Origin of the sequence: Arthrobacter globiformis (assembly GCF_003261175.1) — a bacterium.
In the GTDB taxonomy this organism is placed as follows: domain Bacteria; phylum Actinomycetota; class Actinomycetes; order Actinomycetales; family Micrococcaceae; genus Arthrobacter; species Arthrobacter globiformis_A.
This window is the reverse complement of sequence record NZ_QLNP01000063.1, coordinates 169,357-216,702: the sequence shown is the minus strand read 5'-3', so window position 1 is coordinate 216,702 and position 47,346 is coordinate 169,357. Positions and strand designations below refer to the sequence as shown.

Sequence of the window (47,346 nt, the reverse complement as noted above, 5' to 3'; positions counted from 1 at the left end):
TGTTAGCGGCCATGAAAAACTGCCCGTAGGCGGCCACGGAAATGCCCACTGACGGCCAGTAGAACTGCCCGTTGGTGGCCATGAGATCTGCCCACTTCCTTACTGAACCTGCCGCGTCTTAAGCGGTGGGGGCCTCTCCCCGGGATTTGATGACGGTGTCTAGTCGCACCAAATGTCGTCCCAGGAAGAGGCCCTGTATGAAGCATGACGGAGAAATCATGGAAATTCTTGCTGCCTACGATCTGACCGGATCGTTGCGCGCCACGGCCGAGCTCACGGGCTGTTCGCACCACACTGTAGCCAGGCATGTAGCGGCACGGGACGCCGGCCGGCCGATCGCCGAACCCGCGCCCAGGCCCCGGGTCACGGACACTTACCTGCCCAAGATCGAGGAATGGGTCGAGGCGTCCAAAGGACGGATCCGTGCCGATAAAGCCCACGCGAAGCTCCTCGCCATGGGTTACGCGGGGTCCGAGCGATCCACCCGCCGGGCGATCGCGCAGGTCAAGGCCGCGTGGCGGCTGGGACACACCCGCGTTCACCGACCGTGGATCACCGAGCCCGGGATGTGGCTGCAGTACGACTTCGGCGACGGACCACGGATCGGCGGGGTGAAGACCATCCTGTTCGTGGCCTGGCTGGCGTTCTCGAGGTTCAGGATCGTGATCCCGTTGCGGGACCGGACCGCGCCGAGCGTGTTCGCCGCTCTGGACCGCTGCTTCCGGATCCTGGGCGGGGCACCGACCTATGTCCTCACGGACAACGAGAAAACTGTGACCACGGCCCACGTGGCCGGGGTGCCGGTGCGGAACCAGCAAACCCTGGACTTCGCCCGCCACTACGGGGTCACAGTGCTGACCTGCCAGCCGGCGGACCCCGCCACCAAGGGCGGGGTCGAAGCGTCCGTGAAGCTAGCCAAGGCCGATATCGTCCCAAAAGAGACCAACCTGCGGGCGGACTACGGTTCCTTCACCGCTCTCGAGGCGGCCTGCGAGGCATTCATGGACGAGGTGAACAACCGGGAGCACCGCACCATCCGGCGCAAACCGGCAGCGGTGCTGGCAGAGGAACAGCTCCGGCTGCACCGGATCCCGGAGACCGCGCACACGGTCGCGTTCGGAGTGGCCCGCACCGTCCCGGAGAACACCCCGATGGTCACCTTCGAGAACGCCCAGTACTCCGTGCCCGCGCATCTGCTCGGCGCGAGGGTGTTCGTCCGCTCCCACGGCACCGGGCCCGATGAACAGGTCATCATCGTCCACCACGGCTCCGCCGGTCCGGTCGAGGTCGCCCGTCATCACCGGGCCAGGCCCGGCAGCCCCGCGATCATCGAAGAGCACTTTCCCGGAACCAGGACCAGGATCCCGGGCGACTACGCAGTGAAGGCCCGCAACGCCGGTGAGGCCGAGTTCCTTGCCATCGGCGAGGGCGCGAGGACCTGGCTCGTGGAAGCCGCCGGGACCGGGACGGCCCGGATGAACGTGAAAATGGCTGAGGCCGTGACGCTGGCCAAAATCGCCGGCGCCGAGGCGGTGGACCGGGCCCTGGGTGACGCCGCGCTTCATGGCCGCTTCGCTCACGGCGATCTGGCCTCGATCCTGAACGCCAACATCCGACGCACCACTACCCACGCCGCGGACGAGACCCGGTCCCTGACCCAGGGCACCAGTGCATGGGCCGGCCTGGGCACTGAACCCGCCCCTGTGAAGGAGCAGAACCGATGAGCCCTGTCAGCACCACGAACACGACCGCCCCGCCCCTGCCGGCCGAACTCGAAGCACTGATGCGGCAGCTCAAAATGCCCCACGCCCGGGCTTTGGCCCCGGAGCTGATTGCGACCGCACGCGCCCAGCGCTGGGAACCGGCAGAGATCATCAAGGCACTGTTCACCGAGGAAACAGCCGGCCGGGCCCGGTCCATGCTCGCCACCCGGCGCAAGGCAGCAGGCTTCCCCACGGGGAAAACCTTCGACGCCTGGGACCCCGCCGTCTCCTCGATCCCCGCGCCGACCCAGCAGGCCCTGCGCACCCTGGAATGGATCGGCCGGCGGGAGAACCTGGTCGTCTGCGGACCGTCCGGCACGGGGAAAACATTCTTCCTCGAAGCCCTCGGCCAGCAAGCCGTCGAAGCCGGCATGCGCGTGGCCTGGTTCAGGCTCGAGGACCTCGGCGCCCTGATCCGGGCCCACCGCACCGACGACAGCGTCACCCGGGCCGTCGCCAGAATCCTACGCGCCGAACTCGTCGTGATCGATGACATCGGGCTCCTGCCGGTGGCCACCGACGCCGCCGAAGGCCTCTACCGGGTCGTGGACGCAGCCTACGAAAAGCGCTCCGTCGCGATCTCATCGAACCTTCACCCGGCAGGCTTTGACGAGCTCATGCCCAAAACCCTGGCCACCGCCACCGTGGACCGGCTGCTGCACCACGCCCATGTCTGCCAGACCAGCGGCGATTCCATCCGCCTCACCCAGGCCCTCGCGGGAAAAGGAGTCACCCAACTGAACTGACACGACCCCACGATGGCCAACCCCGCCGAAACCTTCAGTGGGCAGATCTGTTGGCCATCACCGGGCAGTTTTACTGGCCACCAGCGGGCACATTAACTGGCCGCCCGTGGGCACAAACTACTGGCCATTGACACACCCCAGTCCTAGCTGCCATTCCGCCGCTTGCTTGTGTGCCACGCAGCAGAGCGCTGGTTCAGGCCACTATTTTGTCTGCTTCCCCATGCCCCGCGACCCCAGCCGAGGCCTGCGGCGCCGATCCTCTCCGTAAGAAAAGGAACAACCGTGACTAGTCACACCACCCCCGCCGGTCACTCCCCCGTCACCACCCCCGCCGAAGGGCAAAGCATTCACCAGTTCGACCTCTCACCGGAAGGGCTCGCCGACACGCTGGCCCACCAAGAGGACCCGGACAGCCTCGTCTACCCCGGCAACAGCTGACGGCCCGAACCATCGAAGCGCGCCAGATCTGCCCGTTTTGTAGTTCCTCCCGCACCCGGCCCACCAGCGTTATCGGCGGAGGGCAAGGAAGGGCCTGTTCAAATAAGGCACACCCCACCCTGACGTCAGGCGCGTCTCCGAAAAGCGTCAGAATAGACTTCTTTTTCCTAATTGCTGACACACCCTCTCGAAGGTCTTAGGTGTAAACCTGACATACGTGGCTTAGGACGGTCCTCCACCGCGACATCCTGAAGATATCTCGCACCAGCCATAATTATGCTCAAACCCCGATCGCCCGGTTGGCACGACGCCGGAGGCCGGCTCGCGGTACCGTGAGCACTACACTGCCGAGCATGACCGGCTGGCTTGGGTGGATGCACCCGGTAACCATCCATCGGTGCAAGGAATTGTCAGTTCGAAGGGAAGGGACGTAAGCCCCTAGAGGGTACCGCTGTGCTACATGAAATCGTAAACAAGAGCCAATGGCTCTTGAGTCTCAAGTTCGTCGCCTACCCGCCCGTAATCGCGATGTGGCCTCGCTACTCCGTCCCGCGCTCTCAGCGTCGCCACTGGACTGCAGAAACGGCTGTCGTCGCGTACTTCATCCCACTGCCTGAGCCGTTGGACGTTCCCCACTTATACGAAGTACCGATAACTGAGGTACTCGACCCCAGAGACGAGTCACCTTCCGTCTTTTTGGAGAAACGCCAGGGTGTAGAGAGTGTGTTCCGGATGAAGGTGCGATTCCACCAATCCGAACACACGGTGTCTTCTCCCGCCGTCACGGCCGTAATGGACGCACTGGGCGGAAAAGACAACGTGAACGCACCGTTCTTAGACCGGCCTCGAAGCATCACGGTTGCCGAGGTATCAGGCCCCATGGCACTAGCGGACGAAGATGGGCTAACAATGGGATTCGATAGCGCACTTGAAGTCTTGCGCACCTTTCAGAGATCGCATCATATGGTCACCACGAGACCTTTGAGTCTCGTGGTCAGAAAGAGCCTTCCGCCAGTACTTCCGGTGATGATTTCCGGCGGTGAAATATTCGCAAAACCTGAGATGAGCCTATTCTTGGTGAACCAGGACGAGCAGCATGCGAGCCGCGTCCGCGGTCCCGAACTACCCTGGGAAAAGCTCCGAGGGTTGACGCTAGCTTTCAACGACTACTCCCCAAATCTGTTTAGCGCCTTCAGTGATATGCGACGAGAGGGGCGCCTCGCATATGCACGAGGCGAAAACTTGTCCGCCATCATTCTCGCTGGCGCCGCCGCCGAGGCACTGCTGGTGGAGATCATGCTCCTCATGATGTGGGAAGAAGATTTGGATTGCACATCAGTGGCGAAAATTTTGGATACCAAAGATACGGTCACGAAGAAGGTGACGTCGCAGTTTGCAGGCCGGCTGGGGGGCCAGTGGAACACCAGGCAGCCAGGGCCCATTCGTGACTGGCGGGTCAATCTAGCGGACTTGCGCAATAGCGCCGTACATGCGGGTCACTTTCCTGATGACCGGATGATACAAGGTGCTTTTGAAAGCCTCGAGGCGCTTGAGCGCTATATTGGTGACCGGCTGGTCGCTAATATGCGGAAGTATTCTGCAACCACGAAAATATTTCTGGGTGACGACGGCCTGGCCCGCCGAGGGCAGATACTCAAATTTCAAGAGATGGTTAGACAGGACAACTTGTATCCTCCCCCGGCGCCCGGCCAGTACTTTCGACGCTGGAAGCAAGAAGTAGCGCGCATTCGAGCGGGGCGTCATGTCGGTTGCGAGGAGAACTTAGAACTCATCCTGGTCAGTTACCCCAACGGACTTCATCGCTGGTTCGTGCAGGACTCTACGAATGGGCTTGCTGCCGAAGTACCGCCCCCCGTACTGAATGAAAATCTAGCCCTAACAGTTTCCAAGCTAATGTCTCAGGTGCCTTCCAAGCCAGTGTCTGCTCTTATACACGGCCACAGGGTCACCGCGGGAGCTGTCCTTCGGTGGCAGTGCATCGGTGAACTGAATCCAGCCCATCCCTATCGTCGTTGGGAGGTATGCCTGATCCCTCCCCCTGCACGTTCAGCGGAGAGTTCGGAGAGCTAGCCGAAGTCAACGTGTGCTGGCAGTCCGTCCCTAGCATCGCGATCGTTCAGGCGGGTCAGTTCACGCAGGCGACCGCCAACGGTCCTCCTAACGGGATGGCGCATCACTTCTCACCGGCCTGCAACTTCAAAAGAGCAAGACATTCGGCAGCGTGGAGGTGTCCGTGATCCGCCGCCTGAGCCAGACGCTTGAATGCCTTGACGAGATCACCCTGATCGGCGGCCCTTTTCCCCGACTCACAGAGAGCATCCAGATGCCCCAATACCGCTGCTTTCTCCAGGAGCACGGCCGCTTCGGCAGCGTCCCCTCTCTTTCCCTCCTCTAACAAAGACTGCGCCAACAAGTACATGCCGTCCGAAGATCCGCGATTGGCGGCCGCTCTGAATAGAGCTTGCCCATCTTGCAACTCGCCTTCCTCAATGAGGAGGAGGCCAAGATTGAGTCTGGCTTGGTCCTCACCTGCTGCAATCCCCAACGCGTATTGCGACTTAGCATCTTCTATTCGACCTTGGCGGACGTAAATGACGCCTAGATCAGTAATCGAGCCAGGAAGTTTCTGCTCGACCGCTCTCCTGAGTAGCCTTTCCGCCTCATCGTAGTTCCCTTCTTCAGCAAGCTTTCTTGCAACCATCGCAAGTCCGGCGGCTCCACCTCGTTTGGCGGCCCTCTCAAACAGACGCTCTGCTTCTAGCTGTTGCCCCTTGGCGGCCATTATGGAACCGAGCCAGCCCATGGCTGCGGGATTTCCCCGCTTCACAGCTTCGCGCAGGAGCGGCTCCACTTCATCGCTCTTGCCCTGCTTCTTGGACAACATGGCCAATTGAAAGAGGGCGGCTCCGTCCCCCTTGCTCTGTGCCTTACGATACCAAGCCTCAGCGGCTGTGACGTTGCCCTGCAGCTCCAGCTGCAGACCGTAATTGGTCATGCCTAGAGGACTTCCCGCCTCTGCAGCCCGTTTGTGCCATGCGATTCCCTCAGCCGTTTCACCGCGGCCAATGAGTATGTAGCCGAGGTTTGTCATAGCCGATCCCTCCCCGGCGCCGGCCGCCTGCTGGAGAAGTTTTTCGGCGTCCTCCGTTTTTCCTTCCCGTAGCAATTTGACCGCGAGTCCGGTCACTCCGCGCGGATTTCCGGCCTCCGCGGCCTTGGTGTCCCAGACTTTTGCTTCGCCAATCTGATCCTGTCGCTCAAGACTGATTGCATAGTTGACCATTGCGTTCGAGTCGCCCAATCGAGCTGCACGTTCGAAGAATGCCGCGGCGATGTCATCATGACCGGCGAATTGCGCATTGATGCCTGCGCTCGTCAGCTGCCCGGGAGGCACATCACTTTTCACGGCCGCCCGCCAGACCTGTGATGTAACCGGCACACCGGACGAGGCAACATGGTCCACCAGATAATCGAAGGGACGCAGGCTGCCGTCCTGGGTCAGTTCCAGCAGGCTGAAGAGGCCACCGCCGACAGTCTTTGCAGTGGACCATTTCAAGCCGGCGTCGAGCTCCTCAGCTGATGGCCGAGATTTGCTGCTAGCGGCGTATGTACTAACGAGGGCCCGGGCGACAGCCTCCGGGATTGCATCACCGATCCCAGACCGCTGCCAGTCAATGGCTGCCAATACGAAAGCTCTCCCGACAGGATTAGTGGAACGACCGGCATCTAACCGCTCTACGGCTAGGAATCCTCCACCGAGGTAAGTACCCAAACCGTAGTTCAAGATACCCCTGCGTAGTTCCGGGTTTCTGCTCAGGCTCGCCAGCCTCTGGCTTTCAACAGTTTCGTCGGTAAGGTGCACCCTTGTGAAGCATTGCAAGGTTTCCCACTGCGTTCTAGGTTGATCATTATTCGGCATGAACCCTTCGAATAGGCTAGACCGCATGGTCGCCACGACGATATTCCCGCTCTTCTGAAGGCCCTCAATCCACCTTGCCTTCGCGTTTTTTGAATCCTGAAGATACCTCTCGAGATCATCCAGCCACACCACGTGCTGCTCGGGCATATCGCCGGCGTTCATGACATTCGCTAAGCCGTCTGGGGGGTCCGGAATGAACACGCGCTTACCGGGAAAGAGCTCTTGCACAAGTTCCGCCGCCATCCGAGTCTTCCCTGCCATAGAGGAACCTAGGATTAGGACCGGCTCAAGCCGAGCGAGTGCCTTCTTTGTCTCCTCTTCGGCATCCCGATGTAAGTAGGGAGTTTCGATCCAAGACTGGTGGACGCCCCACATCCGGAGTGGAATGTCCTTGGCAAGCAGACCGGTCATCGATTCGGGTCCACTGGTCCGCATATTTTGCTGTCGAATTGCTACCGCAGCGTCCGTGGCTTTGTGCCTTTCCTTCACGAACGGTACAAGGACCGCCAAAACGGCGCAGGCAATCATGAGGGACCCTAAGATCCACGGGTCCCATCCGACGCGGGTGAGGAAGGTATTGGCGGCCGCGAGTATGACGATGCAAGCAAGCAACCCAAGGCTAGATTCGCGGCGCTTCCGTGAGCGCCAAGATGACGGCAAAGGTTCCCCCTGAAGATCTCTATTGGACAGCTCTGAGCAGCGTCCCTTTCGGAAAGTTTAGGCAAGAAGCTTCTGCATCCACGCCACCCGAAGGTGAAGGGAAAGTCGGGAATGGAATGGATGAGACTACGTTGGCTTTCTCATCTTTCTTGTTGGAAGTGAATCCTTCGCGGATTCGAATCGATCTGACTGGCCCCGTCGCGCGAACTTCACCACCCCGTATCAGGAGGTCCTCATGCCCAGGAAGGCCGACGAAGTCTTCCAGGGACCCCTCGATGCGCTCGTTTGTTGGCATTCCGAGGACACCCTGCAGGACCGGAGAGGGTTTATTTGCCACCGGGCATCAGTTTCGCTGCCCAGTCGACGGCCGTGTCCATCGCTGCAGCTGACGGCGTCGGCACGGGCTCGCCCTTCATTGCAGGATGCTCGCCGAAAACTCTTGCGGCGAATGATCTCCGTAGGTCGTCTTTCACTTCCGAGCTATCAACAGCGCGTAGGTACGCGTCAAATGTCATGAGTTGCACTGCAAGCGCGGAAGCCCAGTTGGCCATCGATCTATGTTGGTGCGCCTGCCTGGCAAAGTAACCGGCGAGGCCAAACACACCACCAACGAAGACGGCGCGCTGAATTAGGTGGACGTAGTCTCCTTGGGCAACGTCTAGCCACACCAATCCGAAGCTGTGGCCAGCTAAGAAAATCCCAGTCGCCCCGGCGCCAGCGAATGCCATAACGACCGTTAGCTTGCGGAAGGTGTTTGCTGCCTGCTTTTCTTCCGCCGCCAGCTCGCTGTAGTAAGACGACAGTGCGGCATCACCCGTTATTCCGGCAGCGTCCGAGGCAGCAGTCGCAGAGGCTTCGGCTTTCTTCTTCTGCTCCTGAATCTGTTCAACAACACCCTCAACATCTTCGAGGAGACGCGTTACTTCCCTCCGACGCAGATCGTTGAGGGCCGTTACTGCTAGCTGAACCGCCGCTCGTGTTGCCGCAGTCCCGCCAATCCGGTCCAGGAAGTCACCTACCTGGGCGGTGAGCAGTTCAACATTCTTTCTGAAATCCGAGGCGACCTGGGCGGGCGCTTTTACTTGTCGATAAGCGAGTCCAGTAATTCCCTCTAGGCTCTGCGCCGTGTAAAGAGCACCACTGCCCACGAACCACGCATACTCTCCGTCAATATGTGCACCGCCGTTCATCGCCAGATCAGCATCTACTTCCTGGATGGAGTGCTCGTTCAGAAAGGTATGTAGGACATAAAAAACTTCACGGACCATCTCGGCCACAACGGGAGAATCAAATCTCGTCGAGAAGGAATCGTGCTCAACTACCGGCTTAGCTTCCTCGACCTTCCCGTACAGCTCAAAGTAGGCCTCAGTTCCTGCCCTCGCCACTTGTCTCCTCCGCGTATTTGCACCCCCACGGGGTTGTTAGCGTTCTTCCCGCTGCGAGATTCTAGCGTAGCGGGCGAACAGAAGTGATGCCGGGACGATACGGTATCGCCTAACAGGGCTTCGGGCGTCCGGCCTCATTCTTGTGCAGTCGCGGCCGACGTTCGCAGAGAATCGCACTGCCTGAGGTCGGGATCCGCTGTGACAACCCGGCGGAGACATCCCGCCGACTCTCACGAACACTGATTGAAAGTCCGCGGTTCTTTGCAACGCCGATAACAGCGCATATGTAAGCCTGGGCGCGAGCTGTTCTCGACGGTTTAGGGCGATATCATCCGTGCGGGCGACTGGTCCTTTAGCCTAGGTTGCGATCCGGCCAGTCCACATAGAAGCCGTCGCCGTCGACATAGAAGATGCACTTGCCGTCCGACGAAGGCGCAACCGGGACTGAGCGCCAAGGGAGCGTTTCCTTGTCCTGTTGGTGAGGGCGTTGCGGAGGTCGCGTTGGGCGACCTCGCCGGAGAGACTGAGGAATTCGTAATTTCAGGAGTCCTTCACAATTTGCTGGTGCCAGTTCGAAATCTCGTCCAACAAGCCGTTGGACAAAGTCTGCGGGTGCTGCCCCTGACCCCCTTCAGGGTCTTTTTCATGGTCGTGTTCAGGGACCGTTCGTGCTCAGGCGCTGCTGCCGGGTACCAAGACAATTGCTCCTAGTCAGTAGTTCGTGCAGCAGCAGGCGTGACCACACGGCAATTGTGCAACAGGTTGTTGCGCAATTGGTTCAGGCCAGGTGGAGGTCTATGCCTGTAGAACAGGTTGCGCCGGCAACGTTCCTTCATTTCAGGGACTCGCCGCGCACTCATCACCTGGCTAAAACTCGGTCGCCGATTTTCGGCGCCCAACGGGCGATCGCTGAATCGCAGGTTGGCGACGCCGAGACCGCTCAGTGAGCCGACTCGATCAACTCCGACATCGCCAGTCCGACAGCCATCCTGTGCCCGGTTGCTGGCACTAAGCCGACCCGGAAGCGCTTGTACTACAAGTACCACGCTTGTATCCTAGGTCTACGGGCGATGTCGCCCCTACTTTCCCAAGGAGAATCCATGAGCACCGTCGACCTCATCCGGCACGTCAAACTTTCCACCGCCCGCCTTCCGCTGGCCGTCCCGATCAGCGACGCGAAGGTGTTCACCGGCCGCCAGAAGCCCATGACCGAAGTCGTCTTCCTCTTCGCCGAGATCACCACCGAACAGGGCCACACCGGCCTCGGCTTCAGCTACTCCAAGCGCGCCGGCGGCCCCGCCCAGTACGCCCATGCCAAGGAAGTCGCCGAAGGAATCATCGGCGAGGACCCGAACGACATCGGCAAGCTCTACACCAAACTCCTCTGGGCCGGCGCCTCCGTGGGCCGCTCAGGCGTCGCCACCCAGGCCCTCGCCGCCATCGACATCGCCCTCTACGACCTCAAGGCCAAGCGCGCCGGCCTCCCCCTGGCCAAGCTCCTGGGCTCCTACCGCGACTCCGTCCAGACCTACAACACCTCCGGCGGCTTCCTGAACGCCACCCTCGACGAGGTGAAGGCCCGCGCCACGCAGTCCGTCGATGAGGGCATCGGCGGCATCAAGATCAAGGTGGGCCTCCCGGACACCAAGGAAGACCTTCGCCGCGTTGCAGGCATCCGCGACCACATCGGCTGGGACGTGCCGCTCATGGTCGACGCCAACCAGCAGTGGGACCGCGCCACGGCGCTGCGCATGGGCCGCCAGCTCGAGGAATTCAACCTCATCTGGATCGAAGAGCCGCTGGACGCCTACGACTTCCAAGGCCACGCCCACCTCGCGCAGGTGCTGGACACCCCCATCGCCACCGGCGAAATGCTCGCCTCCGTCGCCGAACACAAGGGCCTCATCGCCGCCAACGGCTGCGACATCATCCAGCCCGACGCCCCGCGCGTCGGCGGCATCACCCAGTTCCTCCGCCTGGCGGCCCTCGCGGACGAACGCGGCCTGGGCCTCGCCCCGCACTTCGCCATGGAAATCCACCTGCACCTCGCCGCCGCCTACCCCCGCGAACCGTGGGTGGAGCACTTCGACTGGCTGGACCCGCTGTTCAACGAACGTCTCGAAACCAAGGACGGCCGCATGATCGTTCCGGACCGCCCGGGCCTCGGCGTCAGCCTCAGCGACCAGGCCCGCGCGTGGACCACCGAAACTGCGGAATTCGGCGCGTAACCTTGAATCCATGAGCCGGAACCTGACCGCGGAGCTCGCCGCCGACCTTCGCACCCGCATCGTCGACGGCGTCATCCAGCCCGGCGAAAAGCTTCCGAGCGAAAACACCCTCATCGGTGAGTTCGGCGTCAGCCGGACAGTCGTCCGGTCCGCGCTCACGCGGCTCCAGGCAGAAGGTCTCGTGGAAACCGAACGCGGGCGGGGCAGCTTCGCGCTGACCCCGCCCACGGGAAGTCCGACGTCGGGCCAGCCCACCAGGGCTGTGGTCACCGCCGAGGACCGGCTGCACCTGCTCGAATTCCGGATGGGCGTGGAAACCGAAGCCGCAGCGCTGGCGGCCGGAAACCGGACAGAGCGGCAGCTGAACGCCATCCGGCAAGCCCTGGCGGAGTTCACGGACAGCGTCGAGCACCCGGCGCACGCCATGAAGGCAGACTTCGAGTTCCACAAGGCCGTGGCCGCAGCGTCGGGCAACCCCTTCTACACGGACTGCCTTGCCTCCCTCGGCCAGACGATGATCGCCATGCCGCGCACCCGCCTGATGACCGGCGTCGAGCATTACGCCCGGGACCATTTCGAACAGGTGGTCCATGAGCACGGATCCATCTTCGCCGCCATTACAGACGCCGACGGAGCGGCGGCCTCCGCTGCCATGCGGAACCACCTGGCCAACTCGCGGCGCCGCCTTCGCGCCGGACGCGAATAGGCGCCCAACGGGTGATCCTCGAGGCCGGCTGCCCTGTTACGGCGGTAAAGGCCGACGTCGGGCCCCGGTAGCGAGCAGCAGTTCCCTGCGGGTATCGCGCCATGCAATATGCGTGTTGGACGGGCATGAAACCCACTGCTTACAGTTAATAGGTGCTGTGGCGAGGACCACAACGGCCTGCCCCGTAGTCCCCACAGCGTGATCTTGCTGCTCTATCAAAGAGGATTCCCCCCATGCAGTCTGTAGACACCGCTGTCACGGATCTGGCTTCGGCCATGAAGAAGTTTTTCCGGCGTGTGCTGCCCATCATGCTGGTCATGCTCGTATGCAACCAGCTGAACAGGTCCAACATCGGCTACGCCCAAGACCATCTGCAGGCTGACGTCGGCATCGGCGCCGCGGCCTACGGTTTCGGCGCCGGTCTGTTCTTCATTGCGTATGCCATCTTCGAACTGCCCAGCAACGTGATGATGGAGAAGTACGGTGCCAAAATCTGGCTGACCCGGATCATGATCAGCTGGGGCATCGTGTCCTTCCTGATGGCGTTCGTCCAGAGCGAGACGATGTTCTACGTACTGCGGTTCCTGCTCGGTGCTGCGGAAGCAGGCTTCTTCCCGGCCGTCATCTTCTACTTCGCCCGCTGGGTCCCCGCCGGCCAGCGCGGCAAGGCGACCGCCGTCTTCATCGCCGGATCCTCGGTGGCAGCCGCCCTGGCCGGCCCCATCGCCGGCCTGCTCCTGAGCCTGCACGACGTCCTGGGCCTGCGCGGCTGGCAGTGGCTGTTCGGCTTCGAGGGGGCACTCTCCGTCATCGTCGGCACCACCGTGTTCTTCTTCCTGGACGCAAAGGTCCAGGATGCCAAGTGGCTGACGGCTGGCGAGAAATCGGCCCTGACGGCAACGATCGCCCAGGAGGACTCCCAGCACACGACGGCCAACGGCAAGCAGGACGGCAAGGTCAACCGCTGGAAGATGCTCCTGAACCCGCAGATCCTCCTGCTGTGCGGGATCTACTTCTCCGTGCAGCTTTCCATTTATGCGAACACGTTCTGGCTGCCGAGCATTGTCAAGCAGATCCCTGGCACCACGGACCTGAGCGTCGGCTTCCTCTCCTCCATCCCGTGGGTGTGCGCCGTCTTCGCCATGTACTTCGCGGCCAAGTGGCAGGACAAGGCGAAGTCCAAGCGCCCGCTGCTGGTCGCCGCACTCCTCGTGGCCGCCGTCGGCACGCTCGCAGCGGCCGTCGCTTCCCCGGTCCTTGCCCTGGTGTTCCTGGCCGTCGCAGCCATGGGCTTCAAAAGCGCATCACCGCTGTTCTGGACCATCCCGCAGTCGACCCTGCACCCGCTCGTCCTCGCCCCCGCCATCGCCATCATCAACTCCCTGGGCAACCTCGGCGGCTTCGTGGCACCGTTCGGGTTCGGCATCATCAAGGAGCAGACCGGAAGCGTTGTGCCCGGCCTGTTCGCCCTGGCAGCAGCATCGACGGTGGCCGCCGTCCTGGTGTACTTCCTCAAGGAGCGGAAGCCGGCCTCCGACGTCACGGAGAAGGCATCAGCGCCTGCCGCAACACAGCTGGAGCCGTCGGCGGCGAAGTAGGCCACGTTGCGCCAACCAGTATTGTCCTGAGCCCTCGGGGCGGGTGTCGGAATGCTGGCACCCGCCCCGCGGCGTTTTTCCTGCCAAGGCCGCGACTGGGCCCGCCGGCGCTCTGGCATTGCAGGGACAAGCATCGTACGCTCGGAGCAATCGCACGCGGCCGGGCGAAAGCCGAACGCTGCTCCCTGCGCTCCGGCCCCCGGCTGGTGCGCTTACCGGGATAGTCCCGCGAGAACCCGGGGGACAGCCGGCACAGGGAACGGGGATCCACTCATGCAGCGAAGCATCGCACCACTCTCCCTCACCGCCGCGGCGGCACTCTTCCTCGCCGGATGCGGAGGGCCAGCGCCGTCAACCACGGCCGCTCCCTCGAGTTCCGCGTCTGCAGCAACTGACGCGGCACCCTCCAGCACTTCACCGGCGGCAAGTACGACGGCGGAACCGTCCTCCGCGTCCGCCGCACCGACGTCAGCGGCGACGGCCTACACCAACGAGGACCTCACGGCGATCGTCACAGGACTCAAGGACGTGCAGGGACGGGCGCTGACAGTGGTTCCTGCCGCCCAGCTGGACCAGGGGCTTATCGTCGCCCGGGAACTGCTCAAGAACGCCGTCATCACGCCGAAAGCGTGCGGGGTGCTGGCGGACAACAACACCCAGGTTCCGGAAGGCAGCACCTACGCAGCGGGAGCAAGCCTGGCGGCGGAAGCCAAGACTGCAACGATCGTGACGGTTTTCGCGGTTAAGGACCCCACCGTCATGACAGCCCAGTTCGACAAGAGCGATGCAGCAGTCCGCGACTGTTCAACCTATACGGTCGAACTGAAGGGGCAGAAAATCACGAGTTCGATGAAGCCGGTCGAGGTTCCGGTGGACGCGGACAAGTCGGTAAGCGCGCTGCAAACCCAGACCCTCCCCAATGGCCAAAAGCAGGCCGTCCTAACGGTTACGGGTGTTAAAGGCACATTGGCGGCCACAGTCGCGAAAACGGGAGCCGCCGGCGCCGTGACCGAAAGCGCTGCCCCGGAACTCGCCAAGCTCGTCAATGCCGCTCTGGCTGCCGGCTAAGGGACCGGCTAACCCACCCAGGCCCGAAAACAAGAAAGAACCCCGGGAAATCATCGATTTCCCGGGGTTCTGATGCGTGCGCGAGGGGGGATTTGAACCCCCACGCCCTTTCGGACACTGGCACCTGAAGCCAGCGCGTCTGCCGTTCCGCCACTCGCGCGCAACTTCTTCCACTTCGCCCAACCGGAATCCGGTTGTGCACCTCGTGAAAGCAGCGAGATCAAGCATAACGGACATTCCCCGCAAATTCCTAATCGGGGCATTGCAGCCCCCTTGCGGCATGTTTTTCCCCGTCAGTGCCGCGGTTGCGACAGCCGTCGACGCCACTACGGAGGCAAGGTCTGGGCCTGTGATCGCCCCCACATCCACCGAAGAAACGTGAACGAATCGGGTTCCCGGCGCGTTGTGGATTAAGGTCTTTCGCAGACGTGGCAAGTAGTATCGGATACATAGGGGCCCGCTTCCGGCGGGCAGGCGTTTTGTCATGAGCTTCGTTGTGACCGCATCGCCAGAACGAGTTCCACGGGACGTGCTGTCCCTCAGCAACAAGGAAAGGAGAGGACCATGGGTTTGCTGGACAAGGTCGAACGCGGCATTGAAAAGGCCGTCCGCGGCGTCTTCTCCACCGGCTCCAAAGCCCAGGTTGAGCCCGTGGAAATCGCGAGCCGCCTCCGCCGCGAAGTAGACCACAAGGCCATCACCATCGCCGCCGGACGCACTCTAGTGCCCAACATTTTCGACGTGCTCCTGAGTGACGAGGATTTTCAGCGCGCCCAGGAATGGGGAACTCCCCTGGCCGAGGAACTCTGCGACGTCGTGATCAACCATGTCCGCAGCCAGGGCTACATCCTGCAGGGACCGGTCCGCATTTCTTTCCGCCGGGACGAATCCCACCGGGCCGGCGACTTCGAGATCACCTCCAAAACCGAAAAGTCCTCCGGTTCAGCGGCGCCCGCGCCGGCTGCTCCGCGGGCTAATGTGCCGGCAGCGCCGAGCCGCCAGCCCGTCCGCCTCCAGCCAGTCCTGGACATCGACGGACAGCGGTATTCACTCAATGCACCCTCCGTCGTTCTGGGCCGTTCATCAGAGGCTGACATCCTGGTGGACGACACCGGAGTCTCCCGCCGGCATCTGGAAATCCAGACCCACAGCGGCACCACCACCGCTGTCGACCTGGGCTCCACCAACGGCAGCTACGTCAACGGACACAAAGTGGCCGGCAGCATGGAGCTCACCGATGGCTCCACCATCACGATGGGACGGACCAAAATCATCTTCCGCCTCCTGCCCGCCAACAATGGCGGCCGCCCATGAGCGAACTGACCATCACAGCCCTGCGCTTCGGGTTCCTGCTTCTTCTCTGGGTTCTCATCTTCAGCATCGTCTCCGCCATGCGGCGCGACCTCATGATTGGCCGCAAGGCGGCCACCGGCGCCCCCACGGCTAGGCAGGTGCGGAAGAACCCGGAACTGGCCGAACCGGCCCCCGCACCGGCAAAGCAGCAGGCCCGCCAGCTGCTTGTCACCGAAGGCCCGCTCAAGGGCCGTACGGTCCCGCTCGCTGCCAGCCCCATCCTCCTGGGACGCGCGCAGGAGGCCACACTGGTACTCGAGGATGACTACGCTTCCGGCAGGCACGCCCGGCTCTTTCCACAGGGAAGCCGCTGGTTCATCGAGGACCTCGGCTCCACCAACGGCACCTATCTGGCCGAACAGCAGCTCACCAGGGCCCTGCCCGTGGACCTTGGTGTACCCGTGAGAATCGGCAAGACGGTCATTGAATTGAGGCCGTAGCCATGGCCGCTCCGGACATACCCGCGGGCGAGGTGCCAGCCTCGCCTCGGCCCCTCATCCTGCGCTATGCGGCGCGTTCTGACGTCGGCCGCATCCGCGCGAAGAACGACGACTCCGCCTACGTGGGACGGCATCTGGCCGTCGTGGCGGACGGCATGGGCGGCCACGCCGGCGGCGATGTTGCTTCCGCCGCCACTGTCCTGGACATGATCCACCTGGACACCGACGACTACGATGATGACGCCGGCACCGTGCTGGCCGACGAGATCCAGACCGCCAACTCGCTGCTCTCGGAGCTCGTTCACATCAATCCCAAGCTGGCGGGCATGGGCACCACCGTGACTGCCCTGCTGCTGGCCGAGGGCAAGCTCCATTTCGCCCACATCGGCGACTCCCGCGCCTACCGCCTGCGCGACGGCGAGTTCGAGCAGATCAGCATTGACCACACTTTCGTTCAGCGCCTCATCGACGAGGGCCGGCTGCGCCCCGAAGAAGCAGAAACCCATCCGCACAAGAACGTCCTGATGCGAGTCCTCGGTGACGTCGATGCGAGCCCCGAACTGGACCTCGCCACCATCGAGGTGCAGCCCGGAGAGCGCTGGCTGCTCTGCTCCGACGGTCTGAATTACGTCGCGGGCCACGTCGTGGAGCGCACCGTGCGGGAAACGCCGAATCTGAGCGAATGCGTCGAGACCCTCGTTGACCTCACCCTCGAGGCGGGCGCACCGGACAACGTCACCGTTGTCATGGTGGAAATCGTGGAGGAAACGCCCGACGACGTCAGCACGGCCGCCGTCGACATCGTCCCTGACGCCGAACAACCGCAAGCGATTACCGGGACGAAGGCCGCGGCCCCGGATGAGCCAGCCGCCGCCCCGATTTCCGGCCCGGCCGGCTCGGCGGCAACGGAATCGAACCCTGGATCCACGGACTCTTCCGCCCCGCAAGCCGCAGTACCCACGTCCGGCAACTCCGGCCCCGCCCGGACATCCGGGGCCGACGAGACAAGCGAGGATGCCGGCAAACCGCCGTCGAACGAACCGGCTACCAGCACCGATCCACATCTGGGCGAGCATCTGTCCGCGGAGGTACTGCGCGAGGAACTGTCCTCCCGGCCCCACATCCTCGTGGGTGCAGCTGTCGCTGCTGCCGAGACCGGTTCCATCCCCACCATTGCTGGCCGCACCGTCGCGCGCCGCGCGGCAACCGTCCTGACGCACAAGTCAGACCATGCCCGCGAAGAGTCCGAGGAATTCACGCCCGCGAGGCGCCCGCGCCGCTGGCTTACCCTGGGAATTGCGGGCGCCGCACTCCTGGTCCTGGCCGTCGGACTCTGGCTCGGTTACGCCTGGACCCAGACGCGCTACTACATCGGTGAATTCGACCAGCGGGTGGCCATCTTCAACGGCGTCTCCCAGCGCCTCGGCCCCATCCAGCTCTCAAACCTGGAAGCGGTCACGGACATCCGGATGGATTCGCTGCCCCAGTTCTCGCAGCAGCGGGTCCGCCAGACGGTCCCCGCGCGGGATCTGTACGATGCCCAGCGGATCGTCAAGAACCTTGAGCGCACGGGAAGCACCGCACCCTCGGATGAGTGCTTGACTCCGTCTCCGACGGCCACCGCCTCGGCCTCGGCGAGGGCTACGGCATCAGGCGCAGCCAAGGCCTCCGCCACTCCGAAGCCTACGGCCACGACCCCGAAGGCGACCGCAACCGCCAAGCCGACGCCATCGGCAACAGCCGGAGCCTCGGCCGCACCCACCCCAACCGCAACCTGTGAGGGGGGCCAATGAGCCACGCCGACACCATGCCCAAACCCCGGCGCAACGTGGAACTGCTGTTGCTGGTGCTCGCCCTGTCGGTCAGCATCGGCGCCAACGCGCTAATCAGCATCGACGAACAGACCTCGCTGGACACGGACTTCTGGTTCCAGTCCAGCCTGCTCGCCGTTGCGTCCCTGGTGTTCCATGTGGTCCTCCGGCTCCGCGCCAAGTATGCCGATCCGGTAATACTTCCGCTGGTCGTTGCCCTGAACGGCCTCGGCCTGGCGATGATCCACCGGCTCGACGCTCCGGGTGACGACACCGGCAACAACCAGCTGCGCTGGACCGTCATCGCCATGGCCGTGGCCATCGCGGTGATCTGGTTCCTCAAGGACCACCGTGTCCTGCGCCGCTTCACCTACATCTCCCTGGCCGTCAGCGCCCTGCTCCTGATACTTCCGCTGGTCCCCGGCATCTCCGCCGGCGAGATCCTCGGCGCCCGGGTGTGGATTCGCCTCGGCCCGATGACCTTCCAGCCAGGTGAGGTCGCCAAGATCACCCTCGCCATATTCTTTGCCGGATATCTTTCCTCGAACCGCGACCTCATCATGCTGGCCGGCCGCAAGATCGGGCCCATGCAGTTCCCCCGGTTCAAGGACATGGGACCCATGATCACGGCCTGGCTGGTAAGCATCGGCGTGCTGATCTTCCAGCGGGACCTCGGATCGTCCGTGCTGTTCTTCGGCCTGTTCATCGTGATGATCTACGTGGCCACCAGCCGCATCAGCTGGGTGGTCATCGGCCTCACCCTGATCCTCGGCGGCGGCTTCGTGGCGTCCAAGGTCTTCTCACACGTTGGCCTGCGCATCGACAGCTGGCTCAATGCCTTCACCGAGGAAGTCTTCGGGCGGTCCCCCGGCGGCAGCGGCCAGATCGTGGAAGGCCTGTTCGGCATGGCCAGCGGCGGGCTCGTAGGCACCGGCCTCGGACAGGGCCGGCCCAACCTGGTGCCGTTCGCCAACAGCGACATGATCATCGCCTCCTTCGGCGAGGAACTGGGCCTGATCGGCCTGTTCGCCATCGTGATGATGTACCTGCTGCTCTTCACCCGCGGTTTCCGTGCCGCCCTCGGCACCCGCGACGCCTTCGGCAAGCTCCTCGCCTGCGGCCTGTCCTTCGCGGTGGCGCTGCAGTGCTTCGTGGTGATCGGTGGCGTCACGCGGCTGATTCCGCTGACCGGCCTCACCACGCCCTTCCTGGCCGCTGGTGGCTCCTCGCTGCTGGCCAACTGGATCATCGTAGGCCTGCTGCTGATGATCTCGCACACGGCCCGCGGCCCCGTGGACACCTCACCGATGCAGCCCGGCCGCACACCTGAGGCGCAGAAGCCGGCTCCGGTGACAGCCGCAGGCAGCCGGCAGGACCGGAACACTACCCAGACTCTCCCAGACGCTCCCACCGAGGCGGTGAAACACCTGTGAACCAGGCCATTCGACATTCATGGATCGCCGCGATCGCCATGTTCGCCCTGATTTTTGGTGCGATCAGCTACGTCCAGGTGGTGGGCGCGGACGAGCTCAAAGCCAATCCGTGGAACCGGCGAGCCATATTGCAGAACTACTGCAATGACCGGGGAGCGATCCTCGTGGGTGGGTCCGCCATCGCCGAATCCGTCCCGGGCAATGAATCCTGCAAGTTCCAGCGCCGGTACAACCAGCCCGAGCTGTATGCCGGGCTGACCGGATACTTTTCCCGGAGTTACGGGGTAACCGGTCTGGAAAGCGCCATGGACGCGCAGCTGGCCGGAAGCGCGGACCAGCTCTTCTTCGACCGGATCGGACAGCTCTTCCTGGGCAACCAGCCCAAGGGCGCATCGGTCGAGCTGACCATTGACCCCAAGATCCAGAAGCTGGCTTACGACCTCATTCCGGACGGCCAGCGGGGATCGATCGTCGTGACCGATCCCAAGACGGGCAACATCCTGGCCATGGTCAGCAAGCCCTCCTACGATCCCAACCTCATCGCAAGCCAGGACGTATCCAAGGAGCAGGCTGCTTACAACGCGGCGATCAAGGTCCCGGGCATCAATCTGAACCCCTCGGTCAGCGGCCCCACTGGCGCCCTGCTGGCACCGGGCTCGGTTTTCAAGCTGGTGGACACGGCAGCAGCCCTGAAATCCGGCAAGTACAACGCCGACAGCGTGCTGCCCAACCCGGCCCAGATGAGCTTCCCGGGCATCCAGTACCAGCTGCCCAACTACGCCGGCGGCAACTGCTACACCCGGAACACAGCGAGCTTCGCGTTCGCGCTGCAGCAGTCCTGCAACACGCCCTTCGCCAGTATTGCCCGCGATCTTGGGGAAAAGGCGATCGCTGAGCAGGCCAGCAAGTTCGGCTTCAATTCAGATCTCGGCGACCAGCTCAAGCTGGACTACGCACGCAGCATTTTCCCCTCGAACCTCGACGACGCAGGACTGGCGCAGTCCGCCATCGGCCAGCGCGACGTCCGTGCGACGCCGCTCCAGATCGCGGTGATGACCTCGGCCATCGCGAACAGTGGGGTGCAGATGGCTCCGAACCTGATCAAGGCCGTACGTTCCCCCGACCTCCGCGTGATCGACGAACCCAAGCCGGTGGCTTTGCGGACCTCCACGACGCCGGAGATCGCGGGACAGATCACCGAGTGGATGACCAGTGTGGTCAGCGAGGGCATCGGCTCCGGCGCCGCCGTCCCCGGCGTCGAGGTCGCCGGCAAGACCGGCACCGCCGAACTCGGGGACGGCCTGAATAACTCTTGGTTTACGGGGTTCGCCCCGGCTAACGATCCGCAAGTGTCCGTCACCGTCGTCATGCAGGGCGTGGACATCACCGCCGGAGCACAGCTAACCAGTCCGAACGCAAAGAGAATTTTTGAGGCGGTGTTGAATAAGTGAGGCCTACATCGGGAATCACCCTCGGCGGCAGATTCCAGTTGACCACGCGTATTGCGATCGGCGGCATGGGTGAAGTCTGGAAGGCCAAGGACCAGATCCTGGGCCGGATCGTGGCCATCAAGGTGCTCAAAGAGGAGTACACGGGCGACCCCGGCTTCCTCCAGCGGTTCCGCGCGGAAGCCCGCCACACCGCGCTCCTCAACCACGTGGGCATCGCCAACGTCTTCGACTACGGCGAGGAGGAAGGCTCCGCCTACCTCGTGATGGAGCTGGTTCCCGGCCAGCCGCTGAGCAGCATCATCGAGCATGAGCAGGTGCTCTCACCGGACCGTACGCTGTCCATCATGGCGCAGACGGCGCGCGCCCTGTCTGTGGCCCACGCCCAGGGCCTGGTGCACCGTGACATCAAGCCCGGGAACCTGCTCATCACCCCTGACGGGCGGGTCAAGGTCACCGACTTCGGCATCGCGCGCCTGGCAGACCAGGTGCCGCTGACCCAGACCGGCCAGGTCATGGGCACCGCCCAGTACCTCGCCCCGGAACAGGCCACCGGCCAGACCGCCACCGGCGCCTCGGACATCTACTCGCTCGGCGTCATCGGTTACGAATGCCTCACCGGGCACCGGCCGTTCTCCGGCGAATCCCAGATCGCAATCGCCCTTGCCCAGGTCAACGATGCGCCGCCGCCCCTGCCGGAGTCCCTGCCCAAGCCGGTCCGGGCGCTCCTGATGTCCATGCTGGCCAAGGATCCGAAGAACCGCCCGGCCAACGCCATCAAACTGGCCGAGGCAGCGGAGGCCATCCGCAACGGTGATATCTCGGCAGCCCACGCCGCTGTCCCCGGCATGCTCCTATACGAGGGGGGCACCGGTGCCATGACGGCCCCGGTCAATATCGCTACGGCACCAACCGGGGTGATCGGCTCGGAGAAAAGCCCGACGGCGGCCACCTCCGCGCTGCCCGTGCTCGGCGCGGCAGCCGCTGGTGCTGCCGCGGGCGGAGCCGCTGCTGCGGCCGCCGGGAGCCCCTCAGATGCCGCCCCCACGCGGGCAGGGAGCACGTTGTCGCGTGCCGATGCCCTGGCCGCCGAGCGCAGTTGGGACCAGGAAGAGGACCAGTACGCAGCACCGTACGACGGCGAACCCGCCGATGAGCCCGAGCGGCGGAAGCGCAGCCCGTGGACCTGGCCTCTGATCGCCCTGATCCTGCTGGTCCTGTTCGCCGTCGCCGGTATCCTTCTGAGCCAGGGCGGCGTCCTGTTTCCGGGCCAGAGCCCTGCCGCCACCACGTCGAGCACACCCAGCCGCAGCGTGAGCACCAGTTCCACGCCCACGCCTACCCAGACGTCGGAGACTCCAACGCCGACGCCCACACCGACGCCGACGCAGTCCACCCCCCAGGCCATCAACGTCATTCCGGACGCGTACCTCGGCAAGCAGTACAGCGAGGTCCGCGCCGAACTGATCGCGCTCGGGCTCAAGGTCAACGGCGATGAAGTCTTCAACCCCGCCACACCCGGCACGGTCACGGACCTCAACCCGTCCGGCCCGCTGCAGGCCGGCGACACCGTAAAGGTCACCTATTCCAAGGGACCGAAGAAGATCGCCGTCCCGGACATCGGTACGGGAAGCAGCGAGTCCGAAGTCCAGTCAGCCATCGAGAAGGCGGGTCTGCGCTGGCAAAAGGGCGCCGACGAGCCCGGCGATCCCGGCCAGGACGCCGGAACCTTCGTCCGTTCCGAGCCCGAAAGCGGCCGGGAGGTCGACGCAGGCACTGTGGTGACTTACCACCTGTCCGAGGCACTGATCCCTACTCCCTCATCCACGCCGACTCCAAGCGGCTCGCCCAGCGGACCATAAGCCGTGACGACGCCGCGAAATCCGTCACACCGGGAAGACAACATCCCGGTGACCAGTCAGCGCGTTCTGAACGGACGCTATGAACTTGGGGAACTCATCGGCCGCGGGGGCATGGCCGACGTGCACCGCGGCCTGGATACCCGGCTGGGCCGGACGGTTGCCATCAAGCTGCTCCGCCCCGACCTGGCCCGGGACCCCCAGTTCCAGGCCAGGTTCAAGCGCGAGGCCCAGGCCGTCGCAGCCCTGAACCATCCGTCGATCGTGGCCATCTACGACACGGGCGAACACACCGTACCGGGCGACGCGCACGACCAGGTCCGCGTTCCCTACATCGTCATGGAGTACGTGGCCGGCAAGACGCTCCGGGACCTGATCAGGGCCAGCGACATCACCATTGACCAGGCGGTGGAGTACACGCTGGGTGTCCTGTCTGCACTGGAATACAGCCACAAGGCCGGAATCGTGCACCGGGACATCAAACCGGCGAATGTGATGTACTGCGCGAACTCGGACATGGTCAAGGTGATGGACTTCGGCATTGCCCGCGCGGTGGCCGATTCCTCCGCGACCATGACCCAGACCCAGGCGGTGGTGGGCACCGCCCAGTACCTGTCGCCGGAGCAGGCCCGCGGCGAGGCAGTGGACGCGCGCAGCGACCTGTACTCCGCAGGCTGCCTGCTGTACGAAACGCTGACCGGCCGCCCGCCCTTCGTGGGTGAAAGCCCCGTATCCGTGGCGTACCAGCATGTCCGCGAGAAGCCGGAACCCGCCAGCAACTTCAATCCGGAAATCACCGGAGCGCTGGACAGCGTGCTTGAAAAGGCGTTGCAGAAGAACCGTGCCGACCGTTTCCAGGATGCAGCGGCCTTCCGCCGTGCGCTGCGGGCCGCCAAGAACGGGATCCCGGTTCCGGCATTGTCGCCGAGCGAAGCGCCGACGGACCCCAATGACATTCCTGAGCCGCACCGCACGCCTCCCACCGAAGCGTTTTCCACGACCGGAGCCAGCTTCCTCGACGACGCTCCCGCGGGCCGCCTGCGCCGTACCCGGGACACGGACGATGATGCGTCCGTGCTGCCCACCGAGGCCGCGGCGGTCTACGAGACGGCTGAGCACGATGAACTTCCGCTGGGCCTGCCCCGCGAACGGGAGCGATCGGGCTTACAGACGTCCCGCCGTCGGGCCTGGATCACGACATTCGTGATCTTCACGCTCCTGGTGCTGGCGGGCGGCGGCCTGTGGTTCTACAACTTCCTCAACCAGCCGCCCGCCGAACCGGTGCGCGTCGCGATTCCCGCGGTGGAGAAGCTCTCCGAATCAGAGGCGCTGCAGGCGCTCTACGACGCGAAGCTGCGGCCGCAGATAAAGCGGGTGCAGCACGACTCGGTCGCCAAGGGCACTGCCATTGGCACTGCGCCGCCGGCGGGATCGTCGCTGGAACCGAACTCGGAAATTGTCCTGAACATCTCGTCGGGCCCCAGTGCCGTCAAGATCCCGGAGACGCTGCCGGGACGGACGGAGGCGGCAGCCCGCGACATCCTGCGGCAGGCGGGGCTGGTGGGTGCGCCGTCCACCACCATGGCCAACAGCGCCACAGTTCCCGCGGGCCTGGTGATCACCACCAAGCCGGCGCCCGGCCAGCAGGTGGCGGTGGGGAGCACCGTTGAGATCCTGGTGTCCACAGGCAAGGTGGCTATGCCTGAGCTTCGCGGCATGAACCGTGCCGAGGCCGAAGCAGCGCTCAAGGAGCTCGGCTTGGTTGCCGTCATCACCGAGGTGGAGAACTCCCAGGTCCAGCCGGGCCAGGTGACCGGTCAGAGCGATCCGATCAACTCCCTCGTGGAGCAGGGCAAGGCCATCACCGTGACGGTGGCCAAGGCCCCGGCGCCCGCACCCACCCCGACGCCGACGCCGAGCCCCACGAAGGGCAAGTAGGGCCCACCGAGCCGGATCCTAGTGCTGGATGAGCGGGCTGAGCTTGGCTGCCCGTTCGGCGGCACCCTTCATGCCAAGCGACTCGAGCCAGTTGCCCAGCATCTGGTAGCCGCCCTCCGTCAGCACGGACTCGGGGTGGAACTGGACACCGCACAGCGGCGCGGTGCGGTGCTGCAGGCCCATGATGACGCCGCTGGCGGTTTCCGCCGTGATCTCCAGGATCTCCGGAATCGTGTCCCGGACGGCGGCCAGGGAGTGGTAGCGCGTGGCCGTCACGGGGGAGGGCAGGCCGGCAAAAACGCTGGCCCCGTCGTGCTGGACCAGGGAGGTCTTGCCGTGCATGAGCTCCGGGGCATGGGTCACCGTTCCGCCGTACGCCTCCGCAAGGGCCTGGTGCCCGAGGCAGACGCCAAACATCGGCTTCGTCTTCTCCCCGCACCAGCGGATCAGCTCGATGCAGACCCCCGCTTCGGACGGCGAGCCCGGGCCGGGCGAGATGAGTACGCCGTCGCGCGCTTCTGCCATTTCGATCGCCTCGGCGAGGGTCACATCGTCATTGCGGACAACTGTTGTCTCGGCGCCGAGCTCCTGGAGGTAGCCCACCAGGGTGTAGACGAAGCTGTCGTAGTTGTCCACGACGAGTATCTTTGCTGTGCTCATGGGTTTCTTGGTGCACCAATCGTTGAGTCGGTGAATTGGGTGAACTGGGACATCCAGGGGAAAAGGAACTCGACCATCAGGAACACCGCGCCGGCAGCCAGCAGCAGCGACGTGAGGACGCGGAGCCAGAGGGGCCCGGGGAGGTGACGGAAAATCCAGCCATACATGCCTAGCCTTCCCCCCGTGCGCGTGCTACCTGGGCCGCGATCTCTGCGGGCGGCCCCGCGGACGTCGGCTGCCAGCGGTCCAGCACCGAATAGGCGATGATCCGTTCCTCTGAGCCGAAGCGGGGATTGCAGCTGGTCATGGTCAGAAGCCTTTCGCTGGGGCGCACCCCGGGCTGGTTGGGCACCGGGAGGAGGACATCGGCTTCGCTCGGCAGAACAATGCGGTTGTTGCGGAACACATAGACGTAGTAACCGTCCCGCGTCTGGACGTAGATCTTGTCGCCGGGAACCAGCGTGTGGATATTGTCCAGGACGGCGCCGTGTGTCTGCCGGTGGCCTGCCACGGCGAAATTGCCCACGGCGCCCGGCATGGACGTGTTGCCGTAGTGGCCGAGGCCGAGGGTGTCCAGGACGTCGCCGCTGGTGCCCTCGACAATGGGCCGGGTGTAGTTCTCGCCAAACCGGGGAATGTACATGATCCCGATGGTTCCGCCGTGCCCGGGGGCTTCTCCCACCGCTGGCGCTCCGTAGTCCTTCGGACCGGAAGCGGCCGTGCCGCCCGTCGCAGCCGGTGTGGGCGCGGGCGCCACCGGACCACCCAGGTCCCTGGCAAAGTCCTTGACCGCGGCGGTTTGCTTGGCATCGGACTCCACGTTGGTCCACCAAAGCTGCCACGCGACAAACAGGAGCAGCACTATGCCGGCGGTGATGAGCAGCTCGCCGAAGATCTGCACGGCCTTCCGCAGGATTACGACGCCGGTTGCCGGCTTAGCGGTTGCCGTCACCTTCTCCTGCAATACCACGCGATCTCCTCCAAGGCGGTTGCGGGGCACCGGCGCGGACTGAACTACAGCTAGAATTGGCTGCTAGTAAGACTTCAGACCTGACCAAGAGTGTGCAGACCGCCGGCAATCCCCTTCCAGCAGGATATCAAGCCCCGGTCCCTCCTCTTGATTCAGCAGCCAAGGAGGACATGTGCCCGAGTCAAAGCCACGTAAGAAGACTGCCCGCCCGGCCGAGCCCGTTTCCACCGAGGCCTACAAGCCGAACCCCGTCTGGTTCAAGCCGGTCATGTTCGGCCTGATGATCATCGGGCTGCTCTGGATCATCACCTTCTACATCAGCGAGGGCCAGCTGCCCGTGCAGGCATGGGAGTCCTGGAATATCCTGGCCGGGTTCGGCATAGCGATCGTCGGCTTCCTGATGACCACGCGCTGGCGCTCCTGAACTGACACCCATGACCGCAGAAGGCATCATCATCGGCGAGGATGGCCTGGCCCGTCCGCTGTGGGCTTCCACGGACCCCCTTCTGCGCGAGTATTACGACACTGAGTGGGGCCTGCCCGTCCGGGACGAGCAGGGCCTTTACGAGCGCATCAGCCTCGAAGCGTTCCAGGCGGGCCTGTCCTGGGCCACCATCCTGCGCAAACGCCCTGCCTTCCGTGCGGCCTTCCACGACTTCCAACCCGAAACCGTGGCCGCCTTTACCGAGGCCGACGTCGAGCGCCTCCTTCAGGACCCCGGCATCGTGCGAAACCGCCTGAAGATCCGTGCCGCCATCACCAATGCCCGGGCCACCATAGCGCTGCGGGACGAGGGCGGCCTCGCTGACTTTGTCTGGGCGTTCCAGCCGACCGCCACTCCTGCCCCCGCCACCTACGCCGACGTGCCCACCACGTCCCCCGAGTCCATCGCCCTCTCCAAGGCACTGCGGAAGAAGGGCTTCGCCTTCGTGGGGCCCACCACCATGTTCGCCCTGATGGAAGCCATCGGCATGGTGGACACGCATCTGGTGGACAGCCACCGCAGGGGAACCTCAGGCGTCTGGGCCTGACCGCTGCCGGGCGCTGGACCGCTGCTCAGCCCCGCACCCGCGCCCTCCAGTCCACACGTGTTGGTAAAGATATCCACACTGTTGATAACTTCGTTGACTGCAGCCCAAGGAAAAGGCAATGCGCGCCGGGCTGGCGGCGTCCGGATGGCCAAACTTGCATATTTGAAGTTATTAACAGTTGTGGAAATGACTGTGGAAAACCGTGCGTTCAGTCCTTCTGAGGGCGGACAGGGTGCTGGCTGGTGATGGACACGCGGTTGAAGGCGTTCATCGCGATGGCCAGCCAGCTCACGGCTGAGTATTGCTCGTCTGTGAGGTGCTCCCGCGCGCAGGCGTCCTCCAGATCGCGCGTGCGGGCATCGGGGAGAACCGTGATGCTCTCGGCCAAGGCCAGCGCTGCGCGCTCGTGGTCCTCAAACACCGCGGTGTCCCGCCAAGCTGGCAGGACGGCCAGGCGCTGCGTGGATTCACCGCCCTTGACGGCATCGGCGACGTGCATGTCGAGGCAATACGCGCAGCCGTTGATCTGCGATATCCGGACATTGAGCAGTTCGATGAGCTTTTCGTCCAGGCCGGCTTCCAGCATCGCTTCCTTGGCCTTCAGCCCGAGCCCATTCAGCGCCCGCCAGGCCGCGGGGTGATGCTTGTCCAGGAAGATGTGGCTGTGGGTAGTCAAGTCATTGCTCCTCGGGTCCCACGGGTTCACCCCCGCGGCTCTCAGTCAGAGACTACACGGGCGCGCTGCGCGCGCGGCGGGTTATCCACTTAGCAACAGGCGGCTACCCACAAGTTATCCACAGATGGGGAAAACTTGTGGGTAGCGATGACGCCGACGCCAGAATGTAGGGGTTGAGGAGCCTCTCAACCCCTGAATGACATCCCGGTGAGTTATTAACAGTGTGAATAACCCTGTTGAAAGTGCGCCCAATAATCCCCTTCCCCGACGCTGATTTGCCTGCTTATCCCCAAGAGGCCCCGCTGAGGCCGGATTTGGGCAAAGTTGTCCACTTAACCACAAGGGCAGGCCTCGAAGTTATCCACGCGTGTGGACGGAGGCGTGCAAAATGATCGGAAGTGGCCCACCAGCCCGCTATCGCAGGGGCCAAGAGTTGACTTACAACTGTGTAAGTTATTAACAGTGTGGATAACAGCTGTGGAAAACTCGCCGGGCGGCCCGCGTCCCAGCAGCGGCCAGGAGACACAAAAATGCCCCCGCTTCGGAAAGCAGGGGCATTAGGGGAGGGTCCGGACCAAAAAACCGTCGGAAGCTGTCAGGACACTACGAGCACGCGGTACCAGGAAGCCACGGCCAGCAGGGCCAGAACGAGCGCCAGCCCTCCGGCCTGCAGCATGTTGCGGCGCGGGCCGCGCGGGGCATAGGCAATGACGGCTGCGCACAGGGCGCCGGTGATGAAGCCGCCCAAGTGGGCCTGCCAGGCGATCTGCGGCACCATGAAGCCGATGACGCCGTTGATGGCGATGAGCACCCAGAGCTGTCTCGTCTCACCGCCGCGGTGCCGCTGCACCACGAGCATGGCGCCGAACAGTCCAAAGATCGCGCCGGAAGCACCGACCAGGCCCACGGGGCCGCCCTCGGGCAGGATCGGTGTCATAAGCAGGTATCCCACCGACCCGCCGATGGCGGACAGCAGGTAGACAGCAAGGAAGCGGATCCGCCCCAGTAGCGGTTCCAGCGCCTGGCCGAAAATCCACAGCGTGTACATGTTCAGGACGATGTGGAGCAGGAAGCCCTGGGAGTGCAGAAAAGCGGAAGTGAGCATGCGCCATGGCTGGAACACCCCGTACTCAGGCGTCGCGTAAACCGACGCGTAAGCGAGGGTCCGGAACACCGCGTTTCCGGGAAGCACCCACTGCAGAACAAACAGGAGTACACACGCGGCGATGATCGCGAGCGTTACTACAGGCTTGCCGGACGCAACGGCGCCGCCGTAGACGGTCCGTGCTGTCGGCGACGTACGCTTTGCTTCGTTGACGCAGTCAACGCATTGGAATCCGACGGCGGCCGCACGCTGGCACTCCGGGCATGCCGGCCGCCCGCAACGCTGGCAGCTGACATACGAGGGCCGATCCGGGTGCCGGGGGCACACCGGTGCCTGCGCTGACGGCTCCGCCGCCGGAGTTCCGTAGCTCATGTGGCTAGAGCTGCTCGATGTCGATGCTGTTGATGGTCACATCTTCAACCGGGCGGTCGCCCATGCCGGTGCGGACACCTTCAATGGCGTCCACAACCTTCTTGGATTCCTCATCGGCCACTTCGCCGAAGATGCTGTGCTTGCCCTGCAGCCAGTCCGTGGGGATGGTGGTGATGAAGAACTGGGAACCGTTGGTTCCCTTGCCCATCTGGATGCCGGCGTTGGCCATGGCCAGCTTGTACGGTGCGCTGAAGCTCAGCTCGGGGTGGATCTCGTCGTCGAAACGGTAGCCCGGTCCGCCGGTGCCGCGGCCCAGCGGGTCGCCGGCCTGGATCATGAAGTCCTTGATGATGCGGTGGAAGATGGTGCCGTCATAGAGCGGCGTGCCGGTCTTGTCCTCGCCGGTTTCCGGGTGGGTCCAGGCTTGTTCGCCGGTGGCCAGTCCGACGAAGTTCTTAACAGTCTTGGGCGCGTGGTTGCCGAAGAGGTTCACGACGATGTCGCCGAGGCTGGTGTGGATGGTTGCTTTTGCAGTTGCTGAGGCAGTCATATGGCCATTCTTTCACGGCGGGTCAACGCGGACGCGGGCGGAAAAGACAGTTCCGCGCTGGGTGAAATCCACCGAGAATCCGCCGGAACGATAGCAGCCCCGCTATTGGTGCACGTAGGCTAACAACAGAACCGTCACATTAATCGGGAGGTAGTTGTGAAGAAATCGGATCGTATTGCCCGCGAACTGGAGTTGTCGGTCAGTTCTGCAGTCGAGAACGCAAAAGACCGCGTGGAAGCAGCAGTGGACTGGGCAGTTCCCCGCCTGCAGCAAGGCATTGATACCGCTTCCCCCAAAATCCAGGAGGGGCTCAAGGTGGCGGCCCACAACCTTGCTGGCGGAGTCGCAACGGTGACGCCTCGCATTCAGGACGGCCTGGCGCAGCTTGCACCCAAGATCCACGACGCCGTGGAGGGCGCCACGCCGCGCATGCACGAGGCCCTGGACCGGGCAACGCCCGTCATTACCCAGGCCCGCGACCGCGTCGTAGTGGAGTACCTTCCCCGGTTCTCTGATCAGATCGGAACCGCATCCGAGGCCGTCCACCGGACCCTTGAGGGCACGCCGGCACGCATCGACGCGGTGGCCCAGCGACTCGGCGACGTCGGCATCATCCACACCATCCAGGAGCAGGCGAATCTGGCTGGCGGGCACCTGAAGTCGGCCGCGTCGGAGGCCGGCAGGGCCGTGACCGGCAAGGCGCTGGTGGTGGAGCCGGAGAAACCGAAGAAGCGCGGCCTCCTGATTGTCGGTGTAATAGCCGCGGCCGTGGCCGCCGGCGTTGCGGCGTGGAAGGCTTCAAAGCCGGTCGAGGACCCGTGGAAGACCCCCGCGCCCGTAACGCCCGCGCCGTCAACCTCTGAGGTGACCACCCCCGCGGCATCCGCCGCCGGTGTTGGATCGGCCGCGGGTGTTGGGTCGGCTACGGAGACGCCCGCACCGGTTCCGGCCGCCCCGGCTGGCAGCTCTTCTTCCGCGCCCGCCGATACACCTCTCGATGCTGCCTTTGCACTGGCCGCGGAGGACGAAGCCGACACTTCTGCTGACAAGGCAAAGCACGTTGCCGAGGACGCGGACTCCGACGCCGGCGAAGTTGCCACCGACGCCAAGGCCGCGGTGAAGAACATCGCATCCAACATCGACAACGGTGCAGACAAGAAGTCGTAGCCATTTGCCCGTAGGGGCAGTGACAGGAGGGGTTCCGCAGCAGCGGGGCCCCTCCTGTCGTCTGTGCGGGCGCATCCGCGCTCCGCTCTGCCTGACAGGCACGGCGCCGCCGGGATGGAAAGCATCGGTGCTAAGTTTGTGGTGACGTCACCCGATAGATCCGCAGAGGATGCCTTGACTGACACTGAGCCGCTCGTATCAATTGTTATCCCGGCCTACAACGAGGAAAGTGTCATCCGGCAGTGCCTCATCGCGGCGGTGTACCAGTCGGTTCCGGCGCACGAGATCATCGTGGTGGACAACATGTCCAAGGACCGCACGGCGTCGATCGTCACGCAGATGCAGCAGGAGTACCCGGAAAGCCCCATCATCCTGCTCCGCCAGGACAGGGAGCAGGGACTCATTCCCACCCGTAACTTTGGCCTGGACCACGCGACCGGGGACATTCTGGGCCGGATCGATGCCGACTCAGTGGTGGAGCCTGACTGGGTGGAGCAGGTGCAGAAGGCCTTCCAGGACCTGTCCACGTCGGCCGCCACCGGCCCAGTGGTCTACTACGACATGCCGATGCGCCGCTTCGGCCTCAAGGCCGACGACAAGATGCGCCAGCTGATGCTGAAGCTGGCCAAGCACCAGTACCACTTCCTGTTCGGATCCAACATGGCCCTCCGCCGGTCCGCGTGGGAAACCATCCGCAGCGAATGCTGCCGGGACGAAAGAGACGAGATGCACGAGGACATCGACCTGTCCCTGCATCTGGCAGACCACGACCTCAAGGTCCAGTACTGGCCGCAGATGGTCTCCGGGATGTCGGCCCGCCGGCTTGAGGACTCACCCCGGGATTACCGGTACTACGTGACGCGCTTCGACCGGACCTACAAGGCCCACAACGTGAAGAAGATGGCCCTCAAGGCGCCCATGGTGGTGTTCTTCTCGGTGTATTTCCCGGCCAAGCTCCTGCGCGCCATTCACACCGTCAACACCAGCCAGCCAGTCCGCCGCGGCGGCCAGTAGCGCCGCCGGATCGCCCGGCGTTCGTCAGTCAGCCCCCAGCTCCGCCAGCGGGCGTTCCTCCGGCGGCTTGCTGCGCCCGGCCTTGCCATTCCTTTGCCCGGCCACCACGACGGCGAGCCCCACGAGAATGAGCGCCAGCCCGGCGTAGGTGCCCGCCGGCAGCGTCTCATTCAGGAACATGGCGGCCAGCAGGGCCGCTCCCGGTATTTCCAGCAGGATGATCATGGACACCAGCAAAGGGCTCATGGTGGCCAGCAGGTGGTTGAATGCCGTATGTCCCACGAGCTGGGCGCACACGGTGATCGCCAGAATCCCGAGCCAGCCGCCGGCGTCGAACCCGGACAGGGGCTGGTTGGTGAAGATCGCCAGCACCGCGACCAGGACGGCACACATGCCGTAGCAGAGGGCCGTGTACGTTCCGGTGGTCATGCTCTGGCGGGCCCGGCCTCCGGCCAGCGTGTAGATTCCCGCGAGGAGCCCGCCGGCCATGGCCAGGAGATCGCCCAGCAAGGCGCCCGGGGAGGTTCCCATGTCGAAACCGGTGATGGCCACGACGCCGCCGAAGGCGATGCCCAGGCCCACCAGGACCTGCCAACGGTGCCGCACGCCGCGGAAGAGCTGAATGATGGCGATCCAGGCGGACTGCAGGCAGACGAGGGCCGTAGCGGCAGCCACGGAGGTCAGCTGCAGGGACGTGATGAAGCAGGCGAAGTGGAGGGCCAGGGCCACGGCCGCCACGAGCGACCAGCGGAACTCATAGCGCCCGATGCGGCCGAACTGGCGCGGTTCCCGGACAAGCGTAGGAGTGGCCATGACGGCAGCCGCGATGGCATTGCGCCAGAAGGCGATGGCAAGGGCCGTGACTGTGGTGGCGCCGAGTGTGGCGGCGATGAGCGGTCCCGACGAGGCCACGCCCAGCACGCCCAGGGCCGCAAGGAAGACATTCACTGTTCCACAGTAGTGTGCCCCGCTGGTTGAGCCTGTCGAAACCAAGGCAAAGCAAAAAGGTCCCGGTCGTTTCCGACCGGGACCTTCCTTATGGTGGAGGCACGGGGACTCGAACCCCGAACCCCCTGCTTGCAAAGCAGGTGCGCTACCAATTGCGCCATGCCCCCATAAGAAGCAACCCGTCCATCATACCCTAGTTCCGTAGGCTGGCTTACCAGCCTCCGCACCGGGATCCGGGCTATTCAACCTTGTCGGTTGATTCGCTCCAGACTGTTTTCCGGGCTTCGGATTCCTGCACCTTTTTCTTGTAGAGGAGGGCGCCTGCGACTGCAGCTGCAATGACCAGCAACTTCTTCACACGCACCCCGTTCCGGCTTGATTCCTGGGGAATCCGGCCTAAACCTCGTCTTGAACCTGTGCAGGTTCCGTGGGCGTACCAGGACTTGAACCTGGGACCTCTTCGTTATCAGCGAAGCGCTCTAACCGCCTGAGCTATACGCCCCGATGCCTCATCGGGCCGAGACACGACTCTACAGCACATCCCGGCCCGATCTCAAATCGAGGCATTCCACCGGAGTTTTTCCGCGGAAACACAGGGTTTTTAGTCGTCGGTGAGGGTCACACCGATGCCGCCGACAAGCGTCGCCGAGATGTTGTACAGCACGGCCGACAGCATGGACAGGGCGGTCAGCAGGACCACGTTCACGACAGCAATGATGGTCGCGAACGATGCCACCTGGCCAAGCGATGCGACCTTCTTCAGTTCGAAGCCGCCGCCCTCGGAACCGGCGAGGGTTCCCAGCAGGCTATCCACCTGGTCGAAGATACCGGTCAGGTCCAGCACGGTCCACAGGACGATGGCGGCCACGACCGTGACGATGCCAAGCGCGACAGACAGCAGGAAGGCCATCTTCAGGACGGACCAAGGGTCAACCTTGCTGACCAAAAGCCGTGCGCGGCGCGCCTTGGCCTTCGGAGCCGGCTTGACCAGCCCCTGTGCACCCGGCGCGCCTTGGGGGCGCTGTCCGGGGGCTGCCGGGCGCTGTGCCGGAGCGACCGGCCGCTGGCCCTGTCCTGCAGGCGCCGGCCGCTGTCCCGCACCTGCGGGACGCTGTCCCGGAGGGCCAGACGGCGTGGCCGGGCTCTGCTGGGGACGCACCGGGGCATTCACCCGGGGAGCGGATGCCGGCTGACGCATCCCGCCGGGACCATTACTGCTCGGCTTGGGAAATGAGTCGGAATTGCTCACTCGTTACCTCCGGTGTTGTCTTCGTTCGCCTCAGCATCGCCGGACGTTCCTTCTGCTTCATCGGCCAGTCCTGAGGACGCCTCTGCGGCGTCCTCGTCTGGTCCGGCATCTTCAGCCAACGTTACGTCATCGGCAGCGATAGCCAAGATTTCTGACGCACTCGGCTCATCGGTGTGGTCGGCTTCGGATTCACGCTCTGCGCTGGCTTCAACTTCGTCTTCGAGGCCGCGTTCGGTGTTGCGGGCCACCTCGATGATGCGGTCGTTCTTGTCCGGCTTCGCGAAGATGACGCCCATCGTGTCGCGCCCCTTGGCGGGGACCCCGGCCACGGACGAGCGGACAACCTTGCCGCCGCCCATGACCACGAGGACTTCGTCTTCCTCCTGCACCACCAGGGCGCCCACAAGGTCGCCGCGTTCCTCGGCGAGCTTGGCCACCTTGATGCCCAGGCCACCGCGGCCCTGCAGCCGGTATTCCTCGACGGCGGTGCGCTTTGCGTAGCCGCCCTCGGTCACCACGAAAACGTAGGATCCCTCGGCGACCACGTTCATGGCGAGCAGTTCGTCATCCTCGCGGAACTTCATGCCTGTTACGCCGGACGTGGCACGTCCCATGGGGCGGAGTGCGTCATCGGTCGCCGTGAAGCGGATCGACTGGCCCTTCCGCGAGACCAGCATGAGGTCGTCCGTCTCGGAGACCAGTTGTGCGGACACCAGTTCATCCTCGTCCCGGAGGTTGATGGCGATGACGCCCGCGGAGCGGTTGGTGTCGTAATCCTCCAGCCGGGTCTTCTTGACCAGGCCGCGTTTGGTGGCCAGCACCAGGTACGGCGCGTGCTGGTAGTCCTTCAGGTCCAGCACCTGGGCGATGCGCTCGTCCGGCTGGAAGGCCAGCAGGTTTGCCACGTGCTGGCCTTTGGTGTCGCGGCCACCCTCGGCTAGTTCATAGGCCTTGGCCCGGTATACGCGTCCGAAGTTGGTGAAGAAGAGCAGCCAGTGGTGGGTGGTGGTGACGAAGAAGTGTTCCACCACGTCATCGCCGCGCAGCTGGGCGCCCTTGATACCCTTGCCGCCGCGCTGCTGCGAACGGTAGTTGTCGCTCCGTGTGCGCTTGACGTAGCCGCCGCGGGTGATGGTGACCACCACTTCCTCTTCGGGAATGAGGTCTTCCATGGACATGTCGCCGTCGTAGCCCATGAGGATCTGGGTGCGGCGGTCATCCCCGTGCTTGGCCACGATCTCGGCGAGTTCCTCGCTGATGATCGAGCGCTGGCGCTCCTCCGAAGCAAGGATCGCGTTGTACTCGGCGATCATCGCTTCGAGCTCGGCGTGGCGGTCCTGGATCTTCTGGCGTTCCAGGGCAGCGAGCCGGCGAAGCTGCATATCGAGGATGGCGCGGGCCTGGATCTCATCGATTTCCAGCAGCTGCATCAGGCCATCGCGTGCTGCCTCCGTAGTGCTTGAGGCGCGGATCAGGGCGATGACCTCATCCAGCATGTCCAGTGCCTTGAGGAGGGCACGCAGGATATGCGCTTCTTCCTCTGCCTTGCGCAGGCGGTAGCGCGTGCGCCGGGCGATGACATCCAGCTGGTGGGTGACCCAGTGCCTGATGAAGGCATCGAGGCTGAGAGTTCGCGGCACTCCGTCCACGATCGCCAGCATGTTCGCGCCGAAGTTCTCCTGCAGCTGGGTGTGCTTGTAGAGGTTATTCAGCACCACCTTGGCGACGGCGTCGCGCTTCAGGACGATGACCAGGCGCTGCCCGGTGCGGCCGGACGTCTCATCGCGAAGGTCGGCGATGCCCTGGACTTTTCCGTCCTTGACCAGTTCGGCGATTTTGATGGCCAGGTTGTCCGGGTTGGCCTGGTAGGGCAGCTCGGTGACGACGAGGCAGGTCCGGCCCTGCAGCTCCTCGACGTTGACCACAGCGCGCATGGTGATGGAACCCCGGCCGGTGCGGTAGGCGTCCTCGATTCCCTTGTGGCCCAGGATGGTGGCACCGGTGGGGAAATCGGGTCCCTTAATGCGCTTCAGCAGTTCCTCGAGGAGTTCCTCGCGGCTGGCGGTCGGGTTGGCCAGGTACCACTGGACGCCGTCGGCCACCTCGCGGAGGTTATGCGGCGGGATATTGGTGGCCATGCCGACGGCGATGCCCGAGGACCCGTTGACCAGCAGGTTGGGGAACCGCGCCGGGAGGATGGTGGGTTCCTGGTTCTTGCCGTCGTAGTTGTCCTGGAAGTCGACGGTCTCCTCATCGATGTCACGGACCATCTCCATGGCGAGCGGCGCCATCTTGGTTTCCGTGTACCGCGGGGCCGCGGCGCCGTCGTTGCCGGGTGAGCCGAAGTTGCCCTGGCCCAGCGCCAGCGGGTAGCGCATGGTCCAGTCCTGGATCAGGCGCACCAGGGCATCGTAAATTGCCGTGTCGCCGTGCGGGTGGTACTGGCCCATGACCTCGCCCACCACACGGGCACACTTGTTGAAGGCACGATCCGGGCGGTACCCGCCGTCGAACATCGCGTACAGCACGCGGCGGTGGACGGGCTTCAGCCCGTCGCGTACGTCTGGCAGCGCACGGCCAACGATGACGGCCATCGCGTAGTCGAGGTAGGAGCGCTGCATCTCCGTCTGGAGGTCCACCTGCTCCACGCGGTCGACCAGCACGTCGCCCTCCAGCACCGGCTCCGTGCCGTCCGGAGACTCGGCCGGGACCTCGGGTGTTTCGTCACTCATAGTCTGTATTTTCCGTTTCAGGTATATGTCAGTCCGGGAATATCACAAGCGGGAACCGCTAAATATCGAGGAACCTGACGTCCTTGGCGTTCTGCTGGATGAAGTTTCGGCGGGACTCGACGTCCTCGCCCATCAGCACGGCGAAAATCTGGTCTGCGGCTGCTGCGTCCTCCATGGTCACCTGCAGGAGGGTGCGCCGGTCCGGGTCCATGGTGGTATCCCAGAGTTCGGTGTAGTCCATCTCGCCCAGACCCTTGTAGCGCTGGATGCCGTTTTCCTTGGGTATGCGGCGCCCCGCGGCTTGGCCGGAAACCAGGACGGCGTCACGCTCACGGTCGCTGTAGACGTAGTCGTGCGGTGCGTTGGACCACTTGATCCGGTACAGCGGCGGCTGGGCGAGGTAGACGTAACCGTTCTCGATCAGCGGGCGCATGTAGCGGAACAGCAGGGTCATCAGCAGCGTGGTGATGTGCTGGCCGTCAACGTCGGCATCCGCCATCAGCACGATCTTGTGGTACCGCAGCTTGCTCAGGTCGAAGTCCTCGCCAATGCCCGTGCCGAACGCGGTGATCATGGACTGGACCTCATTGTTGCCCAGCGCCTTGTCCAGCCGAGCCCGCTCAACGTTCAGGATCTTGCCGCGCAGCGGAAGGATGGCCTGCGTTTCAGGGTTGCGGCCGCGCTTGGCCGAACCGCCTGCCGAGTCGCCCTCCACGAGGTAGACCTCGCACTTCGAGGGATCCTTCGAGGAGCAGTCGGAAAGCTTGCCCGGCATGCCGAACGACTCCAGCGGGCTCTTCCGGCGCGCATTGTCGCGGGCCTTGCGCGCGGCCATGCGGGCCTGCGCGGCGGAAATGGCCTTGCGGATCACGTCACGCGCGGGGCCGGGGTTGCGTTCCAGCCAGTCGCCGAGCTGATCGGTGACCACGCGCTGGACGAAGCCCTTGACTTCCGAGTTGCCCAGCTTGGTCTTGGTCTGTCCCTCGAACTGCGGCTCGGACAGCTTCACGGAGATGACGGCCGTCAGGCCTTCGCGGATGTCGTCGCCCGTGAGGTTCTCTTCTTTTTCCTTGATGATGCTCTTGTCCCGCGCGTAGCGGTTGATAAGTGACGTCATCGCAGCGCGGAACCCCTCTTCGTGGGTTCCGCCTTCGTGGGTGTTGATGGTGTTGGCGTACGTGTGCACGCTTTCGGAGTACGCGGTGGTCCACTGCATAGCCATTTCGACGGCGATGTGCCGCTCGGTGTCCTCGGTCTCGAAGGCGATGACGTCCTCGTGGACCACATCCACCTTCTTGCTCGAGTTCAGGTGCTTGACGTAGTCAAGGAGACCGTCGTTGTACTGGTACACCACCGTACGGTGCTCGGCGAGGACCTCACCCTCGGTGAGGACGCCGTCCAAGTCCAGGTCGCCGGCTTCGTCCGTGCCGGCTGCCGCCTGGCGCTCGTCGGTGAGCGTGATGCGCAGTCCCTTGTTGAGGAAGGCCATCTGCTGGAACCTGGCGCGGAGCGTTTCGAAGTCGAATTCCACGGATTCGAAAATGCTCGCATCCGGGTAGAAGGTCTGGGTGGTTCCGGTCTCGTTGGTCGCCTCACCCTTGACCAGGGCGCCCTGGGGCTTGCCGCCGTCGGCAAAGGTCATCCGCCAGACGTGGCCCTGCCGGCGGACCTCGGTGTTCACGCGGGAGGAGAGCGCGTTGACCACGGAGATGCCCACGCCATGCAGGCCGCCGGAAACGGCGTAGCCGCCGCCACCGAACTTTCCGCCGGCGTGCAGGATGGTCATGACCACCTCGACGGTGGGCTTGCCCTCGGTCGGGTGGATGTCCACCGGGATGCCGCGGCCGTCGTCGGTTACCCTGACGCCGCCGTCCGCCTGCAGAACAATCTCGATGTGCGTGCAGTAACCTGCGAGGGCCTCATCCACCGAGTTGTCTACCACTTCGTACACCAGGTGGTGCAGGCCGCGCAGACCGGTAGAGCCGATGTACATGCCGGGCCGTTTGCGTACGGCCTCGAGGCCCTCAAGAACGGTGATGTCGCTGGCGCCGTACTCCCGCGGCGTGGCAGTCTCAGCCGGGTTGCCCTTGGGTGGGGCATCCTCCGTCACGGGCTCCACTGCCTCGATATCTGCATTGTCGTTAGCCACAGGCGCTTTCGACTCCTCTACGTTCGTTGATGGCCGGCCTCCGCCGTCCGCCGAAGCAAAGGGCGGCCGCCAAAAGGCACGTCTCTGTAGCGCCAGCTACTTGGTCGACCTGCGGAACCGCTCCCGCTCATGAAGAAAGCGCGGGAAAACGGACTCAGTCAACGTTTCACCGGCGCCCAGTTATCTAGGGGAATTCTATCGTGAAACACGGCCGTTTCCTGCATTGGCGGGGCGCGGACGCGGCCCGATGTGCCTCTCGCTGGCCATTGGCTCCGCCTGCAAGGCTCCAGCAGCCCACGTTTTGGGCTCCTATACGGCCGACGGCGGTTTGAGCGCCCTGTACGCCGTTTCCGGTTTCACTCTTATCCGTAGGTGTCCCGGGGCCCGCGGCCGTTGACGGTACGTCCGCCTTTGCGCCAGCTCGGTGCCGCCGGGCCCAGCACCTGGATGCTCGTGACCACGCCGTCACCGAGTTCGGAGCGGAACTTTTCGAGCAGGCTCATGCTGAGCAGCCGGAGCTGCGTCGCCCACGCCGTGGAATCACACCTGACATGGAGGGTGGTATCGGTAAAGCTCTCCGGGGTGCAGTGGGCAGAGATTTCCGGGCCCACAAGTGCCGGCCACTCGGCCATGACCGAGCCCACGGCCACCGGGGAGGTCCAGCCGCGTTCGGCAACCAGCCGCCCCACGACTTTTCCCAGTCCCAAGGGATCGCGTCCGGTGGAGTGGAACTGGCTGAAGCCCCGCGTTCCCCCGGAAACGGTTCGCGGTTTTTGACTGGCGCCGGCTCGCGGGGCCTTCCGGCGGATCTCGCCGCGGGCTGCCGCTGCCTCGCGCATTCTGTTCAGCGCCGCCTGGGCGGCATCGATTTCATCGGGATCGCGGCCCGGCTGCAGGCCGCCGTCCTTATCCCTGTTCATCGATTCCTCCCGGGATTACCTTCACCCGCCGGCCCGACAGCTCGTCCGGAATATCGGCGTCGACAGCGGCGGTAACCAGCACCTGCTCGGCGCCGGCAACTATTGCGGCCAGTTTACGCCGCCGCTGGACATCGAGTTCGGCGAAAACGTCGTCGAGGATGAGGATTGGTGCTGAGCCTCCGGTGCGGGCGTCGTCAAGCATGACGTAGTAGGACGCCAGCCGCAGGGAAAGGCACATGGACCATGTTTCACCGTGCGACGCATAACCCTTGGCGGGGGCCTGGCCCAGCACGAGTTCCAGTTCGTCCCGGTGCGGGCCCACCAGTGAGATGCCCCGTTCGCGCTCTTTCCGGCGGGACGCCAAAAAGGCCTGCACGTAGCGTTCGGCAAGCTCGTCCACGGACAACAGCCGCAGATCCTCGGCTGCGTTTTCCCCATTGGGGTGGCCCGGCCCGGACGGTGCCGTCGAAGCGCTGGCTGGCTCGCCGTCGTCGTCCATTGTGTTCTGCAGCGTTGAGCGGTAGAGCGCATCGGCGGCCTTCGAGCCATCGGTGAGCTGGGCGTAGGCATTGTTGAGGTGCGGCCGCAGACGCTCGACGAGTTCGAGCCTGGCGTGGAGCAGCTCCGCCCCGGCGCGTGCCATGTGCTGGTCCCAGACATCGAGGGTGGCTTCGTGGCCGGCGGTGAACTTGCCGGCCCGTGCAGATTTCAGCAGTGCGTTCCGCTGCTTAAGCACCCGGTCATAGTCGCTGCGGGTGGCAGCGTGCCGCGGAATAAGGCTCACCAGGAGCTCGTCCAGGAAACGGCGCCGGTTCGACGGATCGCCCTTGACGAGCGCCAGGTCCTCCGGGGCGAACAGGACTGTGTGGCAGATGCCCAGCAGGTCGCGCGCACGGACCGGATTGCTGCGGTTGATGCGTCCCCGGTTGGCCCGGCCGCCGTTGATTTCGAGCTCCAGGATGGTGGACTGGTCGCCACGGACCAGCTTCGCCCGGATCAGCGCACGGTCGGTTCCGAAGCGCAGCAGCGGCCCGTCGGCGCTGACCCGGTGCGAACTCAAGGTTGCCAGGTAGCCGATGGCCTCCATCAGGTTGGTCTTGCCGATACCGTTTGAACCGACCAGGACCGTGACGCCCGGGTCAAACCGGAGATCCACCTGGGCGTAACTGCGGAAGTCGGTCAGGGACAGGTGTTCTAGGTACACTACTTGGCTGGACGGGTGGCATGCCCGCCGAACTGGTGGCGCAGTGCGGACACCATCTTCATGGCTGGCGAATTGTCCTCGCGCGAGGCGAAGCGGGCAAACAGCGCGGCGGTAATGGCCGGCGCCGGAACCGCATTGGCAATCGCCTCTTCCACGGTCCAGCGGCCTTCACCGGAGTCTTCGACGTAGTCGTCGATGGAGGCCAGTCCCGGGTCCTCGTCCAGGGCCTTCACCATGAGGTCGAGCAGCCAGGACCGGACAACCGTTCCCTTCTGCCAGGCGCGGAACGTTCCGGGAAGGTCCGTGACGATTTCCTTGGCAGCGAGGAGTTCATAGCCTTCCGCGTAGGCCTGCATCAGGCCGTACTCGATGCCGTTGTGCACCATTTTCGCGTAGTGGCCTGCGCCGACGCCGCCCACATGGACGAAGCTGTCCGCGCGGTCGCCTTCCGGCCGGAGTGCATCGAAGACGGGAAGGGCACGTTCGATGTCCTCGGCGTCGCCGCCTGCCATGAGGCCGTAGCCGTTCTGCAAGCCCCAGACTCCGCCGGATACGCCGCAGTCGGCGAAGCGAATTCCCTTTTCGGCCAGGGCCGCGCCATGCTTCTGGTCCTCGGTGAAGCGGGAGTTCCCGCCGTCGATCACCATGTCGCCGGGCTGCAGCTTCGCACCGAGCTCGGTGATGACGGCGTCGGTGATTTCACCGGCCGGAACCATGACCCAGATCAGGCGCGGGGCAGGAAGTGCGGCTATGAGCTCGTCGGTGGAGGGGACATCGGTGACCTCGGGGTTGCGGTCGAAGCCAGTGACATCGATCCCGCCCTTGCGCAGCCGCTCGCGCATGTTGAAACCCATTTTTCCAAGGCCGATCAGTCCAATATGCACCGTGTGAACTCTTTTCTGCGCTAGTAGGAGGGTGGGTAGCTCAACTGCGTGGGCCCACGCCGCCAGGGTTCCCTGGCCGAGCTTGCGAGGCGAGGGTGGCGGTGGGGATTAGTTGGGCAGGCGCACCGGCATCACGAGGTAGCGGTAGTCGTCCTGGTCCTCACCGTCGATGTCGTTCTGCGCGGTGATCATGGCCGGTTTCGGCGCCGTGGTGAACGAGAAGCGCACAAACTTGGTTTCGATCACGCTGAGGCCTTCAACGAGGTAGTGCGGGTTGAAGGCCACGGTGATGTCTTCGCCGGACAGCTGTGCCTCGAGCTCTTCGGAGGCCTGGGCGTCCTCGCCGGTGCCGGCATCGAGGTGCAGCTGCCCCTGGGTAAACGCGAGCCGAACCGGGGTGTTGCGTTCTGCAACGAGCGAGACTCGGCGGACGGCCTCCACAAGTTCCTGGGTCTGGACGGTGGCGTGAATAGGCGTGGAGTCCGGGAACAGCGAGCGGATCTTGGGGTAGTCGCCGTCGACAAGCAGTGACGTGGTGGTGCGGCCGCCGCTTTCGAAGCCGATGAGGCGGCTGTCGTCCTCGGCGATGGCCAGGTTGATGTCGCCGCTGCCGCCCAAAGTCTTGGCAACCTCGTTCAGCGTTTTGGCCTTGACCAGGGCACTGGTGGAGATGCCCGGAGTGACAGGCTTCCACGGTACTTCCCGCATGGCGAGCCGGTAGCGGTCCGTGGCCAGAAGGGTGATGAGGTCATCCTCGATCTCCATCCGCACGCCGGTGAGGATGGGAAGGGTGTCGTCCTTGCTGGCCGCGATGATCACCTGGGACACAGCCTGGGCGAAGGCGTCGCCGGCCACAGTACCAGTGATGGTGGGAAGCGCAGGCAGGGGCGGGTATTCCGCCTCGGGCATGGTGGCCAGGTGGAAGCTGCTTCGGCGGCAGGTGAGTGTGACCTTGTTGCCGTCGGTTTCGATGTCAACCGGCGCCGACGGAAGGCTGCGGCAGATGTCCGCGAGCAGGCGGCCGGAAACCAGGATGGTGCCTTCGTCCCTGATGTCGGCAGGAATCTCAAGCCTGGCTGAGGTCTCGTAGTCGAAGCTGGACAGGCTGACGGTCCCGGATTCGGCCTTGAGCAGGAGGCCTGAGAGCACGGGTACTGGCGGCCGCGGAGACAACGACCGGGCTGCCCAGGTGACGGCTTCGGCCAGGACGTCCCGTTCGACTCTGAACTTCACGGAAGGGTGCCGCCTTTCATTGCTGCTGCCATTTTCTGAACGGGAACTCGCAAGGAGCCCATAAGACCGGTGCCCCCGAAGTCCCGGAACCTGCATGGTCCGCGCATGGGCGACCGCAAACAAACCCAGGGATGGGAGCGCTGCAGACAGCTTAGCCGGAACTCCGAGGATTTCCCCATCCCCGCCGGTGATGCCGGCTCTGCCGGGGCGCGGTGGCCGATGCTTGGGCTGGTGCGGTGGAGGTCCGGGAACGAGATTGTTATTTGAGGGATTTCAATTTTTTGGGATTAGTAGTGTTAATAACTGCTGTGGAAACTGTGGATAACCCGGTTTCACGGCCGGGATCCGCGGTTAAGCCCTGTTCATGGACTGTGGGTTCGGCACGTTTTAAACAGGGTGTGGATGGGGACAACCTTTTTGGCCTGTTGCGGTGATCCACAGACACCTTAAGGGTTTTAAGCCCATTAACGGCGGTTGTCCCCTTAACTGTCCACAGGGTTATCCACACCCCCCTGTTAATAAGGTTAAGAACCTGGGATTAGGAGTCGCGCTGCTGCTGCTTGATGCGGTTGGTGAGCTCGGTGACCTGGTTGTAAATCACACGACGCTCGGCCATGAGCTCACGGATCTTTCGGTCCGCGTGGATCACGGTGGTGTGGTCGCGGCCGCCGAGTTCCTGGCCGATCTTGGGAAGCGACATGTCGGTCAGCTCGCGGCACAGGTACATGGCGATCTGGCGTGCGGTCACCAGCGTCCGGGTCCGCGACTTGCTGCAGAGCTCCTCCATGCTGAGCTTGAAGTAATCCGCGGTCTGCTGCAGGATCTGGCCCGACGTGATTTCCTGGGCGCCGTCGTCGGTGATGAGGTCTTTGAGCACCATCTCCGCGAGGGCCACGTCCACCGGCTGGCGGTTGAGGCTGGCGAACGCCGTCACACGGATGAGGGCGCCTTCGAGTTCGCGGATGTTGCTCGCGATTTTCGAGGCGATGTACTCCAGGGCGTCGTCCGGGGCGGAGAGGCCTTCGCTGAGGGCCTTCTTCCGGAGGATGGCGATGCGGGTTTCCAGTTCGGGCGGCTGGATGTCCGTCAGCAAGCCCCACTCGAAGCGGGACTTCATCCGGTCCTCGAAGCCTGCCAGCAGTTTGGGAGGCTGGTCCGAGGTGATGACCACCTGCTTGTTGTTGTTGTGCAGTGAGTTGAACGTGTGGAAGAACTCCTCCAGCGTCCGGTCCTTGCCGGCCAGGAACTGGATGTCGTCGATCAGCAGGACGTCGACGTTGCGGTACGTCGTCTTGAAGCTGGCGCCTTCATCGTCACGGATCGAGTTGATGAAGTCGTTGGTGAATTCCTCGGAGTTCACGTACCGGACGCGGATGCCGCTATAGAGGCGCCGGGCGTAGTGGCCAATGGCGTGCAGCAGGTGGGTCTTGCCCAGTCCCGAATCGCCATAGATGAACAGGGGGTTGTACGCCTTGGCCGGGGCTTCCGCCACTGCGACGGCGGCAGCATGGGCAAACCTGTTGGAGGAACCGATCACGAACGTGTCGAAAACGTACTTGGGGTTGAGCCGGCCGAACTCGTGCGAAGTGCTCGGCAGCATGGGCTGCGGCTTCTGTTCGAGGGACGGGTCGTTTGCGAGGGAAAGCTCGACGGCGGGTTCCGGCTCCTCGTGGATGGGCACCAGGTCGGTGTCGACGTCGATCGCGCAACGGATGTCGTCCGAGAACACATTGCGGAGCGCGTCATCGAGAGCGTCCTTGACCTGGGTCTGGAGCACTTCCCGGGTCAGTTCGTTGGGCACAGCAACGAGAAGGGTGGAACCGATGAGGCCCTGGGCCTGCGCGAGGATGACAAAGCCGCGTTGCCGGGGCGAGACGCGGTCGTCCTGTTCGAGAAGGCTGACCACGCGCCGCCAGGAACTTCCGACAGTGTTGGCGTGGTTGGCTTCGTCTACTGTCATCAAATTTGGTTCCTCAAAGCTTGCTGTCTGCATTACATGCAGCCGCAAGCCCGAAACCAGGGTGCTGGCCCGGCTTAATCCACAGGGTTATGCACAGTCCGTGGATAATCGGCTACTGGGACACTCTAGGGGATGAAAAGCCTAGAAGATAGCTGGGAAGTGCCTTGTGGATAATTACACCGTTGTGGTTCTAAAACGGCGATCGGTAGCCGCTTCGTCCACAGGTTCGCCGCACCGTTAGCCACAGCTGGGGAAACACGCGGAATGGCCTGCCGGTTTGACTCCCGGCGGCGTTTTGCCCTAACGTTGTGGAGTCCTTTGTGCCTGCTTTCTGACCCCATTTTGGACTCTCGGACGCTTATGTGTTCCGGGAAAATCCAGGGGAAGCAGACACATACAAAACTTAGCGTCGGCCAGTTCTTCCCCTTTACTGATCGGGTGGGCGCACCTTTGATCCACTGGAGTAACTAACGTGAGCAAGCGGACTTTTCAGCCGAATAACCGCCGTCGGGCCAAGAAGCACGGCTTCCGCCTTCGTATGCGCACCCGTGCCGGCCGTGCCATTCTGGCCGCCCGCCGTGGCAAGGGCCGCACCGAACTGTCGGCCTAAATACTGACTTGTCGGTCTTCTTCCTTCTGCGAGATTAGCGGTGCTTGCCACCCGGAACCGCCTGAGGACTTCAACCGATTTTTCAACAACTGTACGTTCCGGCGTCCGCAATGGACGCCGGAACGTAGTGTTATATACGGCAACTATTGGAGCCGACGAACCAAGCCGTATCGGCTTCATCGTTTCCAAGGCTGTCGGGAACGCTGTTGCCAGGAACCTCGTTAAGAGGAGACTTAGAGAAGCCGGCGCTGCCTCGCTGCACGAGTACGGCACCGGATTCGCTATTGTGGTGCGTGCTTTGCCGGCCTCCGCAACAGCCAGCTGGGATGAACTCCTGGCGGACTACAACGCTGCCTTGGCAAACACCATGAGGCGGCTGGCTGGCCGCCACCCGGCGGTAACCGGAACAAGGCCGGCCGGAACGCGACCGGACGGAACAACACAGGAGGGGACACAGCGTGCTTGACCCGAGTGCTGCCGTCGTCCGTTCCCCTAAGTCCGCAGCTGCGGCTGCTGGCAGCTTCACCTGGAACCTGCCCCGCAATATCCTCATTCTTCTGCTTCTGGCCTACCGCAAGGTGATTTCTCCCTTGTACGGCCAGGTTTGCCGCTTCTTTCCCTCCTGCTCGGCCTATGCGCTTGAAGCAGTCACCGTCCACGGTGCCGTCAAGGGCAGCTGGCTCGCCGCCAGGCGTCTGGCACGCTGCCACCCGTGGAACGCCGGTGGCGTGGACCATGTCCCCGCCGGCCACCGGGAATGGCCTGAAAACCGGACCCCCACAATTGTTGTGCTGAACAACCCGGACAAATATCTGGCTGCTCAGACTGATGAAGAAGGCCGCGCTGCGGCCTGACGAATAGGGATATCGTATGGACTTCTTTGAAACAATCATGTTTCCGTTCAAGTGGCTTGTGTCCATCATCATGGTGGGCTTCCACGAGGGCCTGAGTAGCATTGGACTCCCCGAGGCCAGCGGCTGGACGTGGACGCTGTCCATCATCGGGCTCGTGCTGGTGATCCGTGCCGCCCTCATCCCGGTCTTCGTCAAGCAGATCAAGGCGCAGCGCGGCATGCAGCTCCTGCAGCCGGACCTCAAG

The 47,346-nt window shown here is 63.8% G+C and carries 40 protein-coding genes and 3 tRNA genes (1 of these 43 only partly in view); 23 read left to right on the top strand and 20 right to left on the bottom strand.

The window, feature by feature from the left end; translation table 11 throughout:
* Positions 1-197: 197 nt before the first annotated feature.
* From istA to DBZ45_RS06935, 4 genes are all read left to right on the top strand, one after another.
* The gene (istA, locus tag DBZ45_RS06945; RefSeq protein WP_190243005.1) at positions 198-1,724 is read left to right on the top strand and encodes an IS21 family transposase; all 1,527 of its coding nucleotides are present in this window, start codon (positions 198-200) and stop codon (positions 1,722-1,724) included.
* Positions 1,721-2,509: an IS21-like element helper ATPase IstB gene (gene istB, locus DBZ45_RS06940; RefSeq protein WP_111902704.1), complete on the top strand. Its 789-nt coding sequence runs from the start codon at positions 1,721-1,723 to the stop codon at positions 2,507-2,509. The genes istA and istB overlap by 4 nt, the downstream gene beginning before the upstream one ends.
* A 282-nt stretch (positions 2,510-2,791) precedes the next feature.
* A complete protein-coding gene (locus DBZ45_RS22910; RefSeq protein WP_190243045.1) occupies positions 2,792-2,947 on the top strand; it encodes a hypothetical protein in 156 nt (51 codons plus the stop codon).
* A 732-nt stretch (positions 2,948-3,679) separates the two neighbouring features.
* Positions 3,680-5,038 carry a hypothetical protein gene (locus DBZ45_RS06935; protein WP_146617460.1) on the top strand — a complete coding sequence of 453 codons (1,359 nt, stop codon included), beginning with the start codon at positions 3,680-3,682 and terminating at the stop codon, positions 5,036-5,038.
* Between the two features lie 103 nt (positions 5,039-5,141).
* On the opposite strand, the gene DBZ45_RS06930 is transcribed toward DBZ45_RS06935, so the two are convergent.
* Together DBZ45_RS06930 and DBZ45_RS06925 are read right to left on the bottom strand one after the other, a co-directional pair.
* Entirely contained in the window at positions 5,142-7,298 is a 2,157-nt protein-coding gene (locus DBZ45_RS06930; protein ID WP_190243044.1) for a tetratricopeptide repeat protein, read from the bottom strand.
* 575 nt (positions 7,299-7,873) lie between these two features.
* Complete coding sequence (locus DBZ45_RS06925; RefSeq protein WP_111903184.1) at positions 7,874-8,932, bottom strand: hypothetical protein; 1,059 nt, start codon at positions 8,930-8,932, stop codon at positions 7,874-7,876.
* Between the two features lie 1,100 nt (positions 8,933-10,032).
* On the opposite strand from DBZ45_RS06925, the gene DBZ45_RS06920 reads away from it, so the two are divergent.
* From DBZ45_RS06920 to DBZ45_RS06905, 4 genes are all read left to right on the top strand, one after another.
* Positions 10,033-11,160, top strand: coding sequence for an L-talarate/galactarate dehydratase (locus DBZ45_RS06920; RefSeq protein WP_111903183.1), 1,128 nt, complete (start codon positions 10,033-10,035; stop codon positions 11,158-11,160).
* Positions 11,161-11,170: 10 nt separating this feature from the next.
* Positions 11,171-11,866: a FadR/GntR family transcriptional regulator gene (locus DBZ45_RS06915; RefSeq protein ID WP_111903182.1), complete on the top strand. Its 696-nt coding sequence runs from the start codon at positions 11,171-11,173 to the stop codon at positions 11,864-11,866.
* A 233-nt stretch (positions 11,867-12,099) separates the two neighbouring features.
* A complete protein-coding gene (locus DBZ45_RS06910; RefSeq protein ID WP_111903181.1) occupies positions 12,100-13,464 on the top strand; it encodes an MFS transporter in 1,365 nt (454 codons plus the stop codon).
* Between the two features lie 273 nt (positions 13,465-13,737).
* Positions 13,738-14,532, top strand: coding sequence for a hypothetical protein (locus tag DBZ45_RS06905; protein WP_111903180.1), 795 nt, complete (start codon positions 13,738-13,740; stop codon positions 14,530-14,532).
* A 77-nt stretch (positions 14,533-14,609) separates the two neighbouring features.
* On the opposite strand, the gene DBZ45_RS06900 is transcribed toward DBZ45_RS06905, so the two are convergent.
* Positions 14,610-14,692: transfer RNA gene (locus tag DBZ45_RS06900), tRNA-Leu, on the bottom strand.
* Between the two features lie 404 nt (positions 14,693-15,096).
* Between DBZ45_RS06900 and DBZ45_RS06895 the strand changes: the two genes are divergently transcribed.
* The 7 genes from DBZ45_RS06895 to pknB are packed head-to-tail and all read left to right on the top strand — an operon-like array spanning position 15,097 to position 24,814.
* Positions 15,097-15,846, top strand: a complete 750-nt coding sequence (locus tag DBZ45_RS06895) for an FhaA domain-containing protein (RefSeq protein WP_111903179.1) — start codon at positions 15,097-15,099, stop codon at positions 15,844-15,846.
* Complete coding sequence (locus DBZ45_RS06890) at positions 15,843-16,325, top strand: FHA domain-containing protein FhaB/FipA (RefSeq protein WP_102972613.1); 483 nt, start codon at positions 15,843-15,845, stop codon at positions 16,323-16,325. Before DBZ45_RS06895 ends, DBZ45_RS06890 begins: the two co-directional genes overlap by 4 nt.
* Positions 16,326-16,327: 2 nt before the next feature.
* Positions 16,328-18,118 (top strand): PP2C family protein-serine/threonine phosphatase, encoded by a 1,791-nt coding sequence (locus DBZ45_RS06885; RefSeq protein ID WP_111903178.1) that lies wholly within the window; start codon positions 16,328-16,330, stop codon positions 18,116-18,118.
* Positions 18,115-19,569 (top strand): FtsW/RodA/SpoVE family cell cycle protein, encoded by a 1,455-nt coding sequence (locus DBZ45_RS06880; RefSeq protein ID WP_111903177.1) that lies wholly within the window; start codon positions 18,115-18,117, stop codon positions 19,567-19,569. Before DBZ45_RS06885 ends, DBZ45_RS06880 begins: the two co-directional genes overlap by 4 nt.
* A complete protein-coding gene (locus DBZ45_RS06875) occupies positions 19,566-21,020 on the top strand; it encodes a peptidoglycan D,D-transpeptidase FtsI family protein (RefSeq protein WP_111903176.1) in 1,455 nt (484 codons plus the stop codon). Before DBZ45_RS06880 ends, DBZ45_RS06875 begins: the two co-directional genes overlap by 4 nt.
* On the top strand, positions 21,017-22,879 hold the full coding sequence (locus tag DBZ45_RS06870; RefSeq protein ID WP_111903175.1) for a protein kinase domain-containing protein: 1,863 nt from the start codon (positions 21,017-21,019) through the stop codon (positions 22,877-22,879). Before DBZ45_RS06875 ends, DBZ45_RS06870 begins: the two co-directional genes overlap by 4 nt.
* A 48-nt stretch (positions 22,880-22,927) precedes the next feature.
* Positions 22,928-24,814, top strand: coding sequence for a Stk1 family PASTA domain-containing Ser/Thr kinase (gene pknB, locus DBZ45_RS06865; protein ID WP_223256961.1), 1,887 nt, complete (start codon positions 22,928-22,930; stop codon positions 24,812-24,814).
* 18 nt (positions 24,815-24,832) lie between these two features.
* Here pknB and DBZ45_RS06860 read toward each other — a convergent pair whose 3' ends face one another.
* On the bottom strand, positions 24,833-25,474 hold the full coding sequence (locus DBZ45_RS06860; protein ID WP_111903173.1) for an aminodeoxychorismate/anthranilate synthase component II: 642 nt from the start codon (positions 25,472-25,474) through the stop codon (positions 24,833-24,835).
* Positions 25,475-25,643: 169 nt separating this feature from the next.
* A complete protein-coding gene (locus DBZ45_RS06855) occupies positions 25,644-26,444 on the bottom strand; it encodes a class E sortase (RefSeq protein WP_111903172.1) in 801 nt (266 codons plus the stop codon).
* A gap of 172 nt (positions 26,445-26,616) precedes the next feature.
* On the opposite strand from DBZ45_RS06855, the gene DBZ45_RS06850 reads away from it, so the two are divergent.
* Together DBZ45_RS06850 and DBZ45_RS06845 are read left to right on the top strand one after the other, a co-directional pair.
* On the top strand, positions 26,617-26,868 hold the full coding sequence (locus DBZ45_RS06850; RefSeq protein ID WP_102972605.1) for a cell division protein CrgA: 252 nt from the start codon (positions 26,617-26,619) through the stop codon (positions 26,866-26,868).
* A gap of 10 nt (positions 26,869-26,878) precedes the next feature.
* Positions 26,879-27,475 carry a DNA-3-methyladenine glycosylase I gene (locus DBZ45_RS06845; protein WP_111903171.1) on the top strand — a complete coding sequence of 199 codons (597 nt, stop codon included), beginning with the start codon at positions 26,879-26,881 and terminating at the stop codon, positions 27,473-27,475.
* Between the two features lie 208 nt (positions 27,476-27,683).
* On the opposite strand, the gene DBZ45_RS06840 is transcribed toward DBZ45_RS06845, so the two are convergent.
* The 3 genes from DBZ45_RS06840 to DBZ45_RS06830 form a co-directional block, all read right to left on the bottom strand.
* Positions 27,684-28,151, bottom strand: coding sequence for a carboxymuconolactone decarboxylase family protein (locus tag DBZ45_RS06840; RefSeq protein ID WP_111903170.1), 468 nt, complete (start codon positions 28,149-28,151; stop codon positions 27,684-27,686).
* 595 nt (positions 28,152-28,746) lie between these two features.
* Positions 28,747-29,628 carry a rhomboid family intramembrane serine protease gene (locus DBZ45_RS06835; RefSeq protein ID WP_111903169.1) on the bottom strand — a complete coding sequence of 294 codons (882 nt, stop codon included), beginning with the start codon at positions 29,626-29,628 and terminating at the stop codon, positions 28,747-28,749.
* A 4-nt stretch (positions 29,629-29,632) separates the two neighbouring features.
* Positions 29,633-30,178 carry a peptidylprolyl isomerase gene (locus DBZ45_RS06830; RefSeq protein WP_102972601.1) on the bottom strand — a complete coding sequence of 182 codons (546 nt, stop codon included), beginning with the start codon at positions 30,176-30,178 and terminating at the stop codon, positions 29,633-29,635.
* Between the two features lie 156 nt (positions 30,179-30,334).
* Here DBZ45_RS06830 and DBZ45_RS06825 point away from each other — a divergent pair, with 156 nt between their 5' ends.
* Complete coding sequence (locus DBZ45_RS06825; RefSeq protein WP_111903168.1) at positions 30,335-31,345, top strand: hypothetical protein; 1,011 nt, start codon at positions 30,335-30,337, stop codon at positions 31,343-31,345.
* Positions 31,346-31,459: 114 nt separating this feature from the next.
* Positions 31,460-32,359, top strand: a complete 900-nt coding sequence (locus tag DBZ45_RS06820; protein ID WP_440130504.1) for a glycosyltransferase — start codon at positions 31,460-31,462, stop codon at positions 32,357-32,359.
* A gap of 24 nt (positions 32,360-32,383) precedes the next feature.
* Here the strand turns inward: DBZ45_RS06820 and DBZ45_RS06810 are convergent, their stop codons facing one another.
* The 12 genes from DBZ45_RS06810 to dnaA all read right to left on the bottom strand — a co-directional run bounded on the left by DBZ45_RS06810 (position 32,384) and on the right by dnaA (position 45,638).
* Positions 32,384-33,307, bottom strand: coding sequence for a DMT family transporter (locus DBZ45_RS06810; protein ID WP_111903166.1), 924 nt, complete (start codon positions 33,305-33,307; stop codon positions 32,384-32,386).
* Between the two features lie 91 nt (positions 33,308-33,398).
* Positions 33,399-33,474 (bottom strand) — tRNA-Ala (locus tag DBZ45_RS06805).
* Between the two features lie 71 nt (positions 33,475-33,545).
* Positions 33,546-33,665 carry a DLW-39 family protein gene (locus DBZ45_RS23175; protein WP_223256960.1) on the bottom strand — a complete coding sequence of 40 codons (120 nt, stop codon included), beginning with the start codon at positions 33,663-33,665 and terminating at the stop codon, positions 33,546-33,548.
* 70 nt (positions 33,666-33,735) lie between these two features.
* Positions 33,736-33,809: transfer RNA gene (locus DBZ45_RS06800), tRNA-Ile, on the bottom strand.
* Between the two features lie 99 nt (positions 33,810-33,908).
* Complete coding sequence (locus DBZ45_RS06795; protein WP_111903165.1) at positions 33,909-34,556, bottom strand: DUF3566 domain-containing protein; 648 nt, start codon at positions 34,554-34,556, stop codon at positions 33,909-33,911.
* A complete protein-coding gene (gyrA, locus tag DBZ45_RS06790; protein WP_111903164.1) occupies positions 34,553-37,288 on the bottom strand; it encodes a DNA gyrase subunit A in 2,736 nt (911 codons plus the stop codon). Before gyrA ends, DBZ45_RS06795 begins: the two co-directional genes overlap by 4 nt.
* A 58-nt stretch (positions 37,289-37,346) precedes the next feature.
* On the bottom strand, positions 37,347-39,437 hold the full coding sequence (gene gyrB / locus DBZ45_RS06785) for a DNA topoisomerase (ATP-hydrolyzing) subunit B (protein ID WP_111903163.1): 2,091 nt from the start codon (positions 39,435-39,437) through the stop codon (positions 37,347-37,349).
* Between the two features lie 362 nt (positions 39,438-39,799).
* Entirely contained in the window at positions 39,800-40,357 is a 558-nt protein-coding gene (locus DBZ45_RS06780; protein ID WP_111903162.1) for a DUF721 domain-containing protein, read from the bottom strand.
* Positions 40,344-41,561 carry a DNA replication/repair protein RecF gene (gene recF / locus DBZ45_RS06775; protein ID WP_111903161.1) on the bottom strand — a complete coding sequence of 406 codons (1,218 nt, stop codon included), beginning with the start codon at positions 41,559-41,561 and terminating at the stop codon, positions 40,344-40,346. Before recF ends, DBZ45_RS06780 begins: the two co-directional genes overlap by 14 nt.
* A complete protein-coding gene (gnd, locus tag DBZ45_RS06770) occupies positions 41,561-42,445 on the bottom strand; it encodes a phosphogluconate dehydrogenase (NAD(+)-dependent, decarboxylating) (RefSeq protein WP_111903160.1) in 885 nt (294 codons plus the stop codon). Before gnd ends, recF begins: the two co-directional genes overlap by 1 nt.
* Positions 42,446-42,553: 108 nt before the next feature.
* The gene (dnaN, locus tag DBZ45_RS06765; RefSeq protein WP_111903159.1) at positions 42,554-43,678 is read right to left on the bottom strand and encodes a DNA polymerase III subunit beta; all 1,125 of its coding nucleotides are present in this window, start codon (positions 43,676-43,678) and stop codon (positions 42,554-42,556) included.
* Positions 43,679-44,216: 538 nt separating this feature from the next.
* Positions 44,217-45,638 carry a chromosomal replication initiator protein DnaA gene (gene dnaA, locus DBZ45_RS06760; RefSeq protein ID WP_111903158.1) on the bottom strand — a complete coding sequence of 474 codons (1,422 nt, stop codon included), beginning with the start codon at positions 45,636-45,638 and terminating at the stop codon, positions 44,217-44,219.
* Positions 45,639-46,110: 472 nt separating this feature from the next.
* On the opposite strand from dnaA, the gene rpmH reads away from it, so the two are divergent.
* The 4 genes in view from rpmH to yidC are tightly spaced (at most 40 nt apart) and all read left to right on the top strand, a layout consistent with a single transcriptional unit that may run on beyond the window.
* Positions 46,111-46,248 carry a 50S ribosomal protein L34 gene (gene rpmH / locus DBZ45_RS06755; RefSeq protein ID WP_003800212.1) on the top strand — a complete coding sequence of 46 codons (138 nt, stop codon included), beginning with the start codon at positions 46,111-46,113 and terminating at the stop codon, positions 46,246-46,248.
* Between the two features lie 40 nt (positions 46,249-46,288).
* On the top strand, positions 46,289-46,714 hold the full coding sequence (gene rnpA, locus DBZ45_RS06750; protein ID WP_111903157.1) for a ribonuclease P protein component: 426 nt from the start codon (positions 46,289-46,291) through the stop codon (positions 46,712-46,714).
* Positions 46,707-47,102, top strand: a complete 396-nt coding sequence (yidD, locus tag DBZ45_RS06745) for a membrane protein insertion efficiency factor YidD (protein ID WP_111903156.1) — start codon at positions 46,707-46,709, stop codon at positions 47,100-47,102. Before rnpA ends, yidD begins: the two co-directional genes overlap by 8 nt.
* 16 nt (positions 47,103-47,118) lie before the next feature.
* Positions 47,119-47,346: the 5' end (the start) of a membrane protein insertase YidC gene (gene yidC, locus DBZ45_RS06740; RefSeq protein ID WP_111903155.1), read on the top strand. Its footprint extends 747 nt past the window's final position; 228 of the gene's 975 nt are visible here — the first part of the coding sequence; its start codon is at positions 47,119-47,121; its stop codon lies off the right edge, out of view.

Coding starts and splice junctions, on each gene's coding strand:
- istA (WP_190243005.1), top strand. CDS start 198: ATGAAGCATGACGGAGAAATCATGGAAATTCTTGCTGCCTACGATCTG.
- DBZ45_RS06820 (WP_440130504.1), top strand. CDS start 31,460: ATGGAAAGCATCGGTGCTAAGTTTGTGGTGACGTCACCCGATAGATCC.
- DBZ45_RS06830 (WP_102972601.1), bottom strand. CDS start 30,178: ATGACTGCCTCAGCAACTGCAAAAGCAACCATCCACACCAGCCTCGGC.
- DBZ45_RS06915 (WP_111903182.1), top strand. CDS start 11,171: ATGAGCCGGAACCTGACCGCGGAGCTCGCCGCCGACCTTCGCACCCGC.
- DBZ45_RS06920 (WP_111903183.1), top strand. CDS start 10,033: ATGAGCACCGTCGACCTCATCCGGCACGTCAAACTTTCCACCGCCCGC.
- DBZ45_RS06845 (WP_111903171.1), top strand. CDS start 26,879: ATGACCGCAGAAGGCATCATCATCGGCGAGGATGGCCTGGCCCGTCCG.
- gyrA (WP_111903164.1), bottom strand. CDS start 37,288: ATGAGTGACGAAACACCCGAGGTCCCGGCCGAGTCTCCGGACGGCACG.
- DBZ45_RS06910 (WP_111903181.1), top strand. CDS start 12,100: ATGCAGTCTGTAGACACCGCTGTCACGGATCTGGCTTCGGCCATGAAG.
- DBZ45_RS06895 (WP_111903179.1), top strand. CDS start 15,097: ATGGGTTTGCTGGACAAGGTCGAACGCGGCATTGAAAAGGCCGTCCGC.
- istB (WP_111902704.1), top strand. CDS start 1,721: ATGAGCCCTGTCAGCACCACGAACACGACCGCCCCGCCCCTGCCGGCC.
- DBZ45_RS06860 (WP_111903173.1), bottom strand. CDS start 25,474: ATGAGCACAGCAAAGATACTCGTCGTGGACAACTACGACAGCTTCGTC.
- DBZ45_RS06880 (WP_111903177.1), top strand. CDS start 18,115: ATGAGCCACGCCGACACCATGCCCAAACCCCGGCGCAACGTGGAACTG.
- DBZ45_RS06890 (WP_102972613.1), top strand. CDS start 15,843: ATGAGCGAACTGACCATCACAGCCCTGCGCTTCGGGTTCCTGCTTCTT.
- DBZ45_RS06905 (WP_111903180.1), top strand. CDS start 13,738: ATGCAGCGAAGCATCGCACCACTCTCCCTCACCGCCGCGGCGGCACTC.
- DBZ45_RS06780 (WP_111903162.1), bottom strand. CDS start 40,357: ATGAACAGGGATAAGGACGGCGGCCTGCAGCCGGGCCGCGATCCCGAT.
- DBZ45_RS06935 (WP_146617460.1), top strand. CDS start 3,680: ATGAAGGTGCGATTCCACCAATCCGAACACACGGTGTCTTCTCCCGCC.
- DBZ45_RS06930 (WP_190243044.1), bottom strand. CDS start 7,298: ATGACCGGTCTGCTTGCCAAGGACATTCCACTCCGGATGTGGGGCGTC.
- DBZ45_RS06835 (WP_111903169.1), bottom strand. CDS start 29,628: ATGAGCTACGGAACTCCGGCGGCGGAGCCGTCAGCGCAGGCACCGGTG.
- DBZ45_RS06885 (WP_111903178.1), top strand. CDS start 16,328: ATGGCCGCTCCGGACATACCCGCGGGCGAGGTGCCAGCCTCGCCTCGG.
- dnaA (WP_111903158.1), bottom strand. CDS start 45,638: ATGACAGTAGACGAAGCCAACCACGCCAACACTGTCGGAAGTTCCTGG.